39 protein-coding genes and 2 pseudogenes (2 of these 41 running past the window's edge) are annotated in these 57671 nt (G+C 65.3%); 15 read left to right on the forward strand and 26 right to left on the reverse strand.

Features of this window, described 5'->3' with window-relative positions; translation table 11 throughout:
• Both KF886_10545 and KF886_10550 read right to left on the reverse strand, forming a co-directional pair.
• Positions 1–578: the beginning of a sulfatase gene (locus KF886_10545; protein MBX3177791.1), read on the reverse strand. 847 nt of this gene lie to the left of the window's left edge; only the first 578 of its 1425 coding nucleotides appear in the window; its start codon is at positions 576–578; its stop codon lies off the left edge, out of view.
• Between the two features lie 542 nt (positions 579–1120).
• Positions 1121–1669 (reverse strand): DUF456 domain-containing protein, encoded by a 549-nt coding sequence (locus KF886_10550; GenBank protein MBX3177792.1) that lies wholly within the window; start codon positions 1667–1669, stop codon positions 1121–1123.
• A 171-nt stretch (positions 1670–1840) separates the two neighbouring features.
• Here KF886_10550 and KF886_10555 point away from each other — a divergent pair, with 171 nt between their 5' ends.
• From KF886_10555 to KF886_10565, 3 genes are all read left to right on the forward strand, one after another.
• A complete protein-coding gene (locus KF886_10555) occupies positions 1841–2704 on the forward strand; it encodes a DUF89 family protein (protein MBX3177793.1) in 864 nt (287 codons plus the stop codon).
• Between the two features lie 150 nt (positions 2705–2854).
• A complete protein-coding gene (locus tag KF886_10560) occupies positions 2855–3232 on the forward strand; it encodes a BlaI/MecI/CopY family transcriptional regulator (GenBank protein MBX3177794.1) in 378 nt (125 codons plus the stop codon).
• Between the two features lie 4 nt (positions 3233–3236).
• Positions 3237–5051 carry a M56 family metallopeptidase gene (locus KF886_10565; protein MBX3177795.1) on the forward strand — a complete coding sequence of 605 codons (1815 nt, stop codon included), beginning with the start codon at positions 3237–3239 and terminating at the stop codon, positions 5049–5051.
• Positions 5052–5118: 67 nt separating this feature from the next.
• On the opposite strand, the gene KF886_10570 is transcribed toward KF886_10565, so the two are convergent.
• Positions 5119–6507: a hypothetical protein gene (locus KF886_10570; protein MBX3177796.1), complete on the reverse strand. Its 1389-nt coding sequence runs from the start codon at positions 6505–6507 to the stop codon at positions 5119–5121.
• Between the two features lie 578 nt (positions 6508–7085).
• Between KF886_10570 and KF886_10575 the strand changes: the two genes are divergently transcribed.
• The 3 genes from KF886_10575 (at position 7086) to KF886_10585 (ending at position 16777) form a co-directional block, all read left to right on the forward strand.
• Positions 7086–10589, forward strand: coding sequence for a hypothetical protein (locus KF886_10575; GenBank protein ID MBX3177797.1), 3504 nt, complete (start codon positions 7086–7088; stop codon positions 10587–10589).
• A 172-nt stretch (positions 10590–10761) separates the two neighbouring features.
• Positions 10762–13575, forward strand: a complete 2814-nt coding sequence (locus tag KF886_10580) for an autotransporter outer membrane beta-barrel domain-containing protein (GenBank protein MBX3177798.1) — start codon at positions 10762–10764, stop codon at positions 13573–13575.
• A gap of 466 nt (positions 13576–14041) precedes the next feature.
• Positions 14042–16777: a hypothetical protein gene (locus KF886_10585; protein MBX3177799.1), complete on the forward strand. Its 2736-nt coding sequence runs from the start codon at positions 14042–14044 to the stop codon at positions 16775–16777.
• 135 nt (positions 16778–16912) lie between these two features.
• Here the strand turns inward: KF886_10585 and KF886_10590 are convergent, their stop codons facing one another.
• The 10 genes from KF886_10590 to KF886_10635 all read right to left on the reverse strand — a co-directional run bounded on the left by KF886_10590 (position 16913) and on the right by KF886_10635 (position 29503).
• The gene (locus KF886_10590; protein ID MBX3177800.1) at positions 16913–18895 is read right to left on the reverse strand and encodes a hypothetical protein; all 1983 of its coding nucleotides are present in this window, start codon (positions 18893–18895) and stop codon (positions 16913–16915) included.
• 24 nt (positions 18896–18919) lie between these two features.
• Positions 18920–20143: a carboxylate--amine ligase gene (locus KF886_10595; GenBank protein ID MBX3177801.1), complete on the reverse strand. Its 1224-nt coding sequence runs from the start codon at positions 20141–20143 to the stop codon at positions 18920–18922.
• A gap of 629 nt (positions 20144–20772) precedes the next feature.
• Entirely contained in the window at positions 20773–21654 is an 882-nt protein-coding gene (locus KF886_10600; GenBank protein ID MBX3177802.1) for an ABC transporter permease, read from the reverse strand.
• A gap of 13 nt (positions 21655–21667) precedes the next feature.
• The gene (locus KF886_10605) at positions 21668–22585 is read right to left on the reverse strand and encodes an ABC transporter ATP-binding protein (protein ID MBX3177803.1); all 918 of its coding nucleotides are present in this window, start codon (positions 22583–22585) and stop codon (positions 21668–21670) included.
• Positions 22585–23457 (reverse strand): ABC transporter permease subunit, encoded by an 873-nt coding sequence (locus tag KF886_10610; protein ID MBX3177804.1) that lies wholly within the window; start codon positions 23455–23457, stop codon positions 22585–22587. The genes KF886_10605 and KF886_10610 overlap by 1 nt, the downstream gene beginning before the upstream one ends.
• Positions 23458–24396 carry an ABC transporter ATP-binding protein gene (locus KF886_10615; GenBank protein ID MBX3177805.1) on the reverse strand — a complete coding sequence of 313 codons (939 nt, stop codon included), beginning with the start codon at positions 24394–24396 and terminating at the stop codon, positions 23458–23460. It lies immediately after the preceding gene.
• Positions 24397–24450: 54 nt separating this feature from the next.
• A complete protein-coding gene (locus KF886_10620) occupies positions 24451–27438 on the reverse strand; it encodes a carboxypeptidase regulatory-like domain-containing protein (GenBank protein MBX3177806.1) in 2988 nt (995 codons plus the stop codon).
• Between the two features lie 67 nt (positions 27439–27505).
• Positions 27506–27985: a hypothetical protein gene (locus KF886_10625; protein ID MBX3177807.1), complete on the reverse strand. Its 480-nt coding sequence runs from the start codon at positions 27983–27985 to the stop codon at positions 27506–27508.
• Entirely contained in the window at positions 27978–28592 is a 615-nt protein-coding gene (locus KF886_10630) for an RNA polymerase sigma factor (GenBank protein ID MBX3177808.1), read from the reverse strand. Before KF886_10630 ends, KF886_10625 begins: the two co-directional genes overlap by 8 nt.
• Entirely contained in the window at positions 28589–29503 is a 915-nt protein-coding gene (locus KF886_10635) for a hypothetical protein (protein ID MBX3177809.1), read from the reverse strand. The genes KF886_10630 and KF886_10635 overlap by 4 nt, the downstream gene beginning before the upstream one ends.
• 149 nt (positions 29504–29652) lie before the next feature.
• Between KF886_10635 and KF886_10640 the strand changes: the two genes are divergently transcribed.
• Positions 29653–30090, forward strand: coding sequence for a hypothetical protein (locus tag KF886_10640; GenBank protein MBX3177810.1), 438 nt, complete (start codon positions 29653–29655; stop codon positions 30088–30090).
• A gap of 88 nt (positions 30091–30178) precedes the next feature.
• Here KF886_10640 and KF886_10645 read toward each other — a convergent pair whose 3' ends face one another.
• On the reverse strand, positions 30179–31000 hold the full coding sequence (locus KF886_10645; GenBank protein MBX3177811.1) for a PIG-L family deacetylase: 822 nt from the start codon (positions 30998–31000) through the stop codon (positions 30179–30181).
• A 154-nt stretch (positions 31001–31154) separates the two neighbouring features.
• On the opposite strand from KF886_10645, the gene KF886_10650 reads away from it, so the two are divergent.
• Both KF886_10650 and KF886_10655 read left to right on the forward strand, forming a co-directional pair.
• Positions 31155–31451, forward strand: coding sequence for a hypothetical protein (locus tag KF886_10650; GenBank protein ID MBX3177812.1), 297 nt, complete (start codon positions 31155–31157; stop codon positions 31449–31451).
• A gap of 255 nt (positions 31452–31706) precedes the next feature.
• Positions 31707–33320: pseudogene (locus KF886_10655) on the forward strand (sulfatase).
• 607 nt (positions 33321–33927) lie between these two features.
• On the opposite strand, the gene KF886_10660 reads toward KF886_10655, so the two are convergent.
• From KF886_10660 to KF886_10670, 3 genes and pseudogenes are all read right to left on the reverse strand, one after another.
• Positions 33928–34302, reverse strand: a complete 375-nt coding sequence (locus KF886_10660) for an ankyrin repeat domain-containing protein (protein ID MBX3177813.1) — start codon at positions 34300–34302, stop codon at positions 33928–33930.
• A gap of 269 nt (positions 34303–34571) precedes the next feature.
• A complete protein-coding gene (locus KF886_10665; protein MBX3177814.1) occupies positions 34572–35189 on the reverse strand; it encodes a hypothetical protein in 618 nt (205 codons plus the stop codon).
• A gap of 48 nt (positions 35190–35237) precedes the next feature.
• Positions 35238–35570: pseudogene (locus KF886_10670) on the reverse strand (prepilin-type N-terminal cleavage/methylation domain-containing protein).
• Between the two features lie 415 nt (positions 35571–35985).
• Here KF886_10670 and KF886_10675 point away from each other — a divergent pair.
• The 4 genes from KF886_10675 (at position 35986) to KF886_10690 (ending at position 41423) form a co-directional block, all read left to right on the forward strand.
• Positions 35986–37884: a hypothetical protein gene (locus tag KF886_10675; GenBank protein ID MBX3177815.1), complete on the forward strand. Its 1899-nt coding sequence runs from the start codon at positions 35986–35988 to the stop codon at positions 37882–37884.
• Positions 37885–38473: 589 nt separating this feature from the next.
• A complete protein-coding gene (locus KF886_10680; GenBank protein MBX3177816.1) occupies positions 38474–39754 on the forward strand; it encodes an NAD(P)/FAD-dependent oxidoreductase in 1281 nt (426 codons plus the stop codon).
• A complete protein-coding gene (locus KF886_10685) occupies positions 39751–40419 on the forward strand; it encodes a methyltransferase domain-containing protein (GenBank protein MBX3177817.1) in 669 nt (222 codons plus the stop codon). Before KF886_10680 ends, KF886_10685 begins: the two co-directional genes overlap by 4 nt.
• 716 nt (positions 40420–41135) lie before the next feature.
• Entirely contained in the window at positions 41136–41423 is a 288-nt protein-coding gene (locus KF886_10690; GenBank protein ID MBX3177818.1) for a HigA family addiction module antidote protein, read from the forward strand.
• Between the two features lie 111 nt (positions 41424–41534).
• Here the strand turns inward: KF886_10690 and KF886_10695 are convergent, their stop codons facing one another.
• From KF886_10695 to KF886_10715, 5 genes are all read right to left on the reverse strand, one after another.
• Positions 41535–41972 (reverse strand): PIN domain-containing protein, encoded by a 438-nt coding sequence (locus tag KF886_10695; protein ID MBX3177819.1) that lies wholly within the window; start codon positions 41970–41972, stop codon positions 41535–41537.
• The gene (locus tag KF886_10700) at positions 41962–42186 is read right to left on the reverse strand and encodes a hypothetical protein (protein MBX3177820.1); all 225 of its coding nucleotides are present in this window, start codon (positions 42184–42186) and stop codon (positions 41962–41964) included. The genes KF886_10695 and KF886_10700 overlap by 11 nt, the downstream gene beginning before the upstream one ends.
• Before the next feature lie 251 nt (positions 42187–42437).
• Positions 42438–43814, reverse strand: coding sequence for a hypothetical protein (locus KF886_10705; GenBank protein MBX3177821.1), 1377 nt, complete (start codon positions 43812–43814; stop codon positions 42438–42440).
• A gap of 192 nt (positions 43815–44006) precedes the next feature.
• Positions 44007–46121 carry a DUF1080 domain-containing protein gene (locus KF886_10710; GenBank protein ID MBX3177822.1) on the reverse strand — a complete coding sequence of 705 codons (2115 nt, stop codon included), beginning with the start codon at positions 46119–46121 and terminating at the stop codon, positions 44007–44009.
• A gap of 486 nt (positions 46122–46607) precedes the next feature.
• On the reverse strand, positions 46608–49184 hold the full coding sequence (locus KF886_10715; protein MBX3177823.1) for an ATP-dependent Clp protease ATP-binding subunit: 2577 nt from the start codon (positions 49182–49184) through the stop codon (positions 46608–46610).
• A 584-nt stretch (positions 49185–49768) separates the two neighbouring features.
• Here KF886_10715 and KF886_10720 point away from each other — a divergent pair.
• Entirely contained in the window at positions 49769–51622 is a 1854-nt protein-coding gene (locus KF886_10720) for a hypothetical protein (GenBank protein MBX3177824.1), read from the forward strand.
• Between the two features lie 5 nt (positions 51623–51627).
• On the opposite strand, the gene KF886_10725 is transcribed toward KF886_10720, so the two are convergent.
• The 4 genes from KF886_10725 to KF886_10740 all read right to left on the reverse strand — a co-directional run bounded on the left by KF886_10725 (position 51628) and on the right by KF886_10740 (position 56705).
• Complete coding sequence (locus tag KF886_10725) at positions 51628–52851, reverse strand: hypothetical protein (GenBank protein MBX3177825.1); 1224 nt, start codon at positions 52849–52851, stop codon at positions 51628–51630.
• Between the two features lie 42 nt (positions 52852–52893).
• Positions 52894–53610 (reverse strand): glycosyltransferase, encoded by a 717-nt coding sequence (locus KF886_10730; GenBank protein ID MBX3177826.1) that lies wholly within the window; start codon positions 53608–53610, stop codon positions 52894–52896.
• Positions 53611–54023: 413 nt separating this feature from the next.
• Positions 54024–54770 (reverse strand): small multi-drug export protein, encoded by a 747-nt coding sequence (locus tag KF886_10735; GenBank protein MBX3177827.1) that lies wholly within the window; start codon positions 54768–54770, stop codon positions 54024–54026.
• A gap of 63 nt (positions 54771–54833) precedes the next feature.
• A complete protein-coding gene (locus KF886_10740; protein MBX3177828.1) occupies positions 54834–56705 on the reverse strand; it encodes a hypothetical protein in 1872 nt (623 codons plus the stop codon).
• 651 nt (positions 56706–57356) lie between these two features.
• On the opposite strand from KF886_10740, the gene KF886_10745 reads away from it, so the two are divergent.
• Positions 57357–57671, forward strand: partial view of a protein-L-isoaspartate(D-aspartate) O-methyltransferase gene (locus tag KF886_10745; GenBank protein MBX3177829.1) — the beginning only. Its footprint extends 444 nt past the window's final position; only the first 315 of its 759 coding nucleotides appear in the window; its start codon is at positions 57357–57359; its stop codon lies off the right edge, out of view.

Here is a 57671-nt window from a genome sequence, read left to right on the forward strand (position 1 = left end):
TCGGTGAATCGCCGCGTGAGGTAGCGCTGATCCGGGTCGTTTTCGATCACGTATTCCCCGCGCATCAGGGGCAGCGGCGGCGCGAGGAAGTCGAGGTGCTTGTAAAGATGCCCGTTCATGTCGTTGCTGTACGGGATCCCGAAATAGTGATCGAAGCCCTGGCGCGCCGGTAGAAACGGCGGGTGGTGGCCCAGGTGCCACTTCCCCACCATCCCCGTTGCATAGCCCGACCCGCGCAGCACCTCCGCCAGCGTGGTCTCGTCTGGATGCAGCCCGTAGGTCGAGTAGGGGAACAACACGCGGTGGCCCAGCCCGATGCGCATCGGATAGCTCCCTGTCATCAGCGCACCGCGCGAGGGCGTGCAGACCGGCGCGGGCACATAGAAATCGGTGAAGCGCGCGCCTTCCGCCGCCAGGGCGTCCAGGTTGGGGGTCGCGTAGCCTTCGGCGCCATAACAGCCGACATCGCCATAGCCCTGGTCATCCGTGAAGATGAGCACGACGTTTGGCGGGGCGGCGGCGGCGGTCCATACCAGGTTCAGTGCGGCGAGTGCGAGGATTGGGATGCGTCGGTCCATGGTGGTTTAAGGACCAGTCCTTGAGGTTGGTGCTGCGGGGTACTGCCGTATGCCGCCCATGATGGCGCCCGCGCGCGGGCGGATCAAGCGGAAGTGGAGTGGACCCGCCTTCGGCGGGTGGGCCCGTGGACAGAGTGGACGGAGTGGACGGAGTGGACTGAGTGGACTGAGTGGACGGAGGGGACGGAGGGGACGGAGTGGACGGAGTGGACGGAGTGGACGGAGTGGACCCGCCTTCGGCGGGCAGGCCCGTGGATGGAGGGGAGCTGGTGGCCGCGCGCGGGGGGATCAAACTCTCCGGGTTGTCGGCGACACGATGGTCCCCTTCCCATAGCGGCACCTGAAGGCGCCGAGAACAGCCGAGACGGCTGTTCCACATTCCTTCGCCGGCCCCATTGATGACCGATAGTGCACCGGCAAAAGAACGTGGCACAGGCGTCTCGGCTGTGTTCTGATTGCAAAGCAATCAGCCGTTCCAACCCCACGACAAGCCGTCAGCAAGTCGACGGTAATTTTATCTATTCATCCTATATCGTCGGTTTTTAGCTGAATGTAATGGCCGCGATGACCAGCATTGCAATCCCGCAGAACATCTTTGCAAACAGTCCGCCGACCTTGCCCAGCGCCGCGCCGAGCCCGGTCCACATTGCCTCGTGGTGGGTTTTCTGCATCTGGATGTACTCGTAGAGCGCCGCGCCGACAAAGGCCCCGAGGCAGGCGCCGATCAACGTGCCCACAATCATCAGTACAAACGAGCCACCGATTGCCCCGCCAATACATCCGACGAGCGCGGCGACTATGCTGCCCTTGCTTCCGCCGAAGCGCTTTGCGCCGTATCCCGCGAGGGCGGTTTCGAGAATCTCGCCAAGAATGGCGAATCCGACCATGAAGGTGAGGCCAAAAATGCCAAAGTGCTCGAAGCCGGTGGCGACCCAGGCGATGGCAACGGCTCCGAGGATAATCCAGTTGCCGAAGAGTCCGACGAGATCGAGGGCGAGTCCGACGACGATAGCGAGCAGGAACACACTCCAACCAACAATAACCACCGCATCCCCCGCCAATCCGACCATGCCATCAATAAACCCACCCATGCAAGAATTCCTCCGGGAGTTGCCAAATGGAACGTCGGGCACACGGGTTGTGCGCCCCGAATTGCTGTACCTATGCAAGATTAATACCGATTAGACCAGAATGTATTCAGGGCAGTCCAACCGGGTATACTACGGGCGCGTATTACCCCGATTTACCCGCCTGGAGTACCCATGAAAGCCACCCTCGATTGCCTGGAATGCATCGCGAAACAGGCCCTGCGCGCGGCGCGTGTCGCCACGGACGATCCCGAGGTGCAGCGGCGCATTCTCGACGATACGGTCGCCCGTATCCCCGCGATGGACCTGAACGATTCCCCCGCGTCCCTTTCCATGGTCGCGTACCAGCTGGCGGCCCGCCACACGGGCCAGGGGGACCCCTACGCGGCGCTCAAACGGGCCCAGAACGACCTCGCCCTCTCGCTGGAGGCGGTGATGCGCGAGCGCATTCAGGCCAGCCCGGACCCGCTCTCGACGGCGCTGCACCTGGCGGCGGCCGGCAACGTCATCGATCTGGGGATTCTCGAGACCCACGAGATCGACATTGAGCGCGTCATTGAGGAGGTGCTCCACGAGCGCTTCGCCGCCGATCACACCGACACGCTCCGGGAATCTCTGGAGACGTGCGAGGATCTGCTGTACCTGCTCGACAACGCCGGCGAAATCGTGTTCGACAAGCTCCTCATTGAGGTGCTTTTGGAGCACACCCCCGTCACCGCCGTCGTGAAAGGCGCCCCCATGCTCAACGATGTCGTCTATGAAGACGCGGTCCGCGTCGGGCTGACCGAGGTTTGCGGGGTCATCGACAACGGCGGCGCGTTTATCGGATCGCCGCTCGACCAGGTCCCCGCGTCCTTCCTCGAACGCCTGGGCCGCGCCGACGTCATCATCGGCAAGGGCCAGGGCAACTACGAAACCATCGACGACTTCGACGGCAACGTATTCCTCATTCTCCGCGCCAAATGCGAGATCATCGCGCGGCACATGGGCGTGAAGTTCGGCCAGGTGGGGCTTATTTCGACGCGCCGCCGGGGCTGACGTAACGAGCTTTTGGCGCATCCCGCCGCCGGGCCGCATCCGCTCCGTACTTCCCCCGCTCGGAAACGCCTCAAAGAAAGGCTTGACACCTACTACAAATTGTAGTAAATTGACTTACTACAAGTTGTCGTAGGGTGGAGAGAACAACCCGTGAATCCCGATATCACCGAAGCCGAAATGGAAGTGCTCAAGGCCCTCTGGAAGCTGGGTGGCGGCGCCGTTCGCGATGTGGCGGAGCACCTCCCGCCCAATCGGCGGCGCGCGTATACCACGTTGCAGACCCTGCTCAAACGGCTGGAGGACAAGGGGATTGTGGCCGTGGACAAGGGCCGCGTCCCGCATATCTACCGCGCTCGGGTGACCCGTCAGGGCCTCGTGAAGACGCGTCTGAAATCGCTGGCGGAAGAACTGTGCGATGGCGCCGCGGGCCCGCTGCTCCTCGCGCTGGTGGATCGAAAGCGTTTTTCCGAGAAAGAGCTGGCGTCATTCCAGAAACTGATCGAAAAGCTGGACAACGAGGGAGACTGAGGTCATGGGCATACTGCTGATTCATCTTGGTTCGGTTGCGGCGCTTGCGGTAGCTGTGGCGCTGGCTTGCCGGCTGGGGAACTTTCGGCCCGCCATATGCCATGCGCTCTGGCTGGTGGTCCTCCTGAAACTGGCCGCGCCGCCGCTGGTCGCGTGGCCGCTTGGCGGCGCACTTTGGGAATCGATGGATCTAATGGCCGGAAGCAACGCGCAATCCGCTGTGGAGACGCCGAACCGCGCCCCCGTTGCGCGCGTATCCATGGTCGAGGAGGCGGGTGGCGTCACTGGCGCGGCGGATGCATCGGCCCCGGCGGGCCCGGCGCTGGCCGCCCAATGGTTGCCGGCAATGCTGGCGGGCCTCTGGCTGGCCGGTGGCGTATGCGTGCTTTGGCGGATAGGGTGGCAGGTTCGCCGCGTGCGCCGTGAAGTAGCCGACGGAACGCCGCCCCCGCCCTGGTTCGAGGATCGGTTGGCGTCTGCGGGCGCGGCCCTGGGCGTGGCGCCACCCCGCGCGGTCGTGACGCCGGGTCCCGGGGCGGCCTGCATTCAGATCGCGGGCGCGCCCGTGCTCGTCGTGTCCGCGGACGCCTTGCGGGCGCTCGGTGCGAACGCGTGGGACCCCATTCTGACCCACGAGCTCGCGCACCTGAAGCGGCGCGACCACTGGGTGGCCTGGCTGGTGCTGCTGGCGGGCGCGATCTGGTGGTGGAATCCGGTGTATTGGTGGGCCCGCCACCGCATACACCTCTACAGCGAAATGGCGTGCGACGCCTGGGTTGTGGAACGGCTCCCGGGTGAGCGGCGTTCCTACGCGGAGGTCATCGTGCGTGTCATGCGCTTGATCGCGGATCAATCCGCGCCAGCGCCGGCGCTCGGGCTTGCCGTATGGTCGGCGGCCACACAGGAAAGGAGGCTCTGGATGATTATGAAGGCAAAGGGATCGTGCCGCGTATCGTGGCGGCCCGCGGCGGCCATTACCGCACTGGCGCTGGCGGTGACGCCGGCCTGGATTGCGCCGGGCGAGCCTGGGCCCGCCGGCGCGGAGGCGGACGCGGAGCGTGCGGCGGGATGGAGGCTTTCGCTGGAACCGGCGGAAAAGGTGAAGAAGGATCTCGAAGAATCCGTCAGCTTCGAGTTCAGAGACATTCACCTGAAAGACGTGCTTGAGTACGTTTCAGAGCGTTGGGACATCAACATCGTCCTGGATCAGCGGGCGGTCGCGCCCGAAAAGGATGAAGGAGCCGCGGATTCGCCCGCCGGCGCGCAGGAGAAGCGGGCCTACGCGAGCGATGGCCATGTTTCGGAGGTAAATATACAGAACGCGCCCCTGGGCGACGCGCTCAGGACCCTATTGGCCCCCCTGAAGCTGACACATCAGGCGCGCGGCCATGCGGTCTGGGTTACCTCCCCCGAACTCATCGTTCAGGATCAGGCGGCGCCATTGCCGTCCGCCGCATTCGAAGAGGGCGAGATCCTGAAGAAACTCGGTTCCCGCGTGAATCTCGAGTTTGAGTCGATCGACATCCGGGACGCCGTCCTGTTCATGAGCGACTCCGCGGATGTGAATTTCGTCATGGACAAGCGGGCTTTTCGCCTCCGCGAGGGTGAATCGACTCCAGTTTTTGGCTGGTCCCAGCCGGAAGACGCGACGGACGGAATCATCGACTACATGAACCTGGAGGTACCGTTGGGCGAGGCCCTCTACGTGATGACACGGCTGCTCGGGCTTACGTACGCCGTGCACGAAGAGTTCGTGGTCATATCCACACCCGAACTCGTTGGGGAGTTGGGCGCGCAGAAGAAGCAACCGGCGGAGTGAACGCTGCGGGCGCCACGCATCTGGGCCATAACAGTCACTGACCGCCGTGGCCGGGCTGGCCACCGCCTTACGCCAGCAGCTTTTTCATGCCGGCCGTCATGAGGTCGTCCACCTGGCGATCGCAGAAGGCGACGGTGGTCTCGTAGCCGCCTTTGTCGTATTCCTCCTTCACGGGGATGTACCACGGGCCGCCGTCGCCGTAGGCCGCCGTCGCGACGAAGCGTTCCGATGCGAGCTCCTGGGCGCGCAGCTGGTATTCAATGAAGCACTCGGCCGGCAGGTGCAGCAGGCTGACGTTGTTGATCGCCAGCGCGCTCAGCACAATGGGCGGCGCGCCCGCGCGGACGCGGCGGATCCAGCTGAGGGTATATGAGGGCCGGTTGCGCGCGACCACCGGGTTTTCGTGGTTGTTTATCTCGCGTTCGATCGCGTCCGCGTCGAACACCGCGTGGGCGGGCGGCAGCAGCGGAACGGTCCGCCATTCCACGGCCCCCACGGGCTCGCGGACCAGCGCCGCCTCGGCCCGGAGGATGCCGTCGTACATGCGCTGCGCCAACACGTCCCGGACGGGTTTGGATCCGTCGTTGTACTTGCCCGCGGCAATGTTGCCGGCGCAGCCCGTGAAGTACAGGTGCGCGCAGCCCGGGTCCTCGGCCTGTCGGCGTTTGCGGGCGAGCCCGCAGAAGTCGCTGCTGACCATGCCGTCGCCGTAATAGCTCATGGGGTGTGTGGCGTAGTAGTGGCAGGCCGCGATCTTCTCGTCGCCATCGTAGAAGGCGACCGTCTTCAGCCACGGATCGATCAGGCCCTCCGGCAGCGCGCGCAGCGCCTCGTCCGTGCAGCTGCTCCCGCGCATCGCCTTGACGACGCCATTCTCGTCCCGCGATACGCGGCGGTTCGAGGCGACCTGCTCCACCTGGCCCTGGCCGTGGGCGATATGGGTCACGGGCCGCGCCGCCGGCAGCGCTTCGCGGATGGCGTCGCGCCCGCGATCGAGGCAGGTGTTGAAGTAGTCAATCTCGATGATGTGCGGCAGATCGCCCTGCGCCGCGACGATGGCCTCACTGTTCAGGCACGCGAAGGGCGCGTTGTGCTGGTGCACGCACTGCACCGCGACGCGATCCGGCGTCGTGCCCGCGGCCTCGGCCAGCGCCGCGCGCCACGCGACGTGCGCGCCGTTGAGCAGGCCCGTCCAGTCCACCGCGCACAGCACGATGGGATCGCCCGCGCCGAGCAACACGATCCCGATGGCCTCCAGCGGATCATCCACGCCGACGACGGGCTTTATCCAGCCGCCGCAGAGGGAATGGCCTTCCGGCGGGGTCACGTCGAAGCGGAACGGCGCGATCCGGAGCGCGGTGGCGGCATGCGCTTCGCGCGCCAGCGATCCGAGGGTCCAGCCGGCGAGGGAGGCGGTCAGGGTCTGGGCGAAAAAGTCCCGGCGGGTCGTGGCCATAAGGGAATTCCTCCTGGGCTTGTCATTGTTGCGTGGAGCTACTGTAAAAGATCGCAGGGCCGCCAATCCAGTGGCCGCCGCATACCCCGCAACGGGGCTGCGAAATGCGCGGATTTTTCCCGCGGCGCGCCGGGCTTCCGCACCCCCGCATTGCCGCAGCCGCGCCGGGAACAAAATGCTTGCCAAACCGGGCGGCTTGTGGTATTGTTTAAGCACAAAGTGCACCACAAGGCAAGATAGGTTGAACAGTAGTTCAGTCGGCTAGTGTTTTTCAGGGGCGCCGGCGGGCGCGCTGTAGAAAATTTTCATGGCATCACGGCGCAAGGGCTTGCGAGAGTCGGCTCTTGCGTAATTTTTTTATCGCCCGCGATGGCGCCCCTTCGTGCGGGGGCTTCGCCGCAATGGGCATCGTTCTGCCGCAGGGAAAGGAACGTGTCATGGCCTGGGATCGTGCAGGGCGAGGGCGGCCGGCCGCCCGTATTGGGTCACCGGTGTTGTGGAGGGCGTGGAGGCACGCCGCCGTGAGGAAGGAAGACATCGTGACGGCGTTCTCACCTACAATAACGGGAGTTCCTGTCATGGTTGTTCAGATACTTTTCACGCACATCCGTCGTGTGGCGATTTTCGTGTACGCGGCTTTCGGCGGCCTTCGAAGCACCACACGCATACGATCTGCGGCGCTTCTGCTGATTGGCGTGCTTTGCATGCTGGCCAGTCAGGGGGATGCGTATGCGGAGTTGGATGTAAGGCTGCGGGCGGCATCCGGCGGGGGCACGGCACGCTCGTCGTCATTTGGATCGCAATGCAGCCAACAGGCGCCCTTCCCCGAGTCCGGCGCCTCGAGCTACTCGATTCATGAACGATGTGAGCGTCTGAATTTCACCTCAATCGGCGAGATCCAGGGTGGTTTTGATGTCGAAGTAGTGAACGATCGCCTCGAGCATTTCAGCATGTCCGCAATGGCGACGGGCGAGGTGGACCCGGCCGGTTCCGATTCCGTGACACCGAACCCGAATGCCGGTGGCACCATCTCCATGTCTGTCCAGTTCGAAGTACTACGTCCGGTTCGCGCAATCATCTCGGGGAGCGTCACATCAAGCGCCAGGGACAGAGCGGGGGTGACGGCCAGGGCGGAAATGCTGCTTCGAACACCGACCGGCGGGCCCTTTCTTGGGGTTTGCTCGCGCGAAGTCTCCCCGGTGCCCGATCAATTCACTTGCTTCGATTCGGTGTACACGGAGCTTGCAACCCTGCCAGCAAGCATTGAACTCATGCCGGGCAACCACGATTTCCGAGTGTCGGTAAGCGCGAACGCCCTTGCCTCTGTTAATTTTCCGCTCGGCGGCGTAACGGCGGGCTCGGCATCGCTCATGGTGAGCTTCGAGCGGATCGACAGCGGCGCGTGTTGCGACGGCGAGGGGTGCGCACTGCGCAGCGAGGCCGCTTGCCACGATCGCGGCGGCACTTTCTTCGGTGTCGACTCGAGTTGCGAAGATGCCGGCTGCGAAGTCCCCCTGCGATGGTCCAACCCCGCGGGCGGCGACTTCAACACGGCGGCCAACTGGACGCCCGAGCGCGCGCCGGAACACAGCCCGGAGCGTAGCGACACGGTCGTCTTTGAACTCGGCGGGCAGCTTCCCGTGAACGCCACGGGGGCGCGGGCGGGCCGCATGATCGTGCGCAACGGGATCGTGGACCTCCTCGGCGATGCGCGCCTGTTTGCGTCCTCGCTCGACGAGCCTTCGCTGCTGGTGGGCAACAACGGAATTCTGAACGTAATCGGGGGCACCTTCCAATCGGTCAATGCCTCACTCGGCGAATCGTCTTTCGCACGGGGCGAGGTTTCGGTGCTCAACGAGGGCACGCGCTGGGAGAACGACGGCCGACTGCTGGTGGGGGACGGCGGCCCGGGCAAGCTGAGCGTGGTCAACGGCATTGCGTCGGCCCTGGAAACACGCATCGGCGGCGGCGCGCTGGCGGGCGGCGAGGTCGTGGTGGGGGGGGCGACATCCACATTTCGGAGCGGCAACTTGGCCATCGGATTCGCCGGCCCAGGCCTGCTCGACATCCGGGACGGCAGCAACGTCTTTAGCCGGGAGGCCGTTATCGGCCGCGCGATTGACGGGACGCACGAAGTGCTGGTGGGGGGCGGAGATGCCCCTGGCGGGGACGCGGATTGGTTCATCAGCGAGGGATTGGTAATTGGCGATGGCGGCAAAGGGTCCTTGCGTATTTCGGAGCGCGGCTTCGTAACGGTGGAGAAGGATGTACAGCTTGGCGCTGGCTCCTCCATCCGTATGGAAGGTGATAGTTCCTTCACTATGGATAACCTATTTGTTGGTCATGCTCCGGAGGGCGACATAGCCGTGGTGAACCTGAGCCTCGGCGCGGAGTTAATCGCGCGGAATCTTTTGGGCCTGGGCAGGGAAACGGGAGCCCTTATGGTCATAGACAGCGCCAAATTGACTATGTCACTGGATGCCGATGATCTCGGTGGAATCGCGATCGGTGTAGAACGGGAGGCCATACTGGAGCTCAAAGGGGCTGAAACTCGCGTGGTATCGAAGATACTGCATATTGGAAACCTCGCGCCTGGTTTCCTCTTTATCCTCGACCGTGCCACCCTGTTCAGCGGGACGGCCGTGGTGGGAACCGTCGAGGGCGATCCCGATTTGAAGTCTGCCGTTATCATCGGGAATTCGGCATCCTACCCGGACGATGGCGTACCGAACTGGGAAGTCGGAAGTTTCCTGACCGTGGGCGACGCCCACGAGGGCGAGGTCCTGGTCAGGGACGGCGGCTCGGTCGTCGTCCGGAGATCGTTGATAGTGGGCGCGAACGCGGATGGCACGCTCGTCGTGCGCGGGGAGGGCGAGAACGCGGAAACGCCTTCGCTCCTCCTGGCCGAGGAGAATGTGGAACTCGGCACGGGAGAAGGCGTGAAGGCAAATCTCAGCATCGAGGCGGGCGGGATCGTCAGCATCCGGGACGACCTCGTGATCGCGGCCGAGAGGATTTCCAAGGGCACGGTTCAATTGTTTGATCGAAACAGCGCGGGTATCGGCAGCCGTTTGTCGGTGGGCAGCGAGCCGGAATCGGACAACAGCCAGCTCATTGTCGGGCAGGGCGGAGAGGGGGAACTCCATATCTTTCCGGACAGCACGGTGTCGGCCTTCCGCGTTGTGGCGGGTGTCAATTCGGGAAGCCTCGGAACCATCTATGTCGAGGGCGACGTCGACGACGATGGCATCGGCAAAGGAGATCCGCCTGCGGCGGGACCGATCCAGCTTGTCGTGGAAGACGAACTGCGCATCGGCGGTGGCACCGGCGACACGTCAGGCGTTGGGATATTGGCGTTGGCGGCGGCGCGCATTCAAGCCGACCGCGTGCTGGTGAACGGAACCGTGGAGGGCGAGGGCGAAATCATCGCCCCCAATGGCGTGACCGGCGCGGGCGTGTTGCGGCCCGGCGTCGCGGTGTCGGCGGACGTCGTCGCGGTGGAGGGCGAAGGGGGTTCGGCCAAGCGCAGAAAATCGACCGGCCCCGGCGCGCTCACCATCACCGGCGACCTGACCCTGGAGCCCGGCGCGCGGGTGGAGTTGCGCGTCTTCGGGCCGGGCGCGGGCCAGTCGGATCGCCTCGAAGTTGCCGGCACCTTGACAGCGGGCGGCTCGCTCGACATCCGCTTCGAAAACGGCTATCTCCCCGCGGCGGGCGACCGGCTCACGCCCATCGCGGCACTGGGCGGCGTCGTGGGCGATTTCCAGGCCATCCGCTTCCCCGACCTGGACCCCGCGTTTCAGTTTGAGGCCACCGCCACGGGCGACGGCCTGGCCATCACGGCCCTGAACGACGCCCTCCCCGCCGGTGCTGAGGGCGAGGGCGAAGGCGAAGGCGAAGGCGAAGGTGAAGGCGAAGGCGAGGGTGAGGGTGATCCTGACCCGACACCGCCGCCCGGCGGCTGCCAGTTCAGCAAGCAAATGGAGACCATCGAACGCATGTTTGGCGACTGGATTGCGGTGCTCCTCGCACTCGGGGTGTTGCTGGGCGGCAGCCAGTGGCGTCGTTCGCTGTCTGATTGAGTAGAGAATTCACGGGGACGCCACCCGCGGACCCGTGCCTGCAATATCGCTGGGCGGCTGGAATCCGGTGGCTCGGAAATTATCGAATGGGAGTACGAACCGGGCGGATTCGCCTGGTGGTTCCCCGTCATTGGTGGGCTTTCCATGAGTCCGAAGTTCTGGAGAAATGACCATGCCATTTGAATACCTTCGCGACAGAGCGGCTCTTATCGTGTGTCTTGTGTCGGCGTGTTTCGCCGCGCCCCAACATCTGGCCTCCGCCACGCCGCGCCCGCCGGAGTTCGCCGGTGGCGGCTGGGGCGCGCGCGATCACCGCCTCGAAGACAACGAAAACGCCGGTGGCAGCTTCGAGGTCTGGCCCACAGAGGATGTGTCGGCGGGCGTTTCTACGGCCGGTATCACCGCGACGTTCGACTACGATCCCGTGACGGGGGTCTATTCGGGAACGGTCGCGCTGAATGCGGGGGCCTTGGGCGAGGAGGATTGTCCGGATTGCCCGGGCGGGGTTGCCTATCCGCGGGCCTCCGCAAACCTGCGGCTGAACTTTCGCATCTACGACGAGGCCTACCTGACCGTCGCGGGCGCGACCTCCAATGCCCCGATCTGTTGCGGCAACCGCACGGTCACCGTGCAGCGCGGCGGAGTAAACAACCGGGTGACCGAATTCACCTGCGGCGGCACGCGGGAAAGCCTGAACGATGGGGGCGGTCTTGATACCGAGTTCCGGTGGTACGATGCGGCGGGCAATCCGTGCCGCTATCAGTTTCGCGGTTACGGCGGCAGCACATCCATGGAGCGCACGGAGGTACTGCAGGGAAACGCGCCGGGCTGCGAGAGTTGCTTTCAGGAATGGGGAATCGACTTCTTCGTGGAGGCGCAAGGTTTCCGGGGCGATGCCGACGGGTCGTCCGGCTCCATGAGCATGACCTGGTCGCTTTCGCCGAGCGTGCCGCCCCTGCCGCCCTCGGATATGTATTTCTGGGAGGGGTTGAACGGCGATTTTAACGACCGTGCAAACTGGGAGCCGGAAGGCGTTCCGGAGGGCAACGACCTGGCTATTTTCGACAAGGACCAGATCTATACGGTGCTCTTCGGCGCGGAGAGCATCGGGTCGGCGTGGGTGGAGCGCGGGGGCCTGACTTTCTCGGGCGGTTCCGGCTCGTATTCGAACGGGTCGGCGGCGGCCCCTTCGCTGATCGTGGGAAATGACGCGGCGGACATGGCGCGCCTCCAACTGGTGAACGGCCATGAGCTCAACACCATTTTCGCCATGATCGGCAAGGGCCCGGCGAGCAGCGGCCTGGTCACTTTGGCGGGGCTGCCCGGTCCGCCGTCGGCTTGGGAGAACACGGGGCGTCTCACCGTGGGGCATGGCGGCCCGGGCGAAGTCGTCCTGGAGCCGGGCACGTCGTTCCGTACGGACGAGCTCATTGTGGCCGATCTGGCCGGAAGCAGCGGGACGGTCCTGGTGCTTTCCGGCGGGTCGGAAGGAAATCCCTCGGCGCACCTGGGCAGCGCGGCCGTGGGCGTGGGCGCCGTCGGCGAGTTGTTTGTAGAAGATTCTGTCATCGAAACGGGGATGCTGGCGGCGGGCCTCCTGCCGGACGGGATCGGCTCCGTCTCGGTCCAGCGCGGTTCCGTTACGGCCAGTGGCCTGACCGCGGGTGTCGATGGGAGCGCCTTCGTGACCCTGACGGATGGCGGCGCCGTGGAATCGACGCCCGGCTCCCTGGAAGGGGGGCTAGTGCTGGGAAGAAATCCGGGCTCCTTCGGGCAGATGATCGTTCAAGACATCGGGAGCCTGGCCATCGCGGACATCGTATTCCTGGGCCGCGCAGGCGAGGGCGAAATTAACGTTAGCGGCGGCGGCGGACTGGTGGCGGACTGGATACTCATCGGTAGCGAGGGGGCGGGGCGCGGGCGCCTTCGCGTGGGTGATAGCGGCAGCGTGACGGCGGCGCTCGTGGGCGATATCGGCCAGATCAGCGTGGGTGCGGGCGGCGCGGGGCCCAATCTGTTGGAAGTCGAACCGGGCGGCAGCGCGACGGCGAGCGAAATGCGAATCGGCGTATCGGGCGGCCCGGAGGTTGAGAACCGCGTTACGGTTGATGGCGGCGAAGTGACGCTCCTGGAGTCCCTCGTTATCGGTGATCTCGCGGCGCCGGACGGGAGCGGTTCGCGCGGCGAACTGCTGCTTCAAAACGGCGGGCTGTTAGTCGCCAGCGAACTCCGGCTGCACGCCGCTTCGACTATCTCGGGCAGCGGCGTCATCGATCTCGGCGGCGGTGAAGGCCAGCTTGACGGCACGGTCGCACCGGGCGTATTCGTGCAGGCGGCGGACGGAGGCGCCAAACGAGCGGGGCCGGAAGGGCTCCGTGGCGCGGGTTTCGGAACCCTCACAATCCGGGGCAACGTGACGGGGAGCGCACCCGAGATTATCCTGGGCATCGGCGGGGAGGACGCGGGGCAGCGCGACCGGCTTGTCATCGAGGGCAACGCCAATTTCGAAGACGTCGCGGTGGTGCTCGAGTTTCTGGAAGGCTTCGCGCCCCAGGAGGGGATGGCGATCCCGCTGATCGAAGTGACGGGCGACGGCAGCGTGACGCCGGCACGTGTCGAATTCACGGGGCTGGAAGATGGCTTCGCCTTCGAACTCGAAACGGCGGCCGACGGCAGCGCCATCCAGATGCGCGCCCTGACCGACGGCGTCGCAACGACCACCCCCGGAGGCGAAGGCGAGGGCGAGGGCGAGGGTGAGGGTGAGGGCGAGGGCGAGGGTGAGGGTGAGGGTGAGGGTGAGGGCGAGGGCGAGGGTGAGGGTGAGGGCGAGGGTGAGGGTGAGGGTGATCCGGTGCCTTTTAACTGCAATGCATCAAAATCCACTGTACTCGACAACTTGCAACGCATCTTCGGCGATTTGTTTCTGCTTGGCGCCGCGGTGGCTGGTCTCGCGTTATTGCGGTTCCGGAGCGGAGAGAGGATGTAGTCGCCTGAGGCCAGCGCCCTGTAGCGTTCGCGCTGGCGCCTGCGGCATACCGCCGGGACAGCCATGCCGCCCCGCGGCGGACTTCGCAGAGTGGTGTATCTACATCTACAAATCGTTGACAGCATACAGGGATTACCCTATACTTCGAGTGCTGGTTTTACATAAGGCTAAGTCTATCGAGGAGAAGTGAATCGATGAGTAGCCGGTGACGGGCCCCCTGTTTCTGAGGCGCGGTCGCTGGATGGCAGCAATTGTGTTGGTACCAACCGAATTCGTCCAGCAAATATAAAGGCCCCACGTCATGGATTCGACCGCGTCCTCCCCCGCCCCTCCTTCGCGCAAATCGCCCGGCGCACCTGCCCTTGGTGGGGGGTGCCGGATTCCCCTCTCCGGCCTCGCAAGCAGGGCCGCAATTCTTGTGCTCGCCGTCCTGACTTTCGCTTCGCGAGCCTCCGGCGAACTCTCCTTGGTCACGATCGACGCGTACCTGAATGCGCAGGCTGAATTGGGGGATGCGCTAGACCCGGATTATCAGATTTACAACAACCTTCCGCCCGGCAATTACACCTATGACGCGACGGCCAGTCAATCGGGCTCTACCGCATCCGGCAACCTGGCACTTTCTGTGGAAGTCGACCCGACGTTGGGAACCGCCACAATCACCTTCACGTCGAGCGCCGAAACCGAAGTCCCCCCCGGTGATCCATCGCCGGACTTCGCGGGCGCGTATACGGACGCCGGCATGAGCGTGGTCTTTGTCTTTTCCGCACCAGAGGGCGTATGTGTACGCGTGACGGCGGAAGGAAACATGAACACCACCGGCGGTAACGTGCGGCTGCGTCACAGCGTGGGTCCAAATGTGGAGGTTGAATCGGGGCATGCGTCCCTTGACGAGCAAACACAAATCAATGTTGACGCGACGGGGGAGGTTGGTGCTCTGTCGATTAGCGTCGAACTCGTAGCCAATGCCTTTTCGGATCCGGAAGAACCCATACTAAGTGGCACGTCGGCAGTAGACGTAACGATTACGGTGGAAATAGTCGAGGAAGGTTGCAGCGAAGAGGAAGAGCCCGAGGACTGCGACGCGGAGATCCACTTCTGGGAGGGGCTAAATGGCGTATACAGCGACGTGTCGCACTGGGAGCCCGAGTGTGTTCCGGGGGAGGACGACACGGCGGTATTCGACAAGGACCAGACCTATACCGTGGACTTCGGAAACGAACAGGCCGGGCGCGCGCTGGTCGACCGGGGCAATGCCTCGTTCTCGCAGGGGACCTACACCTTGGCGGGTGGCTCCGCGGCGTCGCCCGCGCTCGTCGTGGGCAACGACTCCACGGACTTTGCGTACCTCGAGTTGGTGGACGGCCATAGACTCGAGACCGGTTTCGGAGCGGTAGGCGGGAACGCCGGAACGGATGCGTGGCTGGTGGCCACATCCGGGGCAGTCTTGGAGGCCGGCGAACAGCTTGTGGTCGGCGGCGCAGGGAAGGGGCAAGCCAGTGTGCTTGGCAGCGGGCGCATGGATATCCTGCAACTGCTTCTGGGCGCCGAAACAAATGGCCACGGCACCTTCGGTGCATATGACAATAGCGGAGACGGAGAGCTTGCCGCGTTTATCTCAGCCATGGCGGCCGGCGTGAATAGCACGGGCGTGGTCGAGGTTTTCGGTCACCTCGTATACGTCGTGAGGGCTACCCTCGGTATCAACGACGGTGCGGAGGGTTTACTTACGGTGCGTGCCGATTCTGGCTATGGGTCCTTCGAGTTCGAAGAACTCACCGTGGGCGACCGCGGCATGGGAACGGTAAAGGTCGAGCACGGCGGCAACCTCCTCTCGCTCATCCAGCAGACGGCGGAGATCGATTCGCGGGCAATTCTCGGACACATGCCCGGCGGTTTTGGCGACGTGCTGGTGACCGGTTGCGGATCGCTGCTGGAAGTGGAGAACCTTACGGTAGCCAACGAAGGCGGCGCCAAACTTGTCGTTGCGGACGGCGGAAGAGCAAAGGCCGCGCTCATGGGTATCGCCGAAGGCGCTACAGGCCAGGGGCACGTGCTTGTCGACGGTGCCTGCGAAGACGGGACACCCAGCATCCTGGAGGTGATCGGGGGCATATGGGACGACCAGTTGTATGTGGGATTTCTCGGCAATGGGCTGTTGGAGATTAAGAACGGCGGCCTGGTCACGTGTGGAAATGCGGACATCGGCGGGTTGGGCGGCGGCGCGGGCCAGGTGCTTGTCGAGGGTGAGAGTTCTATTTTGCGCGTCGACGACGTCTTGGTCCTCGGCGCCTCCGCCCCGGAATCAACCGCCCCCGGCGTGGGAGACGTGTTCATACACGAGGGTTTGGTCAGCACGAAAACCTTGATAATTCGCTCCGGTAGCGGCATCTACGGGAATGGGACACTCCAGTTGGAAGTCGGTCCGGACAACCTGATCGAAGGCACGGTCTCCGCCGGACTTTATCTCGCGCCACTTTTGCCGGCCAAGCAGAACGGGAGCACCGCCACGCGGGCATCCGGCCACGGAACGCTGACCATTACGGGCGGCCTGCCCATGAACGGCGGCGTGCTGGAGGTGAGTATAAGCGGCACGGAGCCGGGACAGTACGACCAGATCCTGGTGGAAGGCGACGCAACGCTCGATGGAACGGTGATCCGGCTCGTGTTTACGGATGGCTACGCCCCCGCAGTAGGCACCACCGTACCCTTTCTGTCGGCCACCGGCGTGATCATGGCGACCGATACGGTTCTTGAATACACCGGCCTGATGGATGGCTTCGACTATAGTATCGATCCCCAGGGCGGCGCGCTTGTGTTCGAGGCATTGAACGACGGCGTCCCGGAGATGGGCGGCGAAGGTGAAGGTGAAGGTGAAGGTGAAGGTGAAGGTGAAGGTGAAGGTGAGGGTGAGGGTGAGGGTGAGGGTGAGGGTGAGGGTGAAGGTGAAGGTGAGGGTGAGGGTGAGGGTGAGGGTGAGGGTGAGGGTGAGGGTGAGGGTGAGGGTGAGGGTGAGGGTGAGGGAGAAGGTGAGGGTGAGGGTGAAGGCGAGCCGTCCCCGGCGCCGAGGCCCGGCGGCTGCCAGCTTGGAAAACAGGGCAAGCCGCTCGGTGAGTGGCTGGGGGACTTGATCACCGCCTTCCTGTCGCTGGCGGTATTGACCGGTTTTTGCCGGGCGCAACGATATCACGGCGGCGCGTAACCACGCATCGGCCTGGGGAAAGAGTGCGAACGCCACTGCCGCCTCGGTCGCGACAGTGGCCTCGCTTTTCAGGCGGGTGATGGGCGCGTCGTGCTGTTGCACGCACTGCGCGGCTACGCTACCAGCGGGCGCCGTTCAGCGGTTCAGCCCGGAGACCCAGCTTTCCGCCGCCATCGCGGCCGCGGCCTCTACTTCGGTGGCGGGCAGGTCCCGCGCGTTTTCGTGGTAGTCGAAGGTGTCGTAGTGGAAGCAGTAGAGGCGTGACGCAAACTGGGCGACGGGCAGGGAGGACTCGCCGGGCGCCTCGCCGTGGCCATGAATGGATACGGTGACACCCCCGCCCCAGTCCTGGCCGCTGTCGTTGTTGGGGTTGAAGAAGTAAACGCGCATGGCGCCTTCGTGATCGAGCGCCACGCGGAGAATCGTGATCGCGTGCCAGCCCACGTAGCGCGCCTGGCTGTCGGTCACGGCGATTCCGGCGGGCTGCGGGTGCACCACGGGGGTGTCGTCGTTGTAGTAGGGGTGGTAGACCGAGTAGAAGGCCCCAATGAACTCCCCAAGGTCGCGGGGCTGGCCCGTGGCGATGTCGACGGCGATCTCGAAGCCGCGGTTGACGCGCCAGCCGTGGAACTCGGGATTGATCCAGCGGTGGGGGTCGTCGCCGCGCCCGGCGCACAGGCGACCCATCTCGGCGTAGATCTTGTCGAGGTGCGGCACGAGGACCAGCGATATCGGATCGAGATCATGGTAGGCGGCCGCCGCGTGCGGCGGGGCGGGGAGCGCGCTGGATTGCAGCATCTGGCCCTCAAACATCATCTGGACATCGTTGTCGCGCGCGGCCCAGCGCACGAGCTGGAGGAGGTAGTCCGGGTCGCTGTACGCCCACATGGAAATGGCGCGGGTGGACTGGCATACGGGGTTGTTTCCCTGGCCGAGGCCCAGCGGTTGTCCGAGGACGTTGAGCAGCCCCATCATCAGGTAGACCCGGGGCGGGTGCGCGGCGCCGCAGACGGCCGCGATCTTGGACTTGACGTCTTCGTGCAGCAGCGCCTTCGTGTGGCGCCACAGGGAAGGCGCGACGCCCGGCTGGTACAGGATGCCGCGCTCCAGGAGCGCGTTCATGCCGAGAATAGCCTGGCAGGTCTCGGGGTAGACGCACTGATCCAGCAGGGTGGTCACCAGCGCGCGGTAACAGGCGAAGGCGTCGGCGCCCGTGGTGCTGAGTCCGAGCGCTATCGGGAGCAGGTCGGGATTGGCGGCCAGGGCGTGGCGGACGAAGGTTGCGTGATACGGGGAAACCAGGCCCGTGTCGTGCATGCAGCGGGCCAGCGCGCGCGCCTCCTCCTCCAGGCCGCGCGCGGGCATGCCTTCGAGGCGCTGGCGGTAGGCGTCGACCCCGGGATCCTCGCGGCTCGCCTCCGTGGGCCGGAAGAGCGCGGCGACGAGGCTCTCCGCGCCCCAGGCGGTGGTTTCGAGGTGGATATCCGGGTTCACCAGGCACTCCGCCACGCGCGCCACCATCACCCGCACCACGTCCACCTGAACCGGGCGCTGCCGCAACAGGCGCCAGATCTCGTCGAGCACCTGCTCGAGCACGCGCTCGTAGCCCAGCTGGTCCGCCAGGAATTGCATCTGGTGGCGCAGCGTGTCGCTCCGGGCCGCGCCGCGCGCGCGGTCGGACTCGCCCGAGATTCCGAAAACGTGGTGCAGGTTCAGCGCAAGCACTTTCGTAAGGAAGTGCGTCGCCTGCTCCGCCGCCATGAGGGGCTCGAAGTGCTCCCCGTTCACCACGGCGAGCATGCGCAGCTCGCTCAGGCACTCGAGGGTGACCAGCGCCGCATCGGGAGCGTCGAAGGTAAGCGGAACGAGATTCGCCTTCAGCGTTTCCGGGTGATCCCAATCGCTGCCCGTGAAAGCGCCCGCCGCCCGAAAGCGGGGCGCGTGCGCGTAGGCGTGCGCGGTCCCCCCCGGGGTGGCGAGCAGGCGGCGCGCCTGGTCGAGGAAGCGTCCCAGGTGATTCGGGCGGGCAAACGGCGGCGCGCTTTCGAGGCGATCGAGGGCCGCGTCGAAGCCTGCGGAGAGGCGCGCAAACATGTCGGATTCGGCAGTCATATTCATGGCCATCGGCGTATCGTATCGGTCCTACAGGAAGAAATCCAGCTCTTCCTGTCGCAACAGGAGATCTCGCACACGATCGGGATCGTCGCCAAAGAAATACACGCTCCCGTAGTGGCTGCCGAAGGCGGTGCGCTTGGCGACCTTGCTCTCGACGGGCGGCTGGAGATCGTGGTACTCGTAGTAGGGGTCATTTTCCGTTTCGGCGGGGATTTCGAGGCGCGAGATGATGCGCCGGCGCGGGTAGACCAGAAATGTGCCCGCGTGCCCCTTCGCGTCCTCAACTTCGCGCGGGAAGAACGCCTTGACCTCCTCCTCCGTGGCCTTGGGGTCGCTCACGAGGACCTGCGCCTGGTATGCGTTGAAGCCGTAGGCGCGTTCGATCAGTTCAAACGCGTTCCCGCCGGGCACCCGGTACGCCACTTCGCCGAAGTACATCTTGCCGTCGCTGGTGACGAAGTACTCGGGGTGGATCAGGCCGTAATTGATGTCGAAGGCCTCGATGAGCTTTTCGATCTCCTCGGTGATGCGCGGACGCCACTGCTCCAGCTTCGGCGACGCGGGGATGAATACCGAATAGCCCAGGTGGACGTACTCGGAGATGTTCAGAAAGCGGATTTTCCGGTTGTGGATGAACACCTCGCAGGCGAACTCCACGCCGTCGAGGTGGCTCTCGAGGAGCGCGGGAAACTCGTCGTCGGAGATGTGCTCCACGTCCTCCACGGTCTTGATGACGCGGTGGCCCAGGCAGCCCGCCTTGTCGAAGGCCTTGAAGTGAATGGGATCGTTCGGGTCGCCCTCCAGCTTGAGCAGCGCCTGGTTCACACGCTTGAGAAAGTGCACCACGTCGTCTTTGTTGTGCGCCTCCTCGAAAATGCCCACGCGGATGCCCGCGAGCTGCGCGCGCCGTTTCATCAGCGCCTTGTCGCGGAAGAGCAGCGCCTGGTTCAGTAGCCGGGGATTGTCCAGCAGCACGGCGTTGATCGCGCCGGCCCACTCCACGGTTTCCTCGTACAGCGGTATAGAAACATCGATGCCTATTTCCTGAAGTGTTTTCGCGATCTCGTAGGATTTCTCGTTCAGCCGCTCGAAATGCCAGGGCATGTAGGGAATATCGTTGGCCCTGGCGTATTCTTCCGCCCACGGCGGCGCCACCACGAGATAGCGCCGGTCAAACTGCTCCAGCGCCTCGATGGCCTTCAGGCTCCAGCCGAGCACGGCGATGTAACCTTTGCTTTCGTCCTTCTTCATGTTGAATTCCTTTCGCGTTGGGCGCGCTGGCGGCGTAAGACCGCACCGGTTCGGGTGCGGAAGCGCGGGAGAAGGGGGCCGGTCACGGCGGGTGCGGCCCGGACAGAGCCGGTTCGCAAGATGGATCGCGAGCGCGTGTCGAAGGGTTGGGGGGCGCGCCGGCAGTGCCTGCCTGGCCGGCAAGCGCCTGTTGTCATGGGTGACATGATCTTGCATACTACAGCAATTGAGCGGGGATTGCAAAAAGGCCCGGAAACGGGCCAAATCCGGCGAAGGTCCGCCGTGGCGGAAATGTTTGCGATCCTTTGCGCCTTTGGCGCAAGGGACAGCCGGGACGGCTATCCTACATTTGCGCCTTTCGGCGCTGAACACCGCCGGGACGGCTGTGCCACTTTCGTTTTGAGGTGGTTTTGGTGAGGGGCAGGGGAATTTTTTGAAGGTGAGCTCACGTTGCCGCGGACAGGAATGTCCGCGATCCTGCTGCGCCTTTGGCGCGGTGGACAGCCGGGACGGCTATCCTACATTTGCCGTGGACAGGGGTGTCCGCGATGCTTTGCGCCAGGCGGCGTTCCCGCTCGCTGCATCAGGCGGCTAACGTGTTGCCCTGTTTTTCTACGCGCGCCGGGACTTCAGCTGCCCGCCGCGCGGTCGGTGGCGTATTCGCGGATGCGCACGACCCATACCGACGCCGCGAGAAACGCGGCGGAAATCGCGATCAGCGCGAGCGCCGCCTTGCCCGCGCCCACGTAGTACACCTGCCGGCGAAATGTGGTGAGTTCCTCGCGCGCCGCCTCTGTGGTGGCCTGTACGGCCGCGGGCAGGAGCTCGTTGGTGTATTTGAGGATAGTCAGGAAATCGACGATGCCCGGCACGGTAACGGCGATGCGCTGCCAGCCGTAGAGGACGAGCACGCCGATGATGATGGGGCGGCGCGTTACCGCGCCAAGGAAAAGGGCGAAAGCGCCATTCGCGGCGAGCGCCATGAACATGGCGAATTCGTTGGCCGCCAGGCGCCCGAGGCCGTCGGAATCGAACGCGAGATCCGGCAGCGCGGTGGACGCGGCGAAGGTCAGGAAAAGTGAAGATCCGAGAATGGCGCCACTGACCAGCAGATACGCCGCGTAGCGCCCCAGCACCCACGCGGAGCGGGGCATCGGGCGCGTGAGCATGAGCGGAATGGTGCGCCCTTCCACGTCCTCGCCCACGATCATCGTCGCGAAGAAGAGCGCCAGCAGCGGGGCGAGCACGCCCACGTGCGCTTCGCGGGCGAGGCGCGTAAAGACGTCGAGGCCGGAATCCCCGGCGTGGTTGGAGGAAAGGAAGGCCATCGCGAGCGGGATAAGCACGGGCAGCATGGCGATTGCGGCGGCGAGGATCACGCGCTGGCGCCGCAGCATAAGCATGAGGCTCTGTCCGAAGGAGGCGCGGAGACACTGGTTGTAGTGGGACATCGGCCCGGCGGCGCGCGCGGGCGCTGGGAGGATGCTGATCTTTTCCGCGGTCTGGCTCACGGCCGCCCTCTCCTTACTTCACCAGATAGTCGAAGACCGCCTGGAGGTTGTCGTCGGCGCACTGGATGCGGTGTATTTCAATTTCCGGGGTGAGCGCCACCTCGTTGATGCGCGCGTAGCATGCGCCCGGATCGCGGGTCTTGATGACGAGCCGGTGTTCTTCAAAATCCAGGTGGAGCACGCCCGGATCATGGAGAAAATGCGCGGCCAGCGCGCGGGGCGCGTTGCAGTCCACATGAATGGTGTGCGGGTGCCGGTCGATCAGGGAGCGGATCTCGCGCACCCGCCCGTGCGCCATGACGCTGCCCTGGAAAAGTAACACCACGTGATCGGTCACGCGCTCCACCTCGTAGAGGATGTGGCTGGAGACGATGACCGAATAGCCGTTGTCGCCCAGCTCCCGGATCAGCGAGAACATCTCCTCGCGGCCCTGGGGATCCAGCCCGGCCATGGGCTCGTCGAGAAACAGCAGGTCGGGGTCCGCCGCAATCGCCTGCGCGATCTTGATGCGCTGGCGCATCCCCTTGCTGTACTCCTCGATGGGGTCGTCCATGCGATCCGTCATGCGCACGCGATCGCAGGCCTGTTCCGCCGCTTTTTCCGCCGCCGCCGCCGTCATGCCCCAGTACCGGTTGAGCCAGTAGACGTATTCGAAGCCCGTCATGTTGTCGTGGAAGGTGTCCAGCTCGGGGCAGTAGCCTATCCGCCGCAGGACGGGCAGGTTGTTGCGCGGGGACTGGCCAAACACCGTCAGGCTGCCTCGGGAGGGGCGGTAGAGCCCGAGCGCCAGCTTGATGAAGGTGCTCTTGCCCGCGCCGTTCGCGCCGAGGAGCCCGGTGACGCCGGATTCGATCTCCAGGTTGATGTCGTTGAGCGCGACGACTTCGCCGAACCATTTCGAGAGCCCGCGGGCGGCGATCACGGTACCCATCAGGCGCACTCCGCGCGGCGCACGCGCCGGAAAACGATATAGACGCAGAGCAGGCATACGGCCGCGATGTACAGCAGCGGCCACCGCCAGTGCATGGTGAAGAAGAGCTCCTGCTGGTGGAATATGGCCTGGCCCACGCGGTTGACGGCCATCGGGAAGGAAACGATCAGGTAGTTCGGGTCGCGCAGGAAGCCGGCCAGCAGGGTCCCGAGCGCGCCGTTCGCGACGGCGAGCATGAACACGGCGATCGCGGCGTAGTTCTGGCTCTGGAGCAGCGCCGAGCAGGCGAGCACGCTGAGGGCGGAGGGCAATACGATAACCAGCGAGAAGACGAAGATTTGCAGCGGCCACCAGAAGGTGGTGGAGAGCGTGTCCCAGCCGGGCGCGAGGAGGTTGTGCAGGGCGACCAGCGCGGTGGCCGGCGCGGCGGTGAATGCGAGCCCGATAAGCACGAGCGTCAGCACCTTGCCCAGGGCGTAATCCCGCCAGGTGATCGGCTTGGAGAAGTACACTTCCATGAGGTTATTCCGGAAGTCGTTGCAGATCATGCCGGCGCCCGCGTAGAGGCAGGCCAGGAGCACCAGCGGCCCCTGGAGGCGCAGGTAGTCGAAAAAGCTCTGCTCCTTCACCACCAGGAAGGCGACCTGCTGCAACGGGGCCGCAAGCGGGTGATTGGGATCCTGCATGATCACGTCGTAGGCGGTGATCTGGAAGAGCCGCAGCAGGGTGTGCATGAAGGCCGCGAAGCACAGCAGCAGGAAAATCTTCGACTTGATGAGGATGCGGATTTCCTGCTCCACAATGAGCATCCAGCGTGCGTAACGGCGGAAGGCGCCGTCGTAATGCCGGTAAGTGCGGGCGTAGACGGGCATCTAGGCGGCATCCTCGCCGTTCGCGGGCGCTTGCATGGCCTTCATGAAGACCTCGGCCAGGCTGCTGCGGGCCGGTTCCAGGCCTCGCAGCTGGGCGCCGGCGTCCCGCGCGCAGCGGAACAGGAGATCGGCCTTTTCGCCGGGGGGCAGCTCCACGAGGAGGCGTCCGTCGCGCTCCGCCACGCGGCGCACGCCGCAGGCCTCCAGGGCGCGAAAGAAAGCCTCCCGCTCGCCGTGCGCCTGAACTTCATACTGGCCCTCGCGCGGCGCGGTCAGGTCCGCGATTGTGCCCTCCTCCACGATGCGCCCGCGCTGGATCATGATGACGCGCTCGCACACGTGCTGCACGTCGGGCATCAGGTGCGACGAGAGCAACACCGTCACCTTCCGAGTCTTCCCGATGTCCGCGATCAGCCGCAGCATCTCCTCGCGTCCGTCCGGGTCCAGGCCGTTGGTCGGCTCGTCGAGGAGGAGGAGGCGCGGGTCGTGAATCAGGGCCTGGGCCAGCTTCACGCGCTGGAGCATGCCCGTCGAATAGGTTTCCATCTTCCGGTAACGGTTCTCGCCGAGTCCGGCGTAGTTGAGCACCTCGTGCGTGCGCTCCATCGCATCCACGCGGCTCATGCCGAAGAGGCGTCCGACGTAGGTGAGGAAAGAGACCGCGCTTACCTGCGGGCTGACGACCTCGCGCTCGGGCATGTAGCCCAGTTCCTGGCGCACGCGAAGGGCTCCCCCGGGCATCGGATGCCCCATCATCGTCACTGTGCCGCTCGTCGCGCGATTGAAGCCGAGGAGCGTCTTCATCAACGTGCTCTTGCCGGCGCCGTTCGGGCCGAGCAGTCCCACGGCGGATCCCTCTTCGATGGCGCAGCTCACGCCGTCCAGCGCCTTCAGCGGCCCGTAGCGGACGCACAGGTTTTCGATTTCAATGAGCGACATAGGGTTTCCGCTTACGTTGGGGCGGCGCCCACCGGCGCCCCCGAAAGGCCCGCGTCAGTTGGCGTACAATTCCACCAGGACCTCCGGCTCCTCGCCGTTGATCTCAAAATCCTGCATGCCGCGCCAGCGGAACGTGCCGGTGCGCTCCAGTTCATAATAGTCCACGCGCCACGGGCCGATCGAGACATCGGGTATGGTCACGGACTGGCCGGCCATCGTATAGTGTTCGCCGGGGATGGCGCCCGCGTCGATGCCCTCGCCGATGAGCGGTGGCGTCGCGCCGGGATTCAGCACGACGCGCGCGCCGATATTCTCCAGGCCGGACGGGATCAGGGGATTGCCGCCCGGCCGGTACACATTGACGGTGACCGTGATGCCCTCGAACTCGCCGAAGTTCTGGTAGGTGACGGATCCGCTCCAGATGGTCACGGGATAGCCCTGGCCGGCGATGGCGTCCAGGTTCAGGCCCAGGCTGGGGTTCGAGGCGAAGGCCTGGAACTTGCCCTCCGGAATATTGCGGATTTCGTAGGCGCCGTTTTCATCCGAGCTGGCGGTGTAGGGCTGGCCGTGCGCGATTACCGTGACCACCCAGCCGGAAGCGGGCCGGCCGTTGTCGAATACGTAGCCCTCCAGCGAACCGCCCGGCCCCATGACGATCTCCACGCCGGTGGCGCTGTCTTCGGCCTCCAGGTAGATCGCGGGACTCATCGCCTGGGGGTAGGCCGGGTGCCGCGCCACGACAAAGTACGTGCCCTCGGCCAGGCGCTCAAACTCGAAAGCGCCATCCTCCGCGACCTGCGTGGACTGGCCGCCGCCGTCCTGCGCGAAGAGCGTCAGCGCCTGGGACGCGGACCCCGCCTCGACCAGGAAGACGGTCGCGCCCTGCGGGCTCTGGCCGTCCGCCGTGCGCACAAAGCCCTCGATGCGGCTGCCCTCCTCGCTGAGGATCAGGTCGATGTCGTCGAGCACGTCGCCGGGCAGGAGATTGATTTCCCGGCGCGCCGGCGCGTGCGGCTCGGCCCGCGCTTCGAGCTGCCACGCGCCCGCCGCCAGGGTCAACTCATAGCGGCCCTGCGGGTCGTCGAATTCCTGCCCGGGCTGATCCGACTCGGCCTCGCTGAGCATGGAGAAGAAGTTTCTTCCGGACTCTCCATCCTCCGCGCCGCCCAGGCGCATCGCCCCGACCCGATAGCCATTTTCCGGCGCCTGCCGCGTGGCGCGCGCAATCACGCGCCCGCGGACCACAGCCGCGGCCTCCAGCACGATACGGTTGGGCTCGTCGAGCAGGACCTTGCCGAGGGTCTTGCGGCTGAAGCCGGCCTTGTCGGCCGAAAGCGTGTACGTGCCAATCTCGACCCCGTCGAATTCAAAATCGCCGCCGGAGGCGGTTTCGGTTTCGCGCCCGACCCCCTGGAGGCTCTCCGTGCCCAAGCCCGAAAGGACCACGCGCGCGCCCTCCACGGCCCGCCCGGCAGCGTCTTCGACGGTTCCATAGACCTTGTAGCGTCCGGACGCGATGTTCTCCAGGACAACGCGGAAATTCTTCACGTCGTGGTAGCCGTTGGCGTAGAGCGGTGTCCCCTGGATGGCGTACTTGAAGCCCTGTTTATGGGCCATCACCTGGTAGTTGCCCGCGGGAAGCTCCGCCAGCGTGAAGAAGCCGCCTTCGTCGCTGCGCTCCTCGCGCATGGCCTGCGCCGATTCCATCGGGGACATCAGCTGGCGGTAGCTCGGGATGCACACCAGCTGCGCATCCGGAACGCCGCGGCCCTTGCTGTCCACGACCTGGCCGAACACGTCCGACCCGGTGAACATGGTGATGTCGACCCGCACTTCCTTGTTGCGCGGGGTGATGATGAAGGGATTGGCAAGTTGTGGCGCGTTCTTGTCCGCCGTCGCGTAGAGCCGCCACTCCTCGTTCAGCGGCACACCCACCAATTCGTAGTAGCCGTCTTCCCGGGAGGAATGGCCTGTGAGCGGGGGAGCGCGGCGCACCATCGCCGTGAGCGCCTGCGTGAGCACGCTTTCGGAAGTGACCAGCATGACCGTGGAGGAAACCGGCTCGTTGTCCGGCGTCGTCACGTAGCCCCACACCACCCCGCCTTTGTCGAGCTTGAAGTCGATGTTGGCGACCTGCTGATCGGGCGCCGTGATCTGCGTCTTTCGAAACGGGAGCACCCGCGTAACGCGGTAGGGGGTGCGCTCGATGTCCGCGATAACACTGTAGGCGCCTGGACTGAGGCCGCCGACGGTGTAGGTCCCGTCTTCCGCAGTTTCCGCGGCCTGGGTCCAGTGTTCCTCCTCGAAGGTGGCCCGGACCGTGATGCCTTCGATGCCGCGCCCGTCCTGGCTGTCGGTAACGCGGCCCGACACGGTCGCCCCGGTCTCGAGGGCGATGTCGACCTTCCATTCCGGGTTCGATTCCCCCACATAGCGCTTTTCCACCGTCTGGCGGAGGTGCGCGCGCGGGCGTACGGTGATCTGGTACTCGCCCGGCGCGGTAATCGGCACGCGGAACCGCCCATCCGGCCCGGACTGGCCCGAAGCGTCGGCCCAGATCTGGCGCCGCCGGTCGATGGTGGCCGCGATGGCGTCGGCGTCCCCCGACTGCGCCGCTTCCCTATCGCGGGCGTTGAATTCCGCCTCCTCGGCGGGTGTCGGGACCCGGCTGGCGAGCAGGTGCACACCGGCGATGGGCTCCCGCGTCCGCGCGTCGGTCACGGCGCCGGTGATCAGGAAGGCCGCGCCGGGCTCCGTATCGCCGGGGGTTGCGGTTTCGGCGGGCGCGGCGGTGAACGTGGCCTCTGTTCCGGAAGGGGTCTCCGTCCGCCCGCGCCCGCGCCCGGGCCCGAAGCCGGGCATGGGCCCGTAGTCGCGGCGCGCGGCGGGGCGTTCCTCATAGGAGAAGGTGGAGACGGGCGGGAGCGGCTCCCGGCCGGCCGTAATGAGAATGGCGATGCCGGCGAGGACGGCCAGGGCGAACGCAATGAGCAATACGGTTGGAAGCGCGGTGGATTGCCCTTTGCCCCTGCGACGTCTCATCTAGCCACTGCCTTTCGTGTGCAAGAAGACCTGCTGCTCGCGGCATCCCGCATAAGACCGAGCCGCTCTATCGCGTGCGGAGAAAGCGGCCGGAGATCGGTTCACCCGTGCGCAGCGGGTGAACGCGAATGGACCGCAACAGGGGCTGCACGCCCACCCAGACCGTGATGGCGCCCAGCAACAGGGCCAGCGCAAGAAAATTGGCGTCCGCCGTCACGGGCCAGGGGCGCTGGAGCGCCGTGGAATAGTAATCGGAGTAGTAATCGAGCCGGCCGAGCCCGCCGGAGATTCCGTGCGCCAGCAACAAGTGAAAATTGGTGAACGCGACGATGGTGACCGCCACCGCCACGACCGCGACGCCGGCCACGAGACCGCCGATCAGGGCGTTGCGGAACCGGGCGCGTTCGCGCTCGGCGAGCGCGGACCACTCCACCCGCCCGACAATCCGCGCGTGCATTCCCGCGGGCGCCGGAAGGAGCGGCTCGTCGCGAAGGGCGCTCTCAATGAGGGCGTCCAGCTCGGCGAGGCTGGGCAGGCGGTCAGCCATCCGAAAACAACTCCTTTTCCACGACCTGTCGCAATTGCTTTCGCGCCCGAAACATCCAGGTCTTCAGGGTGCCCATGGGGATGTCGAGGGCCGCCGCGATCTCGTCGTAGGAGATCCCCTTCAAATAGTACAAGGTCACGATTTCGGCGTAACGGCCGGAGAGGAGGGTGACGCAACGGCGGATGTTCTCGGGCAGGTCCGAGGCCTCCGGCGGCTCCACGGCCGACTGGTTCACGTGCGCGGGGGTCAACTCGACCTCGCCGCGGCGCTTTCGGCGCCCGATCTCCGTCAGGCAGACGCTGCACGTCACGCGGTAAAGCCAGGTGCTGAAACTGCTGTCGCCGCGGAAGCCCTTCAACAGGCGAAAGGCCTTGAGAAAGGCCTCCTGCGCCATGTCCTCCGCCAGCACCGGATCCCGCATGAAGCGGAGCGCCAGGTTGTAGGTCATCTGCTGATGGCGGCGCACCAGTTCGGAAAAGGCCTCCGTGTGTCCCGCGCGCGTTTGCTCGACCAGTTCCAAATCGGATACTTCGGCCGGCGCGCAGGTGTCGGGAAGCGCCGCACTGGCTGTTTCCACGCGAAGCGCCATCGGGGCCGAGACATTCATGGTGCGTTCCTTACGATGCGGATATCGCCGTTCCGAGAATAGAGCGATACCGGGTTGGAGCCCGAACCCGACCGCCCTTCGAGAGTTCTGCGCTTCGGAAATCCCGGATCGTATGCGAGATCGATGCCGCAGTAGATTGTCCCGCTGTCGGTCGCGGCACGCAGGGCCAGGTCGCCGGGGTCTGACACCATCAGTTTAATGCCTCCGTTCTGTGAGGTCAAATCGCAGGACGCGACGTCGGGTGTGAGCAGCACGACCGCCACCTCCCCGTTGGTCGTGCTCGCCTCGAGGTAGCCGCCGGCCATGCTGGCGTACACGCTGCCGTTGATCGTCTTCAGCACCGTTTCACCGGGCGCGCCCTTCACGACGATCCGCCCGTTGTTGCTCTCCGCGCGGACCGCTCCGCCCGGGCCGAGGATTTTGATGTCGGTATTGTTGCCCTGGACAAACAGCGCCCCGCAGCCCTCGTGGATCAATACATTTCCGTTGGCCCCCTCGACGGAGACATTCGCGTTGCGCGGCACCGTGAGCTGGTAATCGATCCGGAATTCGACCGGGTCCGGGCGCTCACCGCTTTCGGTTTGGATGCGTATGCCGCCGCCGTCCGCCGTCCCCTGGACCATCGTCTCGGCATATTCGGCCACCTCGGACCGCAGCGCCGCGTCGCCGTAGGCCCGGATCTCGGCGCGAATTTCAAAATCCGGTTTCTCGTGGGTGCGCACCACAACGGACCCGTCGCTGTGCGCGAGGCGCAGGAAGTTGCCCTCGGGAAAGTGCAGATCGCGCGAAACGTGCAGCAGCGGCGGCGTGGCCTCTCGGGGCAACACGTCGCACAGGACGCCCATGGTAAAGGCGTGCACGGCTGCGGCGATAGCCGCCGCGGCCAATATGCTGCGCAAGGTCATGTTCATCGTGGGTCTGGTGCTCTTCTGGCTTGGACCCCGCCGTGCGGTGCGCGGTTTCCACGCGCTACACTACCCCGAAACCGGCTGAAACCGGCGGCGGCCCGCCCGGTGTCCAAGTTTAGCCGCCCAAATAAACGAAAACGGGGACGCGCCTGTTGAAAACACTGTGGATAGTATTGCCGCTGCTGGCCGGCATTATAGCACTCGCCTACACCGTCGTGGCCAACCTGCTCCGGGTCTGGCTGAACCACCGCGTGCGGCTGGCGCTGCTGGAGGCGGCGGAGCCCGGCCCCGGGCATTCCGGCGAGCCCCCCGAGGTGGAGTCGCTGGTGTGCGGCGCGGCCCCGGTGGCTGGACGCCCGCCGCTGGTGGATCACGTGACGCTCGGCGTCACCCTGGCCGTGCTCGGAAGCGCCAGCGCGCTGATCGCCTGGTTCCTGGGCGGCCAGCCGTGGATGGCCGGCGCCTTCCTCGGCGGCGTGGCGTGCATCGCCGTGGGCTTCCTTTTGACCTTGCTGGGCCTCCTCATGCGCTACCTGTCGCGCCTGCCCGCGGCGCCCCCCGGAATCGGGCCGGGGAAGCATTCCCGGTAGATTGCGGCGCGCCCGGGGGCCGTGTGCGCGATTTCAAGGCGGGAAGCGTTCTGAACGGCCTTCTCGCGCAGTTCCGGCGGTTCTTGCCTTACGGCCACTCGACGCGCCGGAATTTCTCCACCATGCGCCCGTTTTCCGCGCTGAGCTTTGTCATCCAATCCTTCACCGCGTTGTAGGCCTCCTCGCTCATCTCGGGCGTGTATTTGTCTACCGAGGGCGGGAACTGGCTGACGTGCGCGGCGGATGCTTTGACCTTGTATTCAAAAACGTCCGTAATGTCCACAGTCACATTCGGATCGGTGGTGTAGTAGTAATACGCCAGCGGCACGTGGTACGGCTTGAGGTCCTCGTCCAGCAGATGCTGGGGATAATAAAGGTGCCATTCGGATGCGATGAAGGCGTCCTGCGTGATGACGGCCGCCATCCGGTGATCCGTCTTGTGCCAGCGTTCGTGGGTGCTGCCCGGGTCCACCGTGAATACCGCGTCGGGCCGGTGGATCTTCATCTGGCGCGCGGCTTCGCCGCGGAGCCGCTGCGGGTCGGCATACTCCAGGTTCCCGTCCTCGTAGCCGAGCCACGTGATGTTCTCCTTCGGCACGCCCAGGATCGCGCAGGACTTCTCTTCCTCCGCCCGGCGGATCCGCGCCAGCTGCTCGCTCGTCATTTCCAGGTCGCGGGAACCCTTGTCGTCGTTCGTGTAAATCACGATCTGAATGTTGTTCCCGTTGTCCGCGAGGATTTTGATAATCCCGCCGCACTGGAACGTTTCGTCGTCGGGATGGGGCGTGAAGAAGAGGACGGTCTTGCCCTTCCAGGTTTCGATGGGGGCCTGCTCCGGCTCCGCGGCGGCATGGGCCCGGGCCAGGAACATAAGGCACAATACAGAAGCAACGATACGGTAGATGCGCATGTCGGGTTTCCTCCGAGTTCAGGACCGCAGACACTATAATACGCGGCGTCAGCCGAAAAAAAGGGGCCTGATCACGGGCCGGTGTGCTATGCTCGCCGGACGCGGGGCCGATGGCGCGTCCCGGAGATGCCCGGTTCGGGCGAGGGAGCGAAGCATGGTGCAGATCAAGAGTTTTGCCGTACTTCAGACCGCGAAAGTTGCGGCGATCCTGTATTTCCTGGGCGCGGCGATCGTTTGTATTCCGATGTCCGTGATCACGTTCCTGGGGGGATTGCTGGGATCACAGCAATCCGTCATGGGCGGGATTATCGGCGGCGTCATGATGCTGTTTGCGCCGCTCTTGTATGGCGCGATCTCGTTTGTGTTCATCGCCATCGGCTGCTGGGTGTATAACCTGGTTGCGGGATTCGCGGGCGGCATTGAGGTCGAGCTTGAGAGTCCCCGCGCCTGACGGCGCCGAAGGCAGCCGGGTTTTTGGGGGTACAGCCACCGGCTGGATCGGCGGCATTGGGATAGGACGTTGGCGCGCTTGCCAGGCGGAGGCAGTCCCCCGGCTCTTGGGGGTACAGCCACCGGCTGGATCGGCGCATTGAGATCGGACGTTGGCCCGCTTGCCAGCCGGAGGCAGTCCCCCGGGCGGGGCACAGGCGTTCGGCCAATGCATTTTCGGAGCAGGCTTGCCGTTACGCATTTGGGAGAATCCTCCATGGATCGCCGCACATTTTTGAAGGCCGGCGTGGCGTCTCTTGCCGCCGGTGGACTGGCGCAACCGGCTTGCGCCGACGAGACCCCGGTCCGCCCGCCGAATATCCTCTGGATCAGCGCGGAAGACATCAGCCCCGATCTGGGTTGCTACGGCGACGCCTACGCCTCCACGCCGCACCTTGACGCCTTCGCGCAAACGGCGATCCGCTATGACCGCGCCTATTCCCACTCCGGCGTGTGCGCGCCGAGCCGCGCGGGCATCATTACGGGGATGTATCCGACCGCATTCGGGGCCCACCACATGCGCTGCCAGAGCGTGCCCCCGCCCGAGGTTCGGTGTTTCCCGGAATACCTTCGCGCGGCGGGCTATTACTGCACGAACAACCGGAAGACCGATTACCAGTTCGAGCCGCCGCTCAGCGCGTGGGACGAGAGCAGCGGCCAGGCCCACTGGAAAGGCCGCGCGCCGGACCAGCCTTTTTTTGCGGTGTTCAACTTGACGGTGTGCCACGAGAGCCAGGTGCGGAGCCGCGATCCGCGCCTGCTGGAACGTATCGGCGCGCTCGGGGATCGCCGGCACGATCCCGCCGGGGCGCCCGTACCGCCTTACCACGCGGACACGCCGGGCACGCGCGCGGACTGGGCGCAGTATTACGATGTGGTCAGCCTGATGGACATGGAGGCCGGCGAAATCCTTCGGGAACTCGACGAAGCCGGGCTCGCCGAGGACACCATCGTCTGGTTCTGGGGGGATCACGGGCGCGGGTTGACCCGGTGCAAGCGCTGGCTCTACGAATCGGGCACGCGCGTTCCGCTGCTGGTACGCGTGCCGGAGAAGTATCGGGCCTGGGTGCGCCCGGAGGCCCCGGAATCGCTCGCGCCCGGCGAGAACGGCGATCTCGTGAGCTTTGTGGACTTCGCGCCGACCATGCTCTCGCTCGCCGGCGTCCCCATTCCCGAACCCATGCAGGGGCAGGCCTTCCTGGGCCGCGCCGCCGGCCCGCCCCGCGACTACGTGTATGGCGCCCGCGATCGCATGGACGAGGCCTACGACATCATACGCACCGTGCGGGACGGGCAATACCGGTATTTCCGCAACTACATGCCGTATGTGACGCGGGCTCAGCGGATCGACTATATGGACGAAATGCCCATGGCGCAGGAGCTGAGGCGCCTGCACGCGGCCGGTGAACTGACGGCGGATCAGGCGCACTGGTTCGCGCCGCGCAAGCCGCTGGAGGAGCTCTACGACGTGGAGGCCGACCCGCATGAGTTGAACAACCTGGCGGGCGACCCGCGCTACGCGGACACGCTCGCGCGTCTCCGGAACGCGCACGAGGCGTGGATGGCGTCCACGGGCGACCTCGGCCTCGTGCCCGAACCCATCCTGGACGCGTGGAAATGGCCCGGTGGCGGGGCCGAAACCTGCGCGGCGCCCTTGAGCCGTGAGGAGGGCGGGCGCTGGGTGCTTAGCTGCCCGACGCCGGGCGCGTCCATCAACTACCGCTGGGACGACATGCCGGAGAAGGAGTGGCGCCTGTATACGGGCCCCATTCCATCCCGCGCGGGGCGTGCCCTGACGGCGGTGGCCAACCGCATTGGATTCGAGGACAGCCCGGCCGCGCGTTCGGGCGACGAAGTCACCCACCTGGCCGAAAGTGGGCCCCATACTTTTTGGAAGGAATCCGGCCCGCGCGAGCGGCTGCTTTCGGAATTGCGCGAACTCCGCGCGCTGGATTTCCGGGCGGATACGTCCACGAGCGCATATCTCGACGCCCTGGATCACCCGGAAGCCGCGATGCGCTACTGGGCCATCGTCTGCCAGCACCGGATTGCCGCTCCGGAGGCCGGCGCCGACTGGATCGATGCTGTGCGGTCGCTCCTGGGCGACGAAAACGCGGCGGTGCGCGTGGCCGCGGCGCACGCCATGTGCGACTGGGGCCTGGCCGGCGAGGGCCTGCCCGTGCTGGAGGCCGTGCTGTCGGGCGGCGCCCAGGCCGAGCGGCTGTATGCGATCGCGGCGATCCGCCAGCTCGGGGAGATCGCCCGCCCCCTGCGCGAAGCCGTCACGCAAGCCGCCGATGACCCCTGGCGCTACGTTGCGTCCGTCGCCGGGCAAGCCGGGGCCGCGCTGGATGCATGATCGCAGCAAGGTCTTTGTTCGCAATCGGGGTGTAATAAGCACGGACTCCAGCATCGTCCCCACACGTCCCGATGCAATACTACTTCAAGAGTTCGAGAAGACTCTCGCTCGCCCCGTTCCGCACGGCCACGTCATAGGGGTACTCGCCTTCGTCATTCTGCATGTACTTGTCCGCTCCGTTGTCGAGCAGTATTTGAATGATTCGGGAATTCTTCGTTTGGGCCGCCAGGTGGAGGGGAGCATAGCTTGTGCCGGGATTTGGCGCGGACGCCAGTAACGGTTGCTGCGCCAGCAGCTGCTCGACGGTCGCCACGTCATTTTTCAGAATCGCTGCGCTGAACATCTCGCGCAAGTCGCCGGTAAGTCCCGGATCGGCGGGAAGCGCCGCCTTCGTACAGCCTGCGCTTACAAGGAGGAGCGCCAGTAGCCCCAGAATCGTCATTTCTCGAACCATGCCTTGTCTATCCTTTGTGTGGTGGCGCCGTATCGCGAATTTCACTCAAGTTCGCGTCTGGCCAATCGAACGCGAAAGTTCCGCGGCAACGGGATGTGCGCTTCCGGAGATTTCAGCCAGACGCCATCAGCCCGGTGAGCCGCCAGGCGCGCTAAAGGTCTGGGCAGACGTTGCGTCGCAATGGGGAGGGCCGATTGTAACGGCCCTCCCCGGGAAACTGCGTTGGCTGTCGGGCTATCCCGAGCCCGCCCATGCGCGCGCGCACAACCTCACGGCGAGAATGGGTACCCATCCTGGTGCGCCGCCGTCGTAAACATGTAGCCCTTGCTTCCTGTCGGCTGCGGGTACTTGACCCATTCGACATGGCCGTCCATGAAAAGGACATTACCGCCGCCAGGGACATGGTTAAAGCTACCTTCGACGGTCAGCGCGCCATCGTTGGTGTAGGAGTTGTCCCAGAGCACCGCGGCTTCCGTCTGGGCCTTGGCGCTGGCGCCTGGATTGTTGATGTCCGTAATGGCGAACCGTTCCACGCCTTCGCGCAGGCGCTGCGCCGTTACCGTCCTATTGGCGCCTGGCAGGAATACCGTTGCGGGCTGCTCGCGGTTGGACCACAGTCCCCGGCCTTGTCCGCCGAGCGTCCGCTGGTCCAGGCCCTGGGGCGCGTTCCGGAAGAATTCGAAGAAATCTTCCGCCGTGACAAACCAGCCGCCGTCAATGAAATAGCCCCAGTAGTTGTAGGACCAATAGCCGCCGTGGTAGTAACAATTCAGGCCCGGATCGAAAACCGACGGGTCGCAAGCCGTGCCGCCCGCATCAACCGAAATCTTCCCTTTCATGTACGGATCGTCCGTCGTGTCCCAGCCCGGGGCGATCGTCCGCTGCATCCGAGTTCTCCAGACCCAGCCCTCGCCCGTAAACGTGTTACGGTCACTGTCTGAGGGGCAGAACTGGATTTCGAGATCGGTAAGATACTCCGGATAGAGCTCTTCCAATTCGTAGGCGCGCTCGAGATCGGCGTTGCCCGCGCCCGTACCGGGAGGGCTTTTCCAGTAGCGCGTGCCGCGGCGGGGGAACACTTCGCCCTGGCTCTCGTTCGCGAACATTTTGAAGACAATGCCATGCTGCTTGAGGTTATTCTGGCAGCTCGCGCGGCGCGCCGCTTCCCGGGCGCGGGCAAGCGCCGGGAGCAGTATCGCCGCGAGAATGCCGATGATGGCGATAACAACCAGCAATTCGATGAGCGTAAAGCCCTTCTTTCTTCTCATAACGAAAAACCCTTCCTCTTGTATTGCGTAGAATACGTTGTGATGAATAGACTTCCATTATTGGGTACTACAGAAAACTACGACCATCCAACATCTACCAATTTGCCGCCTGCCTCCTTTCCCCCGTTGCGCCCGCCTGAATCGGGACCGCCTGCCTCAATGTCGGGGGACTTCCGCACAAAAGCCGGAAGCCTCCCAATTCGATAAAACCACTGCTACGGGCTGTTGTTTGTTATAGGGCAGATGGCCGATTTTGTCAAGAGGTATTGCAACACTGCAGTCTCCCGATGTGCATACTGAAAAAGATCCGGGTTCTTGCGGCGAATTTGTCAACAATTTACCGTTCCGTATTGTCCCAGGGCGCTTTTGCCCCGCCCAGCAATGGGCTCGTATACTCCCTGCCTGGAGGGATGTCGTGCGAAAACCCGGTTCGAAGTGGATAGCGGATGACCGATACGCCGCAGGCGCGGCGGTACTTGCGTGCATGGTGTTCACCGCCGCCGCCGCCGCGGCGCGGGGTGCGCACTGGGACGAAACGTGGGAGCACGCCCAGATTCTCTCCCGATTGGTGGCGTACCCGGACGGGCACCCGCTTGCGGTCTATGTGCATAACGCGTTCAGCGTGCAGACCTGGTTTTCCGGGCTGATGGCCTCCTGGGGACTGGGCCCGTGGCCGGTGTGCGTTTTTCGGAACGTGTTGTTCGTGCTGGCGAGCGTGCTGCCCGTATTCCTGCTCGCGTTGCTGCTTTCACGGTCCGTTGCCGCGGGTGCGCTGGCGGCTTTGTTGTTGATGCAGGGGATTCTGCTGGAGTTTGACGGGAGCTACCCGGGCATGGTGTGGCCGGCGCTGTATTCCAACGGCCACATCGGTGGCGGGGCCGTGTTGCTGGGGCTGTGCGCGCTTGCGGCGGGGTGGCGTCGAACCGCCTTTTTCCTGGGCGGGCTGCTGCCCTGCGTGCACGTGGGCCAGTGGCCGCCGCTCGCGGGTACCTTCCTGCTGTACCTCGCCTGGGTGGGGTGGAGCAGCCGCCGCGCGCGTTCGGACGCATCCGCGCTGCCGCTGGCCGTATGGGGGCTGGCCGGGATCGCCTGCGCGGCGCTCTTCTGGCTCGTTCACCGCGTGGACGTGCAGCCGCTGCCCCAACACGGCCCCTATGCGGCGGGGGGGGCCGTGGAGGCCGTCTGGAAGGGCTACACCGCGCTGCACGACCCGCACCGCGCCTTCCCCCCGGGAAACGGGCACGTGTTGCTGGCGGGGACGCTGCTGCTGTGTGGGCTCGGGGCCTGCCGGCGGGATGGCGGGGGCTTCGCGATCGCCTGCCGCTGGCTCACGGTCTATTGCGGGCTCATCGCGGCGGCGGTGTGGGGAACCATGGCGGCGCACGCCTGGTTCGGCCCGGATATCCCGTTTGCGCTGATCGCGTGGATGCCGTATAGGCTGATTAACCAGCTTCCGCCGGTACTGCTGGCCGTGGCCGCCGCCGCGATCCTGCGCCGCTGGCCCGCGCGCGGCGGCTACGCCCTGGCGGGCGCGGCGATGGTGACCGTGCTGCATCCGCTCTGGCCGCTTCTTCTTGGGGAGGCGATCCACCAGCGCTACCTGGCCGGGGGCGAGGCGGTGGCGTTTGCACTTTACGGCCTGGCCTTTCTCGCATTGGCGCCTGTCCGAGGGCGCGGCCGCTGGACCGCGGCGGGCATCGCGCTGTTCAGCATTGCGCCGCTGGCCGCGTTCCACCAGTTCGGCGCGGCCTGCGCCGTGGCCGGGATGGGGGCGGGCTACGCGCTGCACCGGCTTGCGCGCTGGTGGCCCGAGCCGGAAGCAGCCCGCCCGTGGCCGGTGGCCGTTGCGCTCGCGGTTGGCGTCGCCGCCATGCTGGCGCACCAGTACCGCTACCGCGATCCGCTGCCGGCATCCCCCTGGCAGGCCGCCGTGCGCGAGGCGCTGGCGGAGGAGGCGGATGTGCTGCTCGCGGGACCACCCGACAGCATCCTCGTGCAGGCGACGACGGGCAGGCCGATCATCGCGGAGGCGGTGACGCCCTCGCTGATCAGCTATGTGCCGTCGCTGGGACCGGCGATCGACACCCTTTACCGGGATCTCTACGGCTATGGATTTACATTCCCCGATCCCGACGCCCCGCCGCCGCCCCACTGGACGGAGGTATGGCGGGCGCGCGACCGCACGGCCTGGCGGGAACTCCGCGCGCGCTACGGCGTCACCCACGTCATCGCGCCGCCGGATCTCGCGCTCGACCTGCCCGCCGTCCTTGCCGAAAACGGAGGTACGTTGTACACGATTCCTTCCGGACGGTGAACGCTACCGCTGCTCACTCACGCTTCGTTCCTTGCGGGCGCCAACAGAAGGTTGGGCATCTTGCCCGACACAGCGTGCGCCCGGGACGCGAGAACGGCTTACACTTCTGTAACACTTTAGCCGTAAGACGTAGCGCCAGCCCATTCTTTTCATACCGCGATCCTACGACGAGAGCGCGCAAGGCTGGGAGCGCAGGCGTCCCCGCCTGCAATGCACCGGAGGTGCATGGCGTGTTTGCAATATGGGCACATTTGATCGGGGAGTCGATTGGATCCGGACTACCGCTGTTTAGATTCGCGCCTTCGGCGCGGTGCGGGCGGGCCGCCCGCGCTCCCATTGGTCCGCACTTCCGTTGCGGCGCGGGATTGTGTCGTCGAGGAATCAAGCCAGCTTCATTCCGCCAAAGAATTACACACTTCTCAATCCGCCCGAGACTTTTGCCAGGCCCTCCCCCCGTTCAACCGCCCAATTCCCCTGCCACGCCAAGCGCCCGCCTTTACTCGGCGGGTCCCGCCCCTCTAGAATGCGCCCGGGTAACCACGCGGCGCCGCGCCATCCGGCACGACGCCGCCAACCGGACAGGATACACATGCGCGTAGGCATTATTGGCGCCGGAATCTCCGGTTTGAGTGCGGCTCTCGCCCTCCGGCAGGCGGGGCACGAGGTGGATGTGTTCCAGCGGGAGGACGAGGCCGGCGGCCTGCTGGCGACCTTCGATTTCGACGGTGTCCCCGTGGAGCATTTCTACCATTTCCTCTGCCGCACCGACATCGGCTTCTTCCGGTTCTGCCAGCAGCTCGAAATCTCGCCGTTTCTTCGATTCGACGAGGTATCCACCGGTTTCTATTACAACGGCGCGCCCTTCCGCTTCTGCAAGCCGCTCGACCTCCTGCTCTTCCCCGGATTCCCGCTGGCCGACCGGCTGCGGCTTGGGAAATTCGCGATCGACATCCGAAAGCGGCAGGACTGGGAAGCGCTCGATCGCATTCCCGCGAAGCAATGGCTGATCGATCGGCTCGGCGAGACGGTCTACCGCGTGGTGTGGGAGCCGCTCCTGGCCCTGAAGTTCGGCGACTACCACGACCGGATCTCCGCGGCGTGGATCGCGCATCGCGTGCACCGCGTGGCGCGGTCGCGCAACCAGATGGGCTACCTGGAAGGCGGGACGCGCCGCCTCCTCGACACGCTGGTCGCGCGCCTGGAAGCTGAAGGCGTCCGGCTGCACACCGGTCGCCCGGTGAAGCGCATCCTCGCGGAGGGCGACCGCGTTTCCGGGCTCGCCTTCGACGGCCATCCGGACCACGCGTGCGACCGCGTCATATCCACCGTGCCGCTGCCCGTGCTCGCGGGGCTCCTGCCCGCGGGCTGGGAGGAATACGCCGCCGCACTCTCGCGCATCGACTACATCGGCGTGGTCTGCGTGGCGCTGAAACTGCGCCGGCCCGTCTCGCGCCATTTCTGGTACAACGTGCACGACCCGCGCATCCCCTTCAACGGCATCATCGAATACACCAACCTGAACCCCATGCCGGGACTCGGCGGCCATCTCGTCTACGTGCCCTACTACGCCGCCACCGACCGGCCCATCTACAGCCTCCCGGACGCCGAGGCCGTCGCGCAATCCTGGGCGGCGCTGAAACGGATGAATCCCGCCCTGGAGGACGGCGATCTGCTCGACAGCCATGTCGCGCGCACGCCCTATGCGCAGGCCATCTGCCCGGCGGGTTTCCAGGACATGCTGCCCGACCAGATAGCCCCGCTCAAGGGCCTGCGCCTGCTCGATTCCACCTTTCTCTACCCGGAAGACCGCACGCAATCCGGCCACATCGTCAAGGCCCTCGCCTGCGCGGCGGACATCGAAGCGGAATGACCGGCGGCGGCCCGGACAGCGCGGGCGTTCGAGCGCATTACGCCGCGCTCGCCCGCGACTATGATCGCCGGGCGAACCGCGCGTGTGGCCGCGCCTACGAAGACCTGATCCGCCGCACATTCGCCGGGCGCCGCCGCGTGCTGGAGATCGGCGCGGGCTCCAGCCCACGCGCGGGGCTTGCGGGCGCGCCGCGGGCCGTCGCGTGTGACCTTTCCTGGCCCATGCTCGCCGCCCGAAACGCGTTGCCCGACCTCCCGCGCGCCGTGGCCGACGGCGCCGCGCTCCCCTTCGCAACCGGCGCCTTCGATGGCGTCTTCTCGATCAACGTCATCGAGCACGTCCCCGATCCCGCCGTTTTCATCGCCGAATCCGCGCGCGTACTGGCCCCCGGCGGGCTGCTGTTGATCGTCACCCCCAACGGCGACGCCGCGCGGCTCCTGGCGCTGCTCGAACGCCTCCGCCTCAAGCTCCCCGAAGGCCCGCACCGCTTCCTCGGCGCCCGGGAGCTCGCGGAACTCTCCAGGGAGGCCTTCGATACCCTCGAGCACCGTAAATTCCTCGCCCTGCCCGCCGGTCCCCCGGCCTTCGTGCGCGGGATCGATGCGCTCGTCCGCGCGGGTATGGGGCGCGGCCTGTTTCAGTACGCGGTGCTGCGGCGGCGTTGAAGGGGGGGATTGCGACGTGCGGCATTCCGATGTGGAACGATTTTCCGCGTTTTCCTTGTAAATCATCCACGCCGTGGAAGATTTGCAAGGATAACCAGGGCGCCTGTCCCGTGCGCCGCGTGGCGACATCGCGTTTCAGGAGGATTTGCAATCCAGCCGAACCGCCACGGTCTGTCCCGGCAGGACTTCTACTTCCACAACATCTTCATAGTCGCCCGAGTCATCGTCCGCTTCGCCGTCTCCCGTAGGTTCTCAAAGTCCCAGGATGCCGATTGCGCCCCTTGCGCGGCGATCAGAGGGGATACTGGTGTATGATAGTGTACGCAAGTCGGCGGCGCATTCGTTCTTCGGCTTGAGGACGGCGGCCATGCCTTCGATCTCGACTTGGTGGATTACCATTAGGGTAACACTTTAGCGGTCTGAAGTGCGGAACAGTATGTGTTTTTACCAATGGAGCCGGTGTGTATGGAGCGCCGGCGGCCCGCCGGCATTGCACCGAAGGTGCAAGAATACGTTGCCGGAGTCCTCCGACGACACGCGGCTTCTAATGCGACGGTAGCATTTCCAGAACGCTGTATTGCGCCGGGGGCGCAATCTGCCGGCGGGCCGCCGGCGCTCCATAATTGCGCGTAGCCTTTATTCAGCAAGTCGCTCTGGTTTGGCCACTGTACTTCGTTCGGCTAAAGTGATACCCATTAGGAAAGGCGCAATTTAACATGATGAAAATGACTCTACCCCACCCCGGGCATACGATTAAGGACGGCTGCCTGGACGCGCTGGGCATGAGCGTCACGGAAGCCGCGAAAAAGCTTGGGATTGCGCGGCATACGCTCTCGCGCGTAATCAACGGCCACGCGGGCATTTCGGCGGAGATGGCCATCCGGCTGGAAAAGGCGGGCTGGTCGACCGCCGACCACTGGATGCGGCTGCAGGCGGCGCATGCCCTCGCCCAGGCCCGGAAACACGAGGACAAGATCCACGTGGAACGGATTGGCGCGGCGTAGGCGCGGCGCGCCTGGCCAACAACGGGACAGCCCCGGACGTTGGCCGTATCGTGATTGCATACCGGCGGCGGGACGTGGCCATGGGTATGCTGGATTCCGTGAGGGCAACGCTCAAATCGGGTCGCATCCCGCGCGAAAGGGATTCACGATTTCCAGCCCTTCGATTTTCTGGCCGTCTTGCAGGTCCTCGGTCAGCAACCTCGCCGCCCCGGCTTCCCGCGCCGCCGCGATGATGAGCGCGTCGTAGAAGTGGTACTTGTAGCGGTCCTGCGTACGCAGCGTTTCACGGTAGAGTCCAGCACTCGGCATCACTCGCCAGAGCGGGAGCAGGACCTTTTCCAGAAATCGCTCGGTATCCTCGGCGCTTGCGGGCTCGGGCAATTTCGTGGATAGTACGTTGAGCGTCTCCTGAACCACTTGAAAGCTGATAATCCCGCTTTTCTCAAGCAGCGCGCTGGTCAAGACGCGTTCGGCGATTTCGCGCTTCGCGCCGTTGGTCTCGTCAAACAGATAGAGGAGTACGTTTGAGTCGATGAAATCAACGGGCATTTCTCTCGTCCCGGGTGAACGTGCGGCCTCCGGTCCGCAGTTTTCCCTGCAGATCGGCCACTACAGCCATCGCATCCTTCGCGCCGTCAACTTGTTGGGCATAGGACGCCAGCCAGCGCCGAAACTGCTCGTCCAGCGTGGTCCGCTCCAGGCGCGCGCGGGCTTCAGCGGCATTGATGAGGCGCTCGTCGGCGCTGATGGTGATCGATTTCATCTTGAATCAAACTCCTTGCCTTCAGTCTAATTCATTTCTACCACATTCGGCCAACTCCCGGCGCAAGTAAAACCATTGTTCTCCTGCTACCCGTTGCATCCTCCACGTGTCGGAACGGAGCTGTACGCTATCGCGCGCCTGGCCAACAATGGTACAGCCCCGGACGTTGGCGTTTTCCTTGCTGAATGGCGCCAGCGCGTTGAAACGTTGACCCACCTTCTTTGATTTGGCGCCATGTGTCCGCGCGGTCCCTACGGGGCAACTTCGGGGATGAGCACTTTCTGCACCGCCAGGTTCATCAGCGGCTCCACCGCCTCATCCACCCAGAGCCAGGTGTGGTGCGTGTTGAAGCCGTCGTCGGTGGCGGCGGCGGAGGGGATGTAGCCCGGCGCGCTTTCGCCGTAGCCAGCGATCACGACCTGCGCGTCGGGGCGCATGCCCTGCGCGGTGATCTGGTACTGCACGAAGGACTCGGCGGGCATGAGCAGGAAGACCGCGCGGCCGAAGTCGACCGCGCAGATGTCGATGGGAATGCCTTTCTCGCAGCGCATGCGCCAGCTCAGGCCCATGGCGGCCATGTTTCGCGCGAAGGGCTTCTCGCCGGGGTCGTTCAGCGTGGCCCGGAGCTCCTCCTCGGAAAAGCCTTCGGAACTGCGCGGCGGCAGGAAAAGCGGGGCGCTCCGGAAAGCGGCCTTTTCCAGGGGGAACCTCTCGGCGGCTTCGAATGCGGCCTTCATCCCGGCGTGAAGCTTCTTTGCCAGCACCGGCCGGTTTTCGGGGCTTCCATCGTTGAACTTCCCGGCGGTCACGTCGCCGCTGCACCCGGAGAAGTACATCTGGTGCACCCCCGGCAGGTCCGCCTCGCGCATGGCCCGCGCCATGCCGGGGAAATCCGCGCTGACGTAGCCCTTGCCGTAGTGGCTCATGGGGTGGACGGAGTAGCTGCTGAGCACCGCGACCGGCTGATCGCCGTTCCAGAAGCTCAGGCTCCGCAGCCAGGGGTCCACGAGGTCGATGGGCAGTTCCTGGAGGTTCGCCGGGCTTGCGCTGCCGCGCCCGAAGTTGATCGTGCCGTCGGGATGCACCGCGCGCCGGTTGGAGGTGATCTCCATGACCTGCGCCACGCCGATCGCGTAGTGGGTGACCGGCTGGGCGAGGGGGAGCGCGTCCCGAAGCGCTTCCGCCGTGCGCTGGACCGCCTCCTCGTGAAAGCCGGGGAAAACCAGGCTCTTTTCCAGGCCGACCTCGTCCAGCAGTTTCTGCGCGTTCAGATCGGCCACGGGCGCGTCGTGCTGGTGGATGGCCGCGAGGAGCACGCGCTCTTTCGCCGTGCCCGCGGCCTCCGCGAGGACCTCGCGCCAGCGGTCGTAGGCGTCATTGCGGATCTCGCACCAGTCGATGGAGAGGAAAACGATGGGCTGATCCGCGCCAAGCAGCACCACGCCCTTCGCGTAAAGCGGGTCGACGATCTCTTTGGCCGGCTCGACGCCGCCGCCCATCCCGGGGTGACCCAGGGGGACCGTTACGTCGGCGGTAAACGGGGCGAGCCTGAACTCCGCCGCGGCAGGCAGCGCAAACAGGGCGAGCGCCAGGAAGAAGCCATTGACTCGGGCGGCGTACTTCATCATTTTCGTCGTTCCTTATTGCGCGCCACGGGCACGCACGGGCCGGCACGGATGCCGGCGCTCCATCGGGGTTGAATTTGATCTCTTGCGCGCGTTGTCGGTCAAGCGCGCCCGTCCTGGTTTCATGGGCGGGGTGGACAACGTGGACGACTAAACTTCCGCCTTGTCCAGCTGCCAACGGTCAACTGTCAACGGTCAATTCTCACCTGCCCCCACCACCTTCAGCGTCACATCATGCAGCTTGTCTTCATCGCCCAACAGCGCCATCGCCCCGTGGGGGCTGTGCACCGTGATCTGGCCGCTGATATTGTAAAAGCCGTTGTCGCTGTGGTCCTCGTAGAACTGGAGCGCCGGGCGATATGCCCAATCGTAGACCTCGCAGTCCTCGAAATGCACGCCGCCGGTGCGCGCGACGAGGCTGGGGCGGCGCGCATGGATCAGCACCGGCACGCGCGGCCCGCCGTAATCGCGAAACGCGGAGACCCACGGGTTCGCCCAGGTGCAGCGCGTAAACTTCACATCCACGCTCAGCGCCGACACGTCAAACACCTTCACGCCCTCCTTGCCGGTGTTCTCCGTCGTGCAATCCACGAATTCGATGGTCCCCGCCGGCCCGTTGTCGTTCGCCGTGCCGATGGCCATCCCCGCCCATCCGGTCTGGCCCATATCCTGGAAATCGTCGAGCGTCATGCCGGACTTGCCCATCCGCGAGACGCAATTCTCGAAGCGGATGCTCACGGATTCGCTTTCGATGGTCATCGGGTTCAGGTAAATCAGGATCTGGTGGCCGGCGTTGTTCTCGAAAACGGAATTGCGCACCACACAGTTGACGAAGCGCTGGTCCGAGCTGTCCGGCTCGAAATCGATGCCCGCTTCCGGCGCCGTGCCGCCCGTGTTGGAGAAGGTGCAATTCTCGATCAGCAGGTTCTGCGCGCTGATCACGCTCATCCCCTGGCGGTGGTTGTCATCGCACACCACATCGCGCACCGTGATGTTCTCGCCCCAGCGCCGGTCGCCGCCGCCGTCGATGTAGATGCCGTCGCCGCCGGAAGACTCCACGCGGAGCCCCTCGATCAGCACGTTCTTGCAGCCCATGAGCCGGATGCCCATGCGCCACTCCGCTTTGGTGTACTGCGCGGGGTCCTGGTAGTCCTTCTTCCACATGCGCAGTGTCGCCCCATAGCCTCGGATCGTCAGGTTCTCCGCGTTGTGCGCCGCCAGCAGCGAGTCGCCGCCGCCCTTGAACTCGCCGCGCTTCGCGAGCAGCAGCACGCCCGGCTCGAACTCCAGCTCCAGGTCGCCTCGGAGCGTGATCGGCCGCACGATCCACGGTTTGCCCACAAACGGAATCAGGACCTTCTTCGCGCCGGAATCGATCGCCGACTGGACCGCCGCCGTTGCGTCTTCCGGGTCAAAGCCCCACCAGGCCGCATTCGCGAAGTCCTTCGCGCCATTGGCGATCGCCGCCACCGCCGCCGGGTTGACCGCGTTTCGCGAGCGCGCGCCGTGTTGCTCCAGCGGAAGCAAATCAACGCGCCGCACGAAGAGTTCCGCGCCCTCGGACTGGATCTGAAGCTGGCCGCTGGTGGGGGTCGTGTCGATGGATTCGTTTACATGAATGCCGTTGAGGAAAACCTGGATCGCCCCGCGATCGACGATGACTTCGAGCGTGTTCCATTCACCCACCGGCGTCTCGGCGTCGTGTTCCCCGCGGAATCCCAACACGTCCTCCCAGTCGGGGGAGCGCCCCCACCAGTTGATGCGCCCGCTGTTGATCGTGACCGGCTGGCCCTTGGTCTTGTAGATGTGGCTGCCGCCCTGCTTTTCCTTCGCGACGTTCGCGGTGAGCGAGAAGGCGTCCGTGCCGTCGCCGACCACGATAAAGTCGCCCGTGCCCCCCTCGATCATCTGCACCTCGATGGAGTGCTTCCAGATGCCGCTGTACCCGCCATCTTCGCCCACGCTGTGGACCAGGAAGCCGCTGTCGCGTGTGGCCTTCTCGCGCTTGCCCCAGGTTTTCTCGCCCCACTTGAACTCGACTATGGCCTTGTAGCGATCGAAGGAATCGTGGGTCGTGATGCAGCCCCAGTCCTCGCCGGAAATCCGGATCATGCCGTCCTGGACCGTAAACACGCCGTTGGGATCGTTGTTCACGCCGTGTTCCTGAAGAAAGGTGTACCAGTTCGTCAAGTCCTGGCCGTTGAACAGGGCGATAGGCTCAGTGACCTCGCGGACCTCGGCCCGGGCGAGCGCAGGGGCCAGGGCCAGGGCGGCGAAAAGCGCCGCCCGTAGAATCGTGGGGTAATGCATGGTGTGGGGTCCTCATCCTTCCGTTGGCGCCGCTACCGGTGTGGTCGCGGCGGCCTTCGATTATGCAAGCTGCGGGCGGCGTTGGCAAGTGCGCGGCGCCCGAAAAAATCGCGGGAGTTCGAAGGCGATGGTGAAGTCCTGATATTACCGCGCCCAAACAGGGGAGAAGTAGTCAAAGTCTCGTTTTTTCGGTTCGCCGGAAACCCGCCATGATACGGGCCTTCAGCCCTGGCCGAAATCGTCGTCATTCTGCCTGGGCCTGCGGCCCAGGCTGGTATGATCGGCGCCTTCGGCGCTGAAGAAACGACATTCAGGGCCGACGGCCGGTTTCAAACCAGCCTGGGCCATCGGCCCAGGCAAAGGAATCAATCGGTATTGAGGGCTGAAGGCCCGCTCCATCGCGCTGGAAAACCATCGGCGATATCAAGACTGCTCCCGAACGCGATGCCTCGAACTCCCGCGCATTGGTGCGTCTCTAACCCTGGCTCAGGGGCCGATCTCGGTCACGGTGATGATCGCTGGATCGTCCTTGCCAATGCGGAGCAGCTGGTCCGACACGGCGTCCTCGATATTCTCGACAAACAGCGTGCGCAGGGGACGCGCGCCGAGGAGCGTGTCAAAGCCGTTCTCGACGAGGTATTCGCAGACATCCGCGCTCAGCGTGATGGAAACCAGCGGTTCGCTGGACTCGGGCGCCTGGCAGATCGCGGTGCGCACGCCATCGTCCGCAACCGTTACCGTGAACCAGGTGTTGCACTCGCCGCGGTCCGGCGGCAGGATGATCTTGCGCGCCAGGGCCACGCGCTCGCACAGGTCGCGCAGCAGCTTGTTGAGGATGCTGGACTGCTCCTTCATCCCGAGCGATCCAAACACCAGCGGGCGGCCCATGCGCCCGAAGAGTTCCGGCGGCAGGCCGGGCACGGCGAGCATCGCCTGCTTCACGATTTCCTCCGCCGAGGGCGCTTCGTCCGCGTCCTCGCCTTCCAGCAGGCGGTTCGCTTCGTCCTGCAAAATGCCAAAGGTCTGGGGCGTAAGATTGGGCGTGCTGGAGACGATTTCCTGAAGAATCGATTTCACCGCCTGGTTCTGAACTTCGGGTTCCGCCTCGGGATTGGCCTCCAGCCATCCCGTGATGCGGTGCCGCATTTCGCCGAGCTGCGCGAGGAGCGCCGCGCCGACGTTCGTGGTAATCACAATCACCGTGTTCTGGAAGTCGATATTGCGGCCCATCGAATCCGTCAGGCGCGCTTCGTCGAAAAGCTGGAGGAAGATGCGCCAGATGTTGGGGTGCGCCTTCTCGAATTCGTCGAGCAGTACCAGCGAGTAGGGCTTGCGCCGCACCGCCTCCGTCAGCATGCCGCCCTCTTCCGCGCCCTGGTAGCCGCGATCGGATCCGATCAGGCGGTTGCGCGCGGTTTCCGTGCCGTACTCGGACAGGTCAATGCGGATCAGGGCCTCTTCGCTGCCGTACCAGTCCGCCGCGATGGCCTTGGCGAGTTCGGTCTTGCCTACGCCGGAGGGACCCGCAAACAGGAACACGGCCTGGGGTTGTTTCGGCGGGGTCAGGCCCACAAAGGCGCGTTTCATCGTCTTTACGACCGCCTTGATAGGTTCGGGCTGGCCGAATACGCGGCTGGCGAGGTTTTCCTCCAGTTGCAGGAGCTTGTTGCGCTGGTCCTCGGACATGTTTTCCACCGGGATGTTCGCGCGCTCGGAAACGGCCTGCGCGACGTGCGCGCCGGTCACGGGTGGCTGGTAGCCGGGCTCGTGGTCGGCGCTGACGTGGTTGAGAATGACCATCGCGCCGGCCTCGTCGAGGATGCCGAGTTCGCGCGCGGGCGAGCGCACTTCGCCGATGTAGCGCCGCGCGAGCGTGTTCACGCGGCTGAGCGATTCATCGGTGTATTCCACCGTGTGGTGCTTGCCGTAGACCGGCCGCACGCGCTTGAGGATCTCGGCCACTTCCGCCGGGCTCTGCTCGGGCACGATGACCGGGCTGAAGCGGCGGCGGAGCGCGCCATCTTTCTCGATGGCCCGGAACTCCGCAAACGTCGTCGCGCCGATGCACCACAACTCGCCACGCGCCAGGGCCGGCTTCATCAGGTTGGCTGCGTCCATGCCGCCGCTCTCGCCGGTCTCGCCAAGGCCGACAAGCTGGTGTATTTCGTCGATGAACAGGATCACCGCGCCCTTGGCGTCTTGGAGTTCGCGGAGCACCGCCGTGAGGCGCTGCTCAAATTCGCCGCGGTACTTCGAGCCCGCCATGATGAGGCCCAGGTCGAGGCTGATGATCTTCTTGCCCTTGAGGCGCTCCGGGACGCGGTCCTTGACGATATCGAGCGCCAGGCCCTCGACGATCTTCGTCTTGCCCACGCCGGGCTCGCCCAGGAGGATCGGGTTGTTCGCCTCCTTCTTGAGGAGAATGCTGGACAGGCGGCGGATCTCGTCCGCGCGCCCGATGACCTCCTCCACGCCGCCGCCCGCCGCCTTCGCGGTGAGGTCGTATCCATACGTCTTCAGCGCCTCAATGGAATGGGCCGCCGCCGTCTCCCGGCTCACCGCGCCCACCGGAATCTTGCGGTCCCCATCGAGGATCGAGCTGGTGAGGCCGAAATCCGAAGCCAGGAAGGAATCGATGGCGTGGGTGCGGTAATCGATGATGCCCGCAAGCAGATCGTCCCACTCGATCTGGTCCTTCGTCTTCATCTTGGCGTTGAGGCCCTCTATCACGCGATCGAGATTGTGGCCGGGCTTCGCGGGGCGCTTCACCAGCAGCGTGCAGAGCTGGTTCAGCTCCTCGGAATACTGGCCCTTCGCCACCTTTTGCTTCGGAAGATTGCTGATGAACTGGTGGTTCAGCGCGACCCGGAACTCCCCGAACGTCCGGCGGTCCTTGCCGTCTTCGCCTTCGAACAGCTTGCGGAGGGAACTCTTCTCTCGGTCCATCGCGTCGACCCACAGCAAATGCTGGAAATCGATCGGGCCGAGGCCCAGCGCCCGCGCCTTGTCGAAGCGCTCCTCCCGGGTAAATCTGTCAAAACGATCTTCATCCACTTCGGGCATGGCGCGAAGCTCCCTGGTTGTTGATTGGAACCCATCCCTGCATTTGGGGGCCCGTGTGCAACCACGGCGTTCGCGGTTCCCGCATGGCCCGTCCATAGACTAAGTAAACCGCCCGCAAAAAGCAACCAATGCAGTTCCGGCCTGGCGGATATGTCGCCGCAGAGGGACGCAAACACTCCTGTCCGCGATCCGGGTTTCTCAATCAACAATGGCAGTTACGCGTTAGCGGAATGAAGCACCCACCGGTGTGAATGCATGTCTCGGTCAAGAATGGCGCGGTGGACAGCCGGGACGGCTATCCTACATTGGGGGCGGAATGTTTGAGATCTTTTGCGCCTTGCGGCGCAGAACACAGGCGGGACGCCTGTGCCACTGTCTTTTCGCGGTGGTTTTGGTGGGGGCAGGGGCACTTCTGGAGGTGGGCTCACGTTGGCGCGGAAATGCCCGCGATCCTGGCGCATCTTGCGGCGTGGTGGACAGCCGGGACGGCTATCCTACATTGGGCGCGGACTCGACGAAGGTCCGGCGCGGCGCGATGCGTGCTTGTGCTACACTCGCGGGCGTCACCCTTGAGGAACAACGCCATGCTACGCCACAACACGATTCGAGTCCTGATCGCCGCCCTGCTGATAGCCGGTTTCGCTTCCGCACAAACCGGCGGCATCCACGAGCCGGTCCGCTACATCGGCGGCGTCTCGATTGACCTCACCCCGCACGAAGCGGGCCTCCGCCCCGCCGTGGGCGCGCACGCGCATCAGGTGGTCCGCGTGAACCGGGAACATCCCGGGGAGGCCGATGACCACGGCTGGACCTACAGCCATGCGTCGAACATCGCGTACTGGAACGACACGTTCTACGTGCAGTACCTGAGCAACCCGATCGACGAGCACGTGTCGCCCGGCCACACGCTGATCGCGACATCGAAGGACGGCGTTGCGTGGTCCCGCCCGGAGGTCGTCTTCCCGCCCTACGAAGCGCCGGAGGGGGTGGCGCTGCCGCCGAACGCGCACGGCTACATGATGCACCAGCGCATGGGCTTCTACGCCGCGCCGGACGGGCGGCTGCTCGTGCTGGCCTTCTACGGACACGCGGAGGACCCCTTCGAAACCGGCGGCATCGGCCGCGTCGTCCGCGAGGCGCACCGGGACGGAACCTACGGCCCCATCTATTTCATCCGCTACGAGAGCCAGGCCGACTGGAACGAGACCAACACGAGCTTCCCATTTTACAAGACGTCGCCGGACGCGGGCTTCGTGGCCGCCTGCGACGCGCTCCTCGCGGATAAGCTCGTGACGCGGCAGTGGTACGACGAGGACAACGGCGTAGACGGATTCCACCAGCCGATGGCGGAGGATCGCGAGGCCTTCAGTTGGTACACGCGAAACGACGGCAAGATCGTCGGGCTCTGGAAGTGGTCCTACGCCGGGCTTTCGGACGATGGCGGCGCCACCTTCTCCGAGCCGGCGCGTGTGCCCACCTTTGTCATGGCGGGCGGCAAGCAGTTCGGCATGAAAACGGATGATGGGCGCTACGCGATCGTGTACAACCCGACCGTGCACAACGAGCACCGCTACCCGCTCGTCTGCGTCACCAGCGACGACGGCATCCTGTTCGATCACATGCTCAACGTCCAGAGCGAAGTCCCGCCGCGGCGCTACTACGGGCGCTGGAAGGACTTCGGCCCCTGCTACGTCCGCGGGATCACGCCCGGCCAGGGCAACCCGCCCGGCGACGATTTCTGGGTGTCCTACAGCATGAACAAGGAAGACATCTGGGTGAGCCGCGTTCCCGTGCCGGTGGAATACGCGGTGGAGGGTCCGATCGAGGACGACTTTGAGGGCCGCGCGCCCGGCGGTCGCATCGACGGCTGGAACATCTACAGCCCGCGGTGGGCGCCGGTCACCGTGGCCGCGGGCAACGGCGGGCAGGTGCTCCAGCTGGCGGACCGGGATCCGTATGACTACGCACGGGCGGTGCGCGTCTTTGAAGAGGGAACGCGCGCCACGCTGGCGTTCCAGGCCATGGCGGCGCAGGGCAATGCCCAGCTCGATATCGACGTGCAGGACCGTTACGGCAATCGCCCGGTCCGGCTGCGTTTCGACACGGACGGCGTGCTCAAGTACGTGGACGGAAGCCGCGCGGAAGTGGTGCTGGCGTATACGCCGGGCCGGTATTACGCGTTTGAGCTCGATATCGACGCGACACCGTATGGCGGCTACGCGCTCCGCGTGGATGGCCGGACCATTGCCGAGGGCGTCCAGCTCGCCGAGGCCGTGAAATCCGTCGAGCGCATCAGTTTCCGGACCGGTCCCTTCCGCGACCTCCCCACGCGCCAGACCGAGAACGAGGCGCCGCATTCACCGCTCCCCGGCGCGGGCGATCCGCTGCCCGAGGCCCTGTTTGCCGTGGATCAGGTGCGGCTGGTGTCGGGGCGATGACGCCTTCAGCGTGACGCCGGCGGTTTCACGTGCGGCGGGACGCCCTCGCGGGCGCCTTCGAGGATGATTTCCGCCGCGCGCTGCACGCCGGGGGATTCGGCGATGCGCTGCTGGAAATGGCGCGCGCGCTCGGCGTACGCGGGGTCGCCGAGGAGCTGCTCGAGCGCACGCAGGAGGTTTTCCCCGCGCGCGCGCCTCGGCTTGATCTGGATCCCGAAGCCGTGCGTATCGCAGAGCCGCGCGTTAATCTCCTGCTCCAGCGTGTGCGGCAGCGCAATCACGGGCACGCCCGCGGCCAGCGCCTGGTACATGCTCCCGTTGCCCCCGTGGAACACCAGCGCCTTGCAATGCTTGATGATCTCGTCGCCGGGCGCGTAATCCGCCAGCAGAAAGTTCGGCGGCGCAAGAGCCTTCGTCTCCTCACTCACCTGCCGCCCCGTCGTCACCACAAAGCGGTAGGGCGCACGGCCCAGCGCATCGTACGACGCGCGCAGAAAAGGATCCAGGTCGCCCGTGGACCCAAAGGTGATGTAGACGTTGGGTGTGCCGTCGTCCAACGTGTCCAGCCAGTCCGGACGGTCCACCGGGAGCTTGCCCCAGATCGGCCCCACCGCCTCCCAGTGCTCGTAGTCCTGAATATAGGCGTCGAACTCCGCCAGGCCCGGTGAAATTATGCGCGTCGACCAGAAAAGCTCCTTCGCGTCCACCGGCGCGCAGCCGTACTTCCGAAACACCCGGTTGCGTATCGGCGTAAGCCGGAAGCGGTCCCAGAAGTCGATCAGGAAACGGTAGATCGAGCCCGGGCGGTAAAAGTGGGTGTAGTAGGCGTTCATGATGCCCGCCGCCGGCGTCTGGGTGATGTAGGCCGCCGACGTGAGGGTAAAAGTTCCATCGCACACGACCATATCCGGCTTCTCGCGCTGGATCAGGTCCACCTGCGACTCCAGGATCGCGTCGAGCGGCGCGAAGCGGTGGTGCGTCAGCACGTCCCACGGCACGAGCAGCATGCCATACTTCAGGAAGCGGTTCCAGAGGTAGGGCCAGTCGAACTCCATGCACTGGACCGTGCGGAAGCCGTCCTGTTCACAGGTGTGCAGGTAGGAGCGGGGGTGCTCGTGTTCGCCCGCGAATACGACCTCGTGCCCCTGCTCGCGCAGCGCCTTGGCCACTTCAACCATGCGCGACACGTGGGCCAGCACCCAGCCATTGGGAAAGAAAATGAATTTCACGCGGCGCCGGTTCCTCGTCGTGTGCGCGGCGGCCGGACCGCGTCAGCGGCGCGGCCGGTACCAGATCTCATAGGTCACTTCGGGATTGTTCAGGAAGGCCTTCGCAAAAAGAATGGGGTGGCGGACCACCGCCCAGTCGCCATACTCGTCGAACTTGCGCGCGGAAAGCACCACTCCGGTCTTCTTCAGGCTCGCGAACTTCTGGCCGCGCGCCTTACCGTGCCGCTTTAGGCGCAGCGCGAAATCCATGTCCTCGTTGGACAGCCGCGACTCGTCGAAGCCGCCGATTTCTCGAAAGATCTCCGCGGGCAGGTAAAAGAGAAACATCGAGACGCCGCACAGGCGCAGGTTCGCCGTGATCACGAACTGCGTCAGGCTCAGGCCCATCGACTTGCGCTCGTAGGGCGCGTGAAGCACCCCGCCGCCCACGTAGCGCCCGCTCTCGAAGATCCGGGCGATCTCGACAAAGATATCGTCCATCACTTCATTGTCGGCGTCGGTGAAGATCAGGTATTTGCCCGCCGCCGCCGCAGCCGCCGTATTGCGCACCGCCGATATGCACCGCTTCTCCACCGGGACCACGCGCGCGCCGAATTCCTCCGCCACCCGCGCGGTGCCGTCCGTGCTCTGGTTGTCCCCGACCACAATCTCAACCGGCTCGCCCAGCACCGCCTCCGCGCGGCGGATCGCCCCCAGGCTGCGCGGAAGGTAGGCTTCCTCGTTGAATGCGGGAACAATGACGGAAAACGTGGGTTGCATGGCGGCCTGCGAAGAAAAGATACGGTTTCTGGAGCGTACGGGATGCCGGAGTATACCAGATTCCGCGCCCCCGGCGCCCCATCCATCCTTCGCCCCAGCAATCGCATTTAAACTTCGTGTACGAGCCAATCGCCATACGAACCACTGGAAACTCAGAAAAGAGCTCGTGTTGGAGCGCTGGCATCCTTGCCGGCAGAGATGCCGGCGCTCCAGCTTGCTCACTATCCTTGATTCAAGGCTCCAAATCGACTCAAGATTGCGCCCATTTGCCATAATCGGGTTTAAATGCGATTGCCCTGTAGCTCACCCCGCCCAACCCACCAGCGGACGCCAACGTGGGAAAAGCGTCCCCGCTTGCGACTGGAAACCGGGTGGGCGGTGTCGCGCGCGGCGTTTGTCCGGCGAGCCGCCAGCTACTCCGCGGGTTCGGGCGCGGGGTCCAGATCGCGCAGGGAAGATCCGCGCTCGCGGGACTGGGCCATTCGCTTCTGCACGACACTGTAGATCCAGCCGCCGCCGATGACGAGGCCGGGCAGGGTCCAGGCGAAGTAGCGCGCGAAATCCTCGTTCAAGGCCGTGAGCGTAGGCGCGAGCCAGTCAAAGAAGGCAAGCAGGAGGATGAGGGAAGACAGGTGTGCGGTGAAGATGAGGGGCACGAGGGTCCGGATGCGGTAGCCGAGCAGGTAACCGGCGACGCAACCCACCAGGGTTCCCGTGCCGGATACGGGCAGGAACACGAAGAGGAACAGGCCAACCAGGCCGAAGGCGCGCAGGCTCTCGCACTTACGTTCGGCGGCAGCGACGAGGCGGCGCAGGAGGCGGTCGATGGCGCGGTCTCGGGCGACGCGCTCGTAGAAGCGTGCGAAGAGGGGAAAGATGACGAGGAAGAAGGCGATATCCTGGATGCCAGCCTGCATCATGAGGTAGGCCTTGTGGAATCCGAGCCGGATCCCTTCATAGGCGCAGACGGTTCGCCCGACGAAGAAGAGTTCCAGCACGAGCAGCCAGCCCAGGCGATAGGGCTCGGGCCAGATGACGGCGCAGGCGATCATGATCAGCACCCAGAGCGCGGTGAGGAACCAGCCCCAGCGCGCCATGAAGCGGAGGCCCCGCTCGGTGACGAGATCGTTTCCGTAAACTCGGTTGTCAGTGTCGTGCATTGCGGACTTTCAGTGTTCAACCGCCACAAAGTCGGGTATTATGCCACGCTCCCCCACTCCGGTTCACCGTGGCGTCCAGCCGAGCCCCACCTGGACAAGATTCCGGAGGCGGGGCCCCGCGACGGTGGTCCTTTCCCCCAGCGGCGGTGGGGTGAAGGCGTGGTAGGCGCCGCGATCCCAGTACAGGAAGTGAAGGGAAGCATCTTCGAGCGGCGCGTCGAAGTCGAATCGCACTTCGCGCGGGCGTCCGTCCTCCCCCGCTTCCAACACTGTCACCGTCAGGCCCTGTAAATTCACGGTGTCACCCGCGCGGAAGGGCTGGGATTCCGGATGCCGGAAAACCAGCGCCCAGGTCGCCGGAACGAAGGGGCCGTCTGGCCGCAGGGTGAGGGACTGCGCGCCCGAGCGGGTCACCGCGACGTCCGCCACGCCGGCGTAGAGCCACCACCAGTGATCCGGAATGGGCTGGCCGTGGTAGGCGCGATAGACGGGCAGGCTTGTGCCGAGCAGGTCGGTCGGGGTGTTCATCGCTACCAGGCGCGTCCCTGGCTTGAGGTCGCCGGGGATGGAGGGATTGGAACCGGTCAGGATACGATTCATGACGGCCAGTTGCTGGGTGCCCGCCAGCAGTCCGATTGGGGCGAGGACGCCATGCGCCAGCACGAGCAGCATCGCGAGCACACACCGCGCACCCGGCCGCGCCAATCCATCGGCGATGGCCAGCGCCACGATGCCGAGCCCGCCGAAGGAGGCGAACATCAGGTTGCGGTCCATCGGCAGGGTGGCGCAGGCCGGCACAATGGACAATACGGCACCCAGCAACAGGAAGCGGGCTTCGGGGCGCGAGCGCAGCGCGGGCGCGGCGAGCCACAGAAAGAGGACGAACATCAACGCCGCGCACCCGAGTAGTATGTGGCCCGCCGCGGCGGGCGCCAGGCTCCAGAGGGTCGCGTCGGGGGCGGCGAGCAGGCCCATCAGCAGGATGAGCATCCGCTCCGGCAGGTGGCGCAGGAAATCGGGGGCGTCCCCGACGGGGTCGAGGTAGAGCCCCGAGCCCTCCGTGCCGTAGCCAAGGGCGGAGTAGGCCAGGCGCCAGACCACCACGACCGCCAGATAGGGCAGGAGCGCCGCGATGCTCCGCGTCCAGGCGCGGATGCGTGGGGTATCCCGATCCACCGCGGGATCCAGAAACAGGGCATAGGCGAACAGGTAGGCGCCGGTGGCGATCCCGGCTTCGGCGCTGAGCAGGGATAGCACGAGACAGGCAATCGCCATTGGCCCGCGCGGCCACCACCGCCCGGCGCGGCGCCAGGCATCGTGCAGCCAGAGCACCAGCAGCCCGAAGAGCACGGCCAGGAGGGCATTTCGCATGGCGAGCCACGCGGCGGGGATGGCGTGGCCGGAATCGGCGGCGAAAAACAGCGCCGCCAGGCCCGCGGCGGCGGGGGCGCACGTGAAGCGCCGGTAGAGCAGCGCCACGATGGCCACCAGCAGCCCATAGAGCAGGAGGCTGTGGAGGTGCATGGCGAAGGCGTTCGGGCCGAAGGCCAGGTAGTCCACCCAGTGGCTGAGGGAGGAAAGCGGACGGCAGAAATTCACTTTCCAGCCTTCGGCGGTCCACCACGGGAGGTAGCCCCGGTTCATCATGGCCTCGCGGGCGTCGGGATCGCCCTTGAAGAACGAGAAGGACTCCAGCGGCGACAGATCGAGGGCCTCGAGCGCCGCATCGCCCTTGAAAATGGTCAGGAAGAAGTAGTCGTCCTGGGCGAAACCCGACCAAAGCGCGGGCAGCGTCAGCAGCATCGCCACGCACGCCGCGAGCAGGGCGAGGCGACGCGCGCTCAGTCGCCCGAGGCGCGCGAGGAGGCTTTCGAACCGGTTCGCCGCCCGTCCGGACAGCGGGGCGGGGTGATCTGGGGGTGTGAAATGGGGCACGGGGTTTACCTGAAGGCCTGGCCGCGAAAAGTGTGCGGTGGCCGATGCGGGGGATTGGACTGCGCCAGTGCAGAGCGGAAAACGCGCGTATCACTTTAGCGGTCTGAAGTGCGGAACAGTATGTGTTTTTGCGAATGGACCCAGTATGCATTGAGCGCCGGTGGTGCAATCTGCCGGCGGGCCGCCGGCGCTCCATAGTTGTATTGCGCCGGTGGCGCAGTTTGCCGGCGGGCCGCCGGCGCTCCATAGTTGTATTGCGCCGGTGGCGCAATCTGCCGGCGGGCCGCCGGCGCTCCATAGTTGTATTGCGCCGGTGGCGCAGTTTGCCGGCGGGCCGCCGGCGCTCCATAGTTGTATTGCGGCGGTGGCGCAATCTGCCGGCGGGCCGCCGGCGCTCCATAGTTGCACGTAGCCCTTATTCAGCAACTCGCTCTGGTCTGGCCACTGTGCTTCGCTCGGCTAAAGTGTTACAAACGCGCAAAGTATGGGGCACGGCCCGGGGCAAGTCAAGCCGGAGGGGAGTATTGCTGCGTCCCGGACGGCGGCCCGGCGCGCTTGTTTCGGGTTTGACCCGGCCCGCCCGAAAGGGCAAGATGGGGCAAGAACTCGCGCGGCGCGCGCGGTGCGCGCCGCCACGGAAAGGAGGTTGACATGTCTCCTCGTCATCCGGCGTTGCTGATTCTTCTGTTCACTGGTCTGGCGATTGCGGCGCTTCCGACGGGCCTCGCACGGGCCGAGGACGAGTCCCCCACTCCCCCGGATCCCCACGCCGCGGCACGAGAGCGCCTGGTCGCGGATAGCATCGAAGCAGGCCCCTTCGGACGGACCCCGGTGAAGGACCCCGCGGTGCTTGCGGCGATGCGGTCGGTGAAGCGCCACCTGTTCGTTCCGCCGGGCCTCCGCAGCGAGGCCTACCGGGATCGCCCCCTCCCCATTGGCCACGGCCAGACGATCTCGCAGCCCTAC

This window comes from Candidatus Hydrogenedentota bacterium (assembly GCA_019637335.1).
GTDB lineage: Bacteria > Hydrogenedentota > Hydrogenedentia > Hydrogenedentales > JAEUWI01 > JAEUWI01.

What these genes read in the sequence shown, in the direction of transcription:
- KF886_10580 (MBX3177798.1), top strand. Translation starts at nt 10,762, where the DNA reads ATGCCATTTGAATACCTTCGCGACAGAGCGGCTCTTATCGTGTGTCTT.
- KF886_10575 (MBX3177797.1), top strand. Translation starts at nt 7,086, where the DNA reads ATGGTTGTTCAGATACTTTTCACGCACATCCGTCGTGTGGCGATTTTC.
- KF886_10605 (MBX3177803.1), bottom strand. Translation starts at nt 22,585, where the DNA reads ATGGGTACCGTGATCGCCGCCCGCGGGCTCTCGAAATGGTTCGGCGAA.
- KF886_10735 (MBX3177827.1), bottom strand. Translation starts at nt 54,770, where the DNA reads ATGCACGACACTGACAACCGAGTTTACGGAAACGATCTCGTCACCGAG.
- KF886_10550 (MBX3177792.1), bottom strand. Translation starts at nt 1,669, where the DNA reads ATGGGTGGGTTTATTGATGGCATGGTCGGATTGGCGGGGGATGCGGTG.
- KF886_10555 (MBX3177793.1), top strand. Translation starts at nt 1,841, where the DNA reads ATGAAAGCCACCCTCGATTGCCTGGAATGCATCGCGAAACAGGCCCTG.
- KF886_10595 (MBX3177801.1), bottom strand. Translation starts at nt 20,143, where the DNA reads ATGAAGAAGGACGAAAGCAAAGGTTACATCGCCGTGCTCGGCTGGAGC.
- KF886_10730 (MBX3177826.1), bottom strand. Translation starts at nt 53,610, where the DNA reads ATGCAACCCACGTTTTCCGTCATTGTTCCCGCATTCAACGAGGAAGCC.
- KF886_10615 (MBX3177805.1), bottom strand. Translation starts at nt 24,396, where the DNA reads ATGTCGCTCATTGAAATCGAAAACCTGTGCGTCCGCTACGGGCCGCTG.
- KF886_10635 (MBX3177809.1), bottom strand. Translation starts at nt 29,503, where the DNA reads ATGAACATGACCTTGCGCAGCATATTGGCCGCGGCGGCTATCGCCGCA.
- KF886_10590 (MBX3177800.1), bottom strand. Translation starts at nt 18,895, where the DNA reads ATGAATATGACTGCCGAATCCGACATGTTTGCGCGCCTCTCCGCAGGC.
- KF886_10715 (MBX3177823.1), bottom strand. Translation starts at nt 49,184, where the DNA reads ATGCCCGAAGTGGATGAAGATCGTTTTGACAGATTTACCCGGGAGGAG.
- KF886_10695 (MBX3177819.1), bottom strand. Translation starts at nt 41,972, where the DNA reads ATGCCCGTTGATTTCATCGACTCAAACGTACTCCTCTATCTGTTTGAC.
- KF886_10650 (MBX3177812.1), top strand. Translation starts at nt 31,155, where the DNA reads ATGGTGCAGATCAAGAGTTTTGCCGTACTTCAGACCGCGAAAGTTGCG.
- KF886_10700 (MBX3177820.1), bottom strand. Translation starts at nt 42,186, where the DNA reads ATGAAATCGATCACCATCAGCGCCGACGAGCGCCTCATCAATGCCGCT.
- KF886_10720 (MBX3177824.1), top strand. Translation starts at nt 49,769, where the DNA reads ATGCTACGCCACAACACGATTCGAGTCCTGATCGCCGCCCTGCTGATA.
- KF886_10610 (MBX3177804.1), bottom strand. Translation starts at nt 23,457, where the DNA reads ATGCCCGTCTACGCCCGCACTTACCGGCATTACGACGGCGCCTTCCGC.
- KF886_10665 (MBX3177814.1), bottom strand. Translation starts at nt 35,189, where the DNA reads ATGCAGCGGACGATCGCCCCGGGCTGGGACACGACGGACGATCCGTAC.
- KF886_10705 (MBX3177821.1), bottom strand. Translation starts at nt 43,814, where the DNA reads ATGATGAAGTACGCCGCCCGAGTCAATGGCTTCTTCCTGGCGCTCGCC.
- KF886_10620 (MBX3177806.1), bottom strand. Translation starts at nt 27,438, where the DNA reads ATGAGACGTCGCAGGGGCAAAGGGCAATCCACCGCGCTTCCAACCGTA.
- KF886_10630 (MBX3177808.1), bottom strand. Translation starts at nt 28,592, where the DNA reads ATGAATGTCTCGGCCCCGATGGCGCTTCGCGTGGAAACAGCCAGTGCG.
- KF886_10660 (MBX3177813.1), bottom strand. Translation starts at nt 34,302, where the DNA reads ATGGTTCGAGAAATGACGATTCTGGGGCTACTGGCGCTCCTCCTTGTA.
- KF886_10645 (MBX3177811.1), bottom strand. Translation starts at nt 31,000, where the DNA reads ATGCGCATCTACCGTATCGTTGCTTCTGTATTGTGCCTTATGTTCCTG.
- KF886_10685 (MBX3177817.1), top strand. Translation starts at nt 39,751, where the DNA reads ATGACCGGCGGCGGCCCGGACAGCGCGGGCGTTCGAGCGCATTACGCC.
- KF886_10710 (MBX3177822.1), bottom strand. Translation starts at nt 46,121, where the DNA reads ATGCATTACCCCACGATTCTACGGGCGGCGCTTTTCGCCGCCCTGGCC.
- KF886_10680 (MBX3177816.1), top strand. Translation starts at nt 38,474, where the DNA reads ATGCGCGTAGGCATTATTGGCGCCGGAATCTCCGGTTTGAGTGCGGCT.
- KF886_10625 (MBX3177807.1), bottom strand. Translation starts at nt 27,985, where the DNA reads ATGGCTGACCGCCTGCCCAGCCTCGCCGAGCTGGACGCCCTCATTGAG.
- KF886_10565 (MBX3177795.1), top strand. Translation starts at nt 3,237, where the DNA reads ATGGGCATACTGCTGATTCATCTTGGTTCGGTTGCGGCGCTTGCGGTA.
- KF886_10570 (MBX3177796.1), bottom strand. Translation starts at nt 6,507, where the DNA reads ATGGCCACGACCCGCCGGGACTTTTTCGCCCAGACCCTGACCGCCTCC.
- KF886_10690 (MBX3177818.1), top strand. Translation starts at nt 41,136, where the DNA reads ATGATGAAAATGACTCTACCCCACCCCGGGCATACGATTAAGGACGGC.